Source organism: Pseudomonas sp. B8(2017) (assembly GCF_002113575.1).
GTDB classification, from domain to species: Bacteria; Pseudomonadota; Gammaproteobacteria; order Pseudomonadales; family Pseudomonadaceae; genus Aquipseudomonas; species Aquipseudomonas putida_Z.
Window position 1 is genome coordinate 113,335 of the sequence record NZ_NEIO01000005.1, and the last position, 55,739, is coordinate 169,073.

Genomic DNA, 55,739 nt, shown 5'->3' on the forward strand with positions numbered 1-55,739 from the left:
CGTTCCAGGCCTGGCTGCTGGAGGCCTGGGCGATACCGCTGAAGAGGGCGCAACTGATCAGGATAGAGCTGAGAAACTTCATACGCGATTCCGGCAAGTTACTTGCGAGGGGCGCGAATTATGCCCGACTCGACCCCGGCGGCAAGCCGGGGAGTTTGTCTCCGAATATATCAGCGCTCGGCGAACACCACGGCGCGCGCCGCCACCACCAGACAATCGGTCAGCTCCGGCGAGGAGAACTTGGTGAGGATGGCATTGGCCCCGGCCTGGGTCGCCTTTTCGCTGCTCATGGCGCTGTCCAGCGAGGTGTGCAGCAATATGTACAGGTGCTGGAAATCGGGGGTTTCGCGCAGGGTGCGAGTGAAGGCGTAGCCGTCCATTTCGCTCATTTCGATGTCGGAGACGATCACGTTGATTTCCTGCGCGGTGCCTTGCAGTTCAAGCAGCACGTTGATGGCGTCCTTGGCGCTGCGCGCGGTATGGCATTCGATGCCGAGGTTGCGCAGGGTGTGCACCGACTGCTGCAGGGCCACCTGGCTGTCGTCCACCACCAGGATGTTGGCGGCGGCCAGCAGGCTGGCATCTTCCTCGCTCAAGTTGCCGTGAGGCTGCTCGGGCACCGGCGGGGCGATGGCGTGGATGACTTTTTCGATGTCCAGCACCTGCACCAGGGTGTTGTCGACCCGGGTCACGCCGGTGATGAACGAGCGGCTGCCCGAGCCGTAGGGTGGTGGTTTGATGTCGGTGCTCAGGCAATGCACGATGCGGCTGACCGCCTGCACATGCAGACCCTGGCGCGAGCGGCTGATCTCGGTGACGATCAGGCAGCCGCCGTCCGGGTCGGCCAGCGGCCGTTCGCCGATGGCGCGGGACAGGTCGATGACCGACAGCGGATTACCGCGCAGGGTCGCCACGCCTTTCACGTGGGGGTGCGATTCGGGCAGCTTGGTCAGCGGCGGGCAGGGAATTATCTCGCTGACCTTGAGCAGGTTGATTGCCATCAACTTGCCGCTGCGCAGGGTGAACAGCAGCAGGGACAGCGAATCCGCGCGGGCATTTTGCGTGGCCATGGTGACCTTCGTGGGGAACAGGGGATAACCGGTTATCGGCCTGTTCGGGCTTGGCTTTAGTCATTTTGCACCGAGCCAAGGAATGCTCTGGACCCTGTGGGAGCGGCTTTAGCCGCGAACACCGGCGCAGCCGGTGCCGTGCACCGCGTTGGATTCTTCGCGGCTAAAGCCGCTCCCACAGGTACCGCGCTGGTGTCAATCAGCGCAGCCCCAGCCTACGGGCCAGGCGGCTAAGGTTGGCGCGGTCCAGGCCGAGTTCCCGGGCAGCCGCTGCCCAGTTTTCTTCGTGCCGCTGCAGGCAGGCCTCGATCACCTGGCGCTGGTAGTCGTCGACGGCTTCGCGCAGGCCCCCCTCGGGTAGCGGTGCCGCCGGCAAGGGCACAGCAGGGGAGGGCGGGGTGCCGGGCGTTGCCGTTGCGCGCAGGTCCAGGTCGATGGCTTCCAGGGTGAGGATGCGTGGCCTGTCGGAATGCTGGCCCAGCGCCTTGAGCGCCGAGCGGCCGATCAGATGTTCCAGTTCACGCACGTTGCCTGGCCAGTCGTAGGCCAGCAGCGCGGCCTGGGCCTCGCTGCTCAGGCGCAGGCTGTTCAGGCCCAGGCGCGAACGGTTCTGTTCGAGGAAGTAGCCGGCCAGTAGCAGCACATCACGCCCTCGTTCGCGCAACGGCGGCACATGCAGCGGGTATACGCTGAGGCGGTGGTAGAAGTCGGCGCGGAAGTTGCCAGTGCGCACTTCTGCTGCCAGGTCGCGGTTGGTGGCTGCGATCAGGCGCACATCCACCCGGTGTTCGCGATCCGAGCCCAGGCGCTGCAACTGGCCGCTCTGCAGCACGCGCAACAGCTTGGCTTGCACCGTCAGTGGCAGCTCACCGACTTCGTCGAGGAACAGTGTGCCGCCATTGGCGAGCTCGAACTTGCCGCGGCGCTCGCCATGGGCGCCGGTGAAGGCACCGCGTACATGGCCGAACAGTTCGCTTTCCACCAGAGTGTCGGGCAGGGCGGCACAGTTGAGGCTGACCAGCGGTTTGTCGGCGCGGTTGCTGGCCTGGTGCAGGGCCTGGGCCACCAGCTCCTTGCCGACGCCGGTCTCACCGGTGATCAGCACGGTCAGGTCGCTGCCACCGACCAGGCGGATTTCCTCCACCAGGCGCTTGTGCGCGGGGCTCTGGCCAATCAGCTCTTTGTCCTGGCCGCTGGCCTGGCGGTAGATCTCCGCGCGGTGGTGTTCGTCTTCCGCGCGCAGGGCCAGGTGCTCGATGCGCTCGGCCACGGTGACCGTGGCGGCGGCCAGGCTGGCGAAGGCCTGCAGGGCGCCCAGCTCCAGGCTCTGGAACTGCCCGGGGGTGAGGGCATCGAGGGTAACCAGGCCCCAAGGGCGCTCGTCGACCATCAACGGGCAGCCCATGCAGTCATGTACTTCCAGGTTGGCATCGGGGGCGTTTACCAGGCCGTCGTAAGGGTCGGGCAGCTCGGAGTCGCTGGCGAAGCGGGTGGGTTCCGCGCTGCTGAGCAGGATCTGGAAGCGAGGGTGCTCGCTGACCCGGAAGCGTCGGCCCAGGGTATCGGGGCTCAGGCCGTCCACTGCCAGCGGCACCAGCCACTCGCCGTCCAGGCGCAGCAACGCGGCGGCATCGCAGGGCAGCAACCCACGCATGGCCTGCAGCAGGCGGCGATAGCGTTCCTGGTCGGGCAGGTCGCGGGAAAGGTCGCTGACCAAGGGCAGCAAGGTGGTGAGCAGGGGCTTCGTGGTCATATGGACTCCTGTGGGTCGATATGACTATACGTCGAGGTGGGTCGTTTTGACATGACCTGCGTCAAACCCCTGATTTTGCTGGAGATAAAAGTTGGCATGATTGATGTAATAGCTCGGGCAGTCATTTGAAGCCACAGGCTCAGGAGTTGTTGCAATGCTCAATGCCGAACAACGTGCAATCATCAAGGCCACTGTCCCCCTGCTGGAAAGCGGCGGCGAAGCGCTGACCACCCACTTCTACAAGATGATGCTCAGCGAGTACCCGCAAGTGCGCCCGCTGTTCAACCAGGCCCACCAGGCCAGCGGTGACCAACCGCGCGCCCTGGCCAACGGCGTGCTGATGTATGCCCGCCACATCGACCAGCTGGAGCAGCTTGGCGGCCTGGTCGGCCAGATCATCAACAAGCACGTTGCCTTGCAGATTCTGCCGGAGCACTACCCGATTGTCGGCAGCTGTCTGCTGCGCGCCATCGAAGAAGTGCTGGGCAAGGAAATCGCCACCCCCGCCGTGATCGACGCCTGGGGCGCGGCCTATGGCCAGCTGGCCGACATCCTGATCGGTGCGGAAGAGAACCTCTATAAACAGAAGGAAGAAGCCGAAGGCGGCTGGCGCGGTACCCGCGAATTCCGCCTGGTGCGCCGTGAACAGGAAAGCAGCGAAATCGTTTCGTTCTACTTTGCCCCTGTGGATGGCAAGCCGGTGCTCAAGGCCGAGCCTGGCCAGTACATCGGCCTGAAGCTGGACATCGACGGCGCCGAGCAGCGCCGCAACTACTCCCTGTCGGCACTGTGCGACGGCAAGGAATACCGCATCAGCGTCAAGCGCGAGGCAGGTGGCAAGGTTTCCAACTACCTGCACGATGTGCTGGCGGTGGGCGATACCCTGCAGCTGTTCCCGCCGGCTGGCGATTTCACCCTGGCAGCGAGCGACAAGCCGCTGGTGCTGATCAGCGGTGGCGTGGGTATTACCCCGACCCTGCCAATGCTGCAGGCGGCACTGCAAACCCAGCGTGAGGTGCATTTCATTCACTGCGCCCGTAACGGCGCCGTGCATGCCTTCCGCGACTGGATCGACGAGCTGGCCGAGCGTCACCCGCAGCTCAAGCGCTTCTACTGCTATGCAGAACCGCAGGGTGGTGCCGCGGCTGATGCGGTAGGTCTGCTGAGCGAGGACCTGCTGGCCGAGTGGCTGCCGCAAGAGCGAGACGTGGATGCCTACTTCCTCGGGCCCAAGGGCTTCATGGCGGCGGTCAAGCGCCAGCTGAAAGGCCTGGGTGTGCCAGAGCAGCAGAGCCGCTACGAGTTCTTCGGGCCGGCGGCTGCGCTGGAGTGATGTAGCGCCTGTACTGGCCTCTTCGCGGGTAAACCCGCTCCCACAGGGATCGCGTAGGCTTTGAAATCTGCGCGATCCCTGTGGAAGCGGGTTTACCCGCGAAGAGGCCGGTACAGGCTTACAGCGTATTCATCCCAGCCGCTGGCAAGCCAGCTCCCTTGCAGCACTGCTCCCGCCCGTGGGTAATCGAGAACGAAACGGTCGATCGCATTCGCCGCCTGGGGGCTGGCTGCCAGCGGCTGGGCCGCACTTCACCTTCCTGCCTATATATAAAGGAGAGATGAAAGCGGCTGTGCAGCTTTCATCTTTAATCCTCCTTTAATCACGGTATCCTTCACTCCCGGGTGTCGAGGGGCTTGCCCCTGCGCGGCACCCGGGCAGCCGCTTTTTTGCCGCCCGGCGTTGAACCGACGTCGTTGCGGCCGGTCTCAGCCACACCGGATAGCCCTGCGCAGCGCTATCAAGCCGCTTCCTCGGCACGCTCAAAGGCCCTGCCCAGCGTGTAGACTTGCGCCAGGCAGGCGGATCACGCTGCCACTATCCATCGAAGGAACCGGCAATGAACGAACAAACATCGCGCCTGAATCGGGAACGGCGCTTTCTGGTACTGTTGGGCCTGATCTGCCTTTCGCTGATCGGTGGCGCCCTCTACATGCAGATAGTCCTGGGCGAGGCACCATGCCCGCTGTGCATCCTGCAACGTTATGCGCTGTTGTTCATCGCCGTGTTCGCCTTCATCGCCGCAGCGATGCCCGGGCGCCGCAGCCTGACCTTCTTCGAGGCACTGGTGGTACTCAGCGCCATTGGCGGAATCGTTGCGGCCGGCAACCATGTGTATATACTCGCCAACCCCATGGTCAGTTGCGGCATCGACACCCTGCAGCCGATCGTGGACGACCTGCCGCTGGCCAAGCTCTGGCCGCTGGTGTTCCAGGTCGACGGCTTCTGCAGCACGCCGTACCCGCCGATCCTCGGTCTGTCGCTGGCGCAATGGGCGCTGGTGGCGTTCGTCCTGACGGCCGTCCTGGTTCCGCTCGGGATCTATCGCAACCGACGCCAGGCTTAGACAAAAGTCCCGAACGGCATGGGGTCTTTTACGCCGCATGAGAAGAGGGAAAATTCGCTCACCGCTTGATCCAGATCAACCCAGAGGCCTTGCAGAATGCGGCTTTGGGGCCTATCAAGCGGGGTGCGACAAACTGTCGCGAAGTTGAATTTTTGAGCAGTATTGTTGCAGATTCTGTAAAGGACTGTTGCTCAATAAGTCATAGTCAAGGGTTGGCGACCTATCTACAATCGCCCCCAATTTCCGTTCGGCACTGCTTGCAAGTCGCAGGATTGAAGGAAGCCCCAGCGCTCCTTTTTGCTGACTTCGTCAAGTTTCGCCCAACGGCGATACCGGGCGGACCCCCCTCCGCGTTTTCCCGCACCAAATGGACTTGGTCTGAAGTACAGGCCTGTTGCCTACGAAACCATAAGCACCGCTAACCCGCTTGACGCCAAGGTCCTGCAGTCGGACCCCGGGCAGGAGCGAGTACGGGCGCGAAATGCCGCACTTGGCAGGACGAAGTGTTGGCTACCAAAACACAAATTGCATTGAAGCAAGCTGATCTAGAGGTCGTGAGATGAGTAAAAAGCGTTACCCCAGACTGTTTGGCATATTGCCCTTTTTAGGCATGCTTTTACTCAGTGGGTGCAACTGGACCCTGCTCGACCCGAAAGGTCAGGTCGGCATTGAGCAAAAGAACCTGATCCTGATCGCTACCGGCCTGATGCTGCTGGTGGTGATTCCTGTCATTATCATGACCGTGGTTTTCGCCTGGAAGTACCGTGCTTCCAACAAGGCTGCCACCTACACCCCTGACTGGTCGCACTCGACCAAGATCGAAGCCGCGGTGTGGATCATCCCGATCCTGATCATCATCGCCCTGGGCTACGTCACCTACCACTCCACCCACAAGCTGGACCCGTACCGTCCGCTGGATTCCGATGTGAAGCCGGTGCAGATCGACGTGGTCGCGCTGGACTGGAAGTGGCTGTTCATCTACCCGGAGCAGGGCATTGCCACGGTCAACAAGATCGTCTTCCCGGCTAACACTCCGGTCAACTTCCGCGTCACTTCCGACGCCGTGATGAACTCGTTCTTCATCCCGGGCCTGGGCGGCCAGATCTACGCCATGGCCGGCATGACCACCAAGCTGCACCTGATCGCCAACGAAAACGGCGAGTTCGACGGTATCAGCGCCAACTACAGCGGTGCTGGCTTCACCGGCATGAAATTCAAGGCTACTGCCACCTCTCAGGAAGACTTCGACAAGTGGGTCGCCGAGGTCAAGCAGTCGCCGAAGAAGCTGGACAAGGCTGAATACGACGCCTTGGCCAAACCAAGCGAAAACAACCCAGTCGCGCTGTATAGCGAGGCTTCGCCTGACCAGTTCCAGCTGATCGTCGACAAGTACGAAGGCATGAACCGCGGTCGTCCGAGCCACGAAGAAGCAGGCAGCAAAGATCTGGCCACTACCAAGGGTGTGGAATCGAGTATGCAACCAGCTGCCGGTGCAGAGGAGTAAGAGATGTTCGGTAAACTAAGCCTGGAGGCGATACCCTATCACGAGCCGATAGTCATGGTGACGCTTGCCATGATCGCGCTCGGTGGTATCGCTGTCGTCGGTGCTATCACCTATTTCCGCAAGTGGACCTACTTGTGGAGCGAGTGGTTGACGACTGTCGACCACAAGAAAATCGGGGTGATGTACATCATCGTCGCGATGGTCATGCTGCTGCGCGGCTTTGCCGACGCCATCATGATGCGTACCCAGCTGGCTGCCGCTACCGGTGGCTCCGAAGGCTACCTGCCGCCTGAACACTATGACCAGATCTTCACCGCTCACGGTGTGATCATGATCATCTTCATGGCGATGCCGTTCTTCACCGGCCTGATGAACCTGGCGGTTCCTCTGCAGATCGGTGCACGTGACGTTGCCTTCCCGTTCCTGAACTCCCTGAGCTTCTACCTGCTGCTGGCAGGCGTGCTGCTGGTCAACATCTCGCTGGGCGTTGGTGAATTCGCCAAGACCGGCTGGGTTGCCTATCCGCCGCTCGCGGGCATTCAGTACAGCCCTGGGGTGGGTGTCGACTACTACATCTGGGCGCTACAGCTCTCAGGCCTGGGTACGACGCTTACCGGCGTGAACTTCCTCGTCACCGTGATGAAGATGCGCGCACCTGGCATGAAGCTGATGGACATGCCGATCTTCACCTGGACCTGCACCTGGGCCAACGTGCTGATCGTGGCTTCCTTCCCGATCCTGACCGCTGCACTCGCTCTGCTGACTGTTGACCGTTATCTGGACTTCCACATCTTCACCAACGAGCTTGGTGGGAACCCGATGATGTACGTCAACCTGTTCTGGGCGTGGGGTCACCCTGAGGTCTACATCCTGATCCTGCCGGCCTTCGGTGTGTTCTCGGAAGTTACCTCCACCTTCTCCGGCAAGCGTCTGTTCGGCCACCACTCGATGATCTACGCATCGGGCGCCATAGCCGTGCTGGGCTTCGCCGTATGGCTGCACCACTTCTTCACCATGGGTGCCGGCGCCAGCGTCAACACCTTCTTCGGCCTGGCGACGATGCTGATCTCCATTCCGACCGGTGTGAAGCTGTTCAACTGGCTGTTCACCATCTACCAGGGCCGTCTGCGCTTCACCGCGCCGATCATGTGGACCCTGGGCTTCATGATCACCTTCTCCATCGGTGGCATGACTGGCGTTCTGCTGGCTGTTCCAGGTGCTGACTTCGTGCTGCACAACAGCCTGTTCGTAATTGCTCACTTCCACAACGTGATCATCGGTGGTGCGGTATTCGGCTACATCGCCGGCTTCGCCTACTGGTTCCCGAAAGCCTTCGGTTTCACCCTGAACGAGAAGTGGGGCAAGGCTGCCTTCTGGTTCTGGATCTCGGGCTTCTACGTAGCGTTCATGCCGCTGTACGCCCTGGGCTTCATGGGCATGACCCGTCGTCTGAACCACTCCGACAACCCACTGTGGGAACCCTACCTGTACGTAGCCGTTGTCGGCGCCGTGCTGATCCTGTTCGGTATCGCCTGCCAGCTGATCCAGTTGTACGTATCGGTTCGCGACCGCAACCAGAACCTGGACGTGACCGGCGACCCATGGGGCGGCCGTACCCTGGAATGGTCGACTTCGTCGCCACCTCCGTTCTACAACTTCGCCCACATGCCTGAGAAGGTTGGCCTGGACGCCTGGCACGAAGCCAAGGAAGCCGGTGTCGCCTACAAGCCTGCGGCCAAGTACGAAGCGATCCACATGCCGAGCAACACCGCCACCGGTTTGTTCATGGGCCTGTTCCTGACCGTCTTCGGCTTCGCCTTCATCTGGCACATCTGGTGGCTGGTTGGCGCGAGCCTGGTTGCAACCATCGCTGTCTTCGTTCGCCACGCTGCGCGTGACGACCAGGGCTACATGGTTCCGGCCGAAGAAGTGGCGCGCATCGAAGGCGAGCGCATGAAAGCGCTGGCCAAAGCAGGTGCTCTGCCTGCCGGCGCACGTGTCGAATCGTTTGAGCGGGTGTAATCAATGTCCAGTCAAGTAATGCACGGTGCTGCTCATGGTCACGACCATGGGCATGACGACCACCACCACGACTCGGGCCAGATGACCGTACTCGGTTTCTGGCTGTACCTGATGACCGACTGCATCCTGTTTGCGTCGCTCTTCGCCACCTACGCGGTGCTGTCCGGCAGTTTTGCCGGCGGCCCGTCGGGTCATGACATCTTCCAGCTCGATTTCGTAGCTGTTGAAACGCTGTTCCTGCTGCTGTCCTCGATCACCTTCGGCTTCGCCATGCTGAAGATGTTCGATGGCAAGAAAGCTGGCGTACTGGGCTGGTTGGCTGTGACCTTCCTGTTCGGTGCAGGCTTCATCGCGATGGAAATCTACGAATTCCATCACCTGATCGCCGAGGGCTTCGGCCCGCAGCGCAGTGGCTTCCTGTCGGGCTTCTTCGCCCTGGTAGGTACCCACGGTCTGCACGTGACCGCCGGCCTGATCTGGATGGCAATCATGATGTACCAGATCAACAAGCACGGCATCACGCCGACCGCCAAGACCCGCATGAGCTGCCTGAGCCTGTTCTGGCACTTCCTGGACGTGGTCTGGATCTGCGTATTCACCGTCGTCTACCTGCTGGGAGTTCTGTAATGGCTAACGCACACGACACTCATCACGAAGGTAATCACGGCAGCGTCAAGTCGTACATGATCGGCTTCATCCTGTCGATCATCCTGACTGCGATCCCGTTCGGCCTGGCCATGTCGCCAAGCCTGCCGAAGAACCTGACCGTTCTGATCATTGTTGCCATGGCCGTGATCCAGGTAGTAGTGCACCTCGTGTACTTCCTGCACATGGACCGCTCGAAAGAGCAACGCAACAACGTTTCGACGTTCCTGTTCACCACTCTGGTGATCGCTCTGCTTGTCGGCCTGTCGCTGTGGATCATGTTCAGCATCCACTTCGAAATGTTGGCCAAGTGAGGTAAGACTGCATGTCCGTTAAGCACTTTATCCAAATCACCAAACCGGGGATCATTTTCGGTAACGTGCTTTCCGTGGCAGGCGGTTTCTTCCTTGCCTCGAAGGGCCATGTGGATTTCGCCCTGTTCCTGGCGGTGGTGATCGGTACTTCGCTGGTGGTTGCGTCCGGATGCGTGTTCAACAACTGCATCGACCGTGACATCGACCACAAGATGGAGCGCACCAAGAACCGCGTCATGGTCCAGGGCGGCATGTCGCTGCCCCTCGCGCTGATCTACGCCACCCTGCTCGGGGTGGCGGGTTTCAGCCTGCTGTATGTCCAGGCCAACCCGCTGTCGGCGTTCTGTGCGCTGATCGGCTTCATCGTCTACGTCGGTTTCTACAGCCTGTGGCTGAAGCGTAAATCGGTGCACGGCACCTTGGTCGGCAGCCTGTCTGGTGCCATGCCTCCGGTGATCGGCTATTGCGCCGTGAGCAACAGCTTCGACCTGGCTGCGGTTACCCTGCTGGTGATGTTCAGCCTGTGGCAGATGCCGCACAGCTTCGCCATCGCGATCTTCCGCTTCAAGGATTACAGCGCTGCCAACATTCCGGTCCTGCCGGTGGCACGTGGCATCCTCGCGGCGAAGAAGCAGATCGTGCTGTACGTGCTGGCCTTCGTGCTCGCAACCTTGATGCTTACCCTCGGCGGTTACGCCGGCCTCGGCTACCTGGCCGTGGCAGCAGCCATGGGCCTGTACTGGCTGTACATGGCCTGGGGTGGCTACAAGGCCGAGGACGACAGCAAGTGGGCCCGCAAGGTGTTCGGCTTCTCCATCCTCACCGTCACTGCCCTGAGCGTGATGATGGGTGTGGACAGCCAGACCGCTGCGGACGTGCTGATGACATACGCACGCTGATACTGCTGCCTGTTTCACGAAAACCCCGGCCACTGTGCCGGGGTTTTTTTATGGGCTTTTTCTGTGCTGGCCTCGTTCGCGGGCTCGCCCGCTCCCACAGGTACGGCGCAGGTCTCGGGGCAGGTGAGTAATCCTGTGGGAGCGGGCAAGCCCGCGAAGAGGCCGGCACAGCAGAATTTAAATTTCTTATTTTCAAAAAATACATCTGAAAAGATCTATGAAAACAGGAAATTGTCCTTTACAAGCATCCGGTATCGGCACTATCTTCTGATTCAGGCCGCCACATCGGCCAGCGTCGCTCGGACGGTTCCGGGCGCTTACGTACTCAGAGGAAGCCATGGCCAACCCAGGTTCGCCGCGCCGCTTTGCGCGCATCGATCGTCTCCCCCCTTACGTCTTCAACATCACTGCCGAGCTCAAGATGGCTGCCCGCCGCCGTGGCGAGGACATCATCGACCTGAGCATGGGCAACCCCGATGGCGCAACCCCGTCGCACATCGTCGAGAAGCTGGTGCAGGTCGCCCAGCGTGAAGACACCCACGGCTACTCCACCTCCCGTGGCATCCCGCGCCTGCGTCGGGCCATCTCCAACTGGTACAAGGAACGCTACGAGGTCGACATCGACCCGGAAAGCGAAGCCATCGTCACCATCGGCTCGAAGGAAGGCCTGGCACACCTGATGCTGGCCACCCTCGACCAGGGCGACACGGTGCTGGTGCCCAACCCCAGCTACCCGATCCATATCTACGGGGCGGTGATTGCCGGTGCCCAGGTGCGTTCGGTGCCGCTGGTACCGGGTGTGGACTTCTTCAACGAACTCGAGCGGGCCATCCGCGAGTCGATCCCCAAGCCGAAGATGATGATCCTCGGCTTCCCGTCCAACCCCACCGCTCAGTGCGTGGAACTGGACTTCTTCGAGCGCGTGGTGGCATTGGCCAAGCAGTACAACGTGCTGGTGGTGCATGACCTGGCCTACGCCGACATCGTCTACGACGGCTGGAAAGCCCCGTCGATCATGCAGGTGCCGGGGGCCAAGGACATCGCGGTGGAGTTCTTCACCCTGTCCAAGAGCTACAACATGGCCGGCTGGCGGATCGGTTTCATGGTCGGCAACCCCGAGTTGGTCAGTGCCCTGGCGCGGATCAAGAGCTACCACGACTACGGTACCTTCACTCCGCTGCAGGTGGCTGCCATTGCAGCACTGGAAGGCGACCAGCAGTGCGTGCGCGACATCGCCGAGCAATACCGCCAGCGCCGCAACCTGCTGGTGAAAGGGTTGCACGAGCTGGGCTGGATGGTCGAGAACCCCAAGGCCTCGATGTACGTGTGGGCGAAGATCCCGCCGGAGTACGCGCACCTGGGCTCGCTGGAGTTCTCCAAGAAGCTGCTGGCCGAGGCCAAGGTATGCGTGTCGCCGGGGATCGGCTTTGGTGATTATGGTGATGACCATGTGCGCTTTGCCCTGATCGAGAACCAGGACCGTATTCGCCAGGCGATTCGCGGGATCCGGCAGATGTTCCGGGCTGATGGGGTGGCCCGCAAATAAGCTGTTGGGGCTGCAAAGCAGCCCCGACTGACTCAAGGGCGAGTTTTCCACCTGCATCCCACCGATTGATCTACCTATTTTTCTGCACTCATTTCTCACCACAGAGATCCACAAATGAGTGTTTTCACCGCCTATTTCTGCGGCACCGGTTCCCACCGCTTCGACGACGCCAACCCCAACTTCTGGAATGGCGAGCTGGTCTCTACCCTGGCCAGCAATGACCAGGGCCGCGAGTTTGCCCACTGGATCGCCGTTGACGGCCCCGGCAGCGGCAACCTCCAGGACGACAACCTGTTCGTCGAGCCCGGCGGCTACTTCAACTGGACCGGTCAGTTGTTCGGCCGCGGGTGGGAAGAGAACGTCAACCATGTGCTGCAGGTGATCAAGGGTGAAAGCAGCTGGCAGCGCACCAAGCTGAGCGAGGAGGAGTACGAGCGCCTCAAGGATGCTGGCGTACCCATTCCGGATGTTTCCTCCACAGCCTCCTGGTTCTGGCGCACCTACGACTACGGCGAGCGCCATCCAACACCGCAGGAGTTGCAGGAGCGCATCATCAGCTTGTTCCGCAAGCCTCGCTTGCCGACCCAGGTGAACCTTGTGGGCTGGAGCAGGGGAGGGATCAGTTGCCACATGCTGGCCAACGCCATGGCGCAGGACCCTGTATTACGGGACATACCCGTCAATATCTTCGTCATCGACCCGGTGCCTGGCATCGGTAACCTGCAAAGCCAGCGGGTAACCCTGGCGGGCAATGTCCGCGAGTACGTGGGTTTCTATTCGCGGGACGAACGATCAAAAGGTTTCGCCTGTGTGATCCCCTCGGTCGAACCGGATACGCGGATGTGCATCTACCCCATGCCAGGCCGGCATGCCACGCTGGTGGGCAACGCCTCCGTCGACGGTGCGGGTGACGGCAAGGTACTGGCGGAGCCGGGGTTGATCGTTCGCCATTTTGCCGAGGTCTGCCTGACCCGCTGGGGTGTGCAACTGGACAAGCGCCTGTCCCTGAGCGACCGCCAGTTGATGCGATATCACATGGTCATGGCCGCTGCCGAAGGGCAGTACAAGGCCATGCGCAGCGAGTCGTATACCGTGCTTACCGAGGGCGAAGATGACGACCGCTTGGTGTATTGCGGCGAGGCCTGCATTCCCTTCAGCAAGGTGTGCGGTAATGGCTATGAGCCGACCGAAGGCCTTGGCCTGCAGCATTGGGATGTCACTTCCTACAAGGCATTACGCTAACTTGAACGGGTGGCCGGGAAAGACGTTGGTCGCCTATATTGAATCGTCGGATCAGCGGCAAATATTTTTGCATTCCCCCTCTATCCAGCCGCCCCGGCTTGGATTGAAAATGGCGCCGCGGGCCAGCCCCGATAACAACAACCTTCCCTTCGTGCCATCATGTCCGAATACAACCCTTGCCTTGACTGCGGCGCCTGCTGCGGGTACTTCCGTGTGTCCTTTTTCTGGGGCGAATGCCAGTCTGCCGGGGGCCTTGTACCGGACGACCTGGTGGTACAGATCAACCCCACCCGTGTTGCCATGATCGGCACCGATGCCAAACCCTGCCGCTGCATCAGCCTGCAGGGCGAGATCGGCCAGGAGGTGGCGTGCACCATCTACGCCAACCGTTCCAGCCCCTGCCGCGAGTTCGAGGCGTCGTGGGAGGGTGGGGTGCATAACCCCAGCTGCGACGATGCGCGGGCAGCGTATGGCCTGCCACCGCTGACCCCGCCCGGGGCCAACGAGCCGCATTGGCCGGATGATGGGGCTGAGGTGGCCTGATTCATCCTGGTTGCCTTTGTCGGCCTCTTCGCGGGCACGCCCGCTCCCACAGGTACTGCACAGGACTCAAACACTGTGCGGTCCCTGTGGGAGCGGGCGTGCCCGCGAAGAGGCCATCAGCTGTAAGAAGATTCTGAAACTGAAACCAAATGCTTCAGGTGGCCGGGCATTGGGAATTATCCTACGAGCTCAGTCGGTTGCCGTCTGATAGGCAGGGAAATACCACAGCGTTAACTTCACCGTTCGCCCAGAAGGCGAGCGAGTGTGAGAACTCGTTGTTGGTAGTCCTCTTGTCAGCTTATGGCAGCTGTGCGCGTGCAGGCTTCGGCTTGACCGTGGTGACTCCAACACGGGCTTCTCACCTCGCGCACGGCTGCCGCCCAAATCTGTGAGAAGGATCGAGGTGGTTGCCTTCAGCACACATTTGGAGTTCATCATGAGCAATTACCTCAAATCCCGCACCACCGCAGGCGTGGAGAAGTTCCTCGAGCTTTACCGGGTAGAACCGGGCGTACCGCTTGACCTGGCATTCGATGAATTGTCGGTCCTGATCGGCTGCATCAAGCATTTGAACGAAGAGGCCGAGATGGAGGGCGACAAGATCGCTGGCAGCGCGGCGCGCATTCTCAGCGCCATGGCCAAGGCGCTGATCAATGACATGGAAATGGGCTTGAATCGGGGCGCCTGAACGATTTTTGGGGCCGCTTTGCGGCCCATCGACGCGGTTCGTCGCCACGACAAGCCAGGCCCCCACAGGTACACCACAGGCCCGGAGCCTTGCACTATACCTGTGGGAGCCTGGCTTGCCGGCGATGGGCTGCGCAGCAGCCCCGGGATGCTTGAACCGATCGCTTGACGTTAAACTGTCATCTCCTCAGCAATGGACAGGAGATCCGGCGTGACCCCACCCCGCAGTTTCCCCAGTGACCTCTGCCTCGACAGCCCGCGTCTGCAATTGCGCCCCATGCGCCATGCCGATGCCGCGCAATGGCTGGCGATCATGGCCGACCCCGAGGTCATGCGCTATTGGCACCATGCACCTTGGCAAAACCTGGCCGAAGCCGAAAGCGCCCTGGCCGCCGACCGCGAAGCCTATGCCAATGGCGACCAGCTCAAGCTTGGCATGTACCGCCGTGACAACAGCGAACTGATCGGCATGGTCCAGCTGTTCAACATCGACGATGTATCCCGCCGTGGTGAAATCGGCTACTGCCTCGCCAGCGCGGTGCAGGGCAGGGGCTACATGGACGAAGCACTGACCTGCTTCATCGACTACCTCGCCCACACCCTGCACATGCGCCGCCTGGAAGGCGAGATAGACCCGCGCAACCAAGGTTCGGCACGCACTCTGGAGCGTCAGGGCTTCGTGCTGGAAGGCACATTGCGTGCGCGTTGGTGCGTTGCCGGCGAGTTGTCCGATTCGGGTATTTATGGCCTTCTGCTAGAGCCCCCGGTTGCCTAGGAAGTAAATCTTTTGCCCGTTTTCTACCTGAGTTTCAGCCTGCTGCTGTACCTGCTCGCACTGTTCTTCGATGGCGCGCTGATGAGCGGCGACCGCCATATGCCGGCCCTGCAGATGCTGTTGTATGGGCCCTGGGGCATGCCCTTCGGTCTGTACCAGTGGTTTGCCAACCCGTTGCTGGCCCTGGCGGTCCTTGCTCATCGACGCTTTCGCCGGCTGTCATTGCTGGTCGGGCTGGTGGCTGTGTATCTGGCGGCCAGCAGCTTTGGAATTGACCGCCTGCCGGACAATCAGAGCTATGAATTTCATGACCTGGCTGGTTTCGGTGCCGGTTTCTACCTGTGGCTGGCGGCGATGGTGGTGTTTTGCGTAGGCCAGGCCTGGCATTGCTGGAGGGCTCGCAGCGCCGACGACATGCCGGGCTGGAGCTGGCTGGATGTGGTGTTGATCGCGGCGCTTGGCGTGGCGTTGTATGCGGCAACGCAGATGCCATCGCTGCGCTTCGAACCGGGCAAGGTACTGATGCCGCCGGAACAGCCACAGACGCTGTGATACCCACAAGCAGGGTTTATGACCAAGTATTTGGCTTGCCTACCGCGATGGCAATTGCGGGTTCCATGTGCAGACCAGTGGCGGGACCATGGCGCAGCTGGAAGGTGGGACCTGTGTGATGGACATGACCCGCGACCGCGCGGCGGAGCTGGAGCGGGTGCTCAGCCCTGGGCAGTGAGGTCATGTCAGGAATGACTGGCCCCCTTGTAGGAGCGGCCTTGTGTCGCGAAAGGGCCGCAACGCGGCCCCCGATTTCAGCATCATGGCGAAAACAGCCGGGGCTGCTGCGCAGCCCTTTCGCGACACAAGGCCGCTCCTACAGGTATTGCACTGCTCTTGGGAGCAGCTTTAGCTGCGCGGTTCGCGCAGCGCCCGGGCCTTGAGGTACTCGCGCACTTCCACCGCATCCCCGGCAAACTCGATACGTTCTGCCTTCGCTGCACGCTGGTAGGCATACATCGGGTCGTAATACTCGCTCAGCAAGCTTTCGATGAAGACCCGGTGCAACTCCACCGAACCACTGCGCTGCTGTTCTTCCAGCGCCTGGCGCAGGATTTCCGACAGCCGCTGATGGCGCTCGCCGCCGAGGCGCTTGTGAATCCTGGCCATGCTCTGCAGAAGCGTTTCGGCAAACAGTCGAAGGCCATCTTCTTCACCATGCAGGCTGACGAAATCGGCGCTCAGGTCGATCACGTAGTCGCGCAGGATACGCTCCACGCGGTTGGCCAAACTGTCTTCCAGCCACACCAGCGGGTATTGCTGCATGCCCTGGTACAACTCCAGCGGTACGGTGCAGCTGCCCACGATTCGGCCTTCGTCTTCCAGCACGAACTGCTCGATACCCCGGGCGCGTTTTTTCAACACGTCTATGGCCAGCCTGTTCTCGAAGTCGATCTGCGCTGGCTGTGCAGTGGCGCGCTTGCCAAAGCTGGAACCTCGATGGTTGGCGTAGCCCTCCAGGTCCAGCTCGTTGTCCAGCAGGTGCAGCACGTCGGTCTTGCCGGTGCCGGTCAGGCCGCCCACGAGCACGAAATCACATTGCGCGACCGCCTGTTGGGTAGTCTCCAGCAGGAAGTGGCGCATGGCCTTGTAGCCGCCCTCGACGAGCGGGTAGTCGATGCCCTTCTCATCGCGCAGCACTTTCTGCACAAGATGCGAGCGCAGGCCGCCACGGAAGCAGTACAGGTAGCCTTCCGGGTGATCCTCGGCGAACTTTGCCCAGGCCTCCAGACGTGCCTGCTTGATCTCGCCGCTGACCAGCTTGTGGCCCAGAACGATGGCTTCAGCCTGGCCCTTCTGCTTGTAGCAGGTGCCGACCTTTTGCCGCTCCTGGTCATTCATCAGCGGCAGGTTTACGGCACCGGGGAAGGCGCCCTTGGCAAATTCGACAGGTGCACGCATGTCCATCATCGGCACATCGTCGAGGAACAACTGGCGGAAGTCGGTGCAGTCGGGGCGCATCAGATCACCTCGACCGCGTGGCTCTGTCGCTCGACCAGCTTGCCGATCGGTGCCAGCTGCAGGCCCAGTTCGGCGGCCACCTTCAGGAACTCGGCTTCACCTTCCGGGGTAACCGCCACCAGCAGGCCGCCGCTGGTCTGCGGGTCGCACAGCAGGTGCTTCTGGTCGTCGCTCAGGGCGCCGATCTTGTGGCCGTAGCTGTCGAAGTTGCGCAGGGTACCGCCGGGGATGCAGCCCTCGGCCAGGTAGTGGTCGACGCTGGGCAGGCGCGGGACGGCGGCATAGTCCAGGTGTGCGGTAAGGCCACTGCCTTCAGCCAGTTCCACCAGGTGGCCGAGCAGGCCGAAACCGGTGACGTCGGTCATGGCCTTGACCCCGTCAAGCTTGCCGAAGCGGCTGCCGGGGGTATTGAGGGTGCACATCCAGTCGCGCGCCAGGCCCTGATCCTGGGTGCGCAGCTTGGCCTTTTTCTCGGCGGTGGTGAGGATGCCGATACCCAGCGGCTTGGTGAGGTACAGGTGGCAGCCTGCGCTGGCGGTGTCGTTGCGCTTGAGGTGGCGCTTGCTGACCACGCCGGTGACGGCCAGGCCGAAGATCGGCTCGGGCGCGTCGATGGAGTGGCCGCCGGCCAGCGGGATGCCGGCTTCGGCGCACACTGCACGGCCACCGCGGATCACTTCGCGGGCCACTTCCGGCGGCAGCACGTTGACCGGCCAGCCGAGGATGGCAATGGCCATCAGCGGGTCGCCGCCCATGGCGTAGATGTCGCTGATGGCATTGGTGGCGGCGATGCGGCCGAAGTCGTACGGGTCATCGACGATCGGCATGAAGAAGTCGGTGGTCGAGACCACGCCGCGCTCGTCATCCAGCGCGTACACGGCAGCGTCGTCGCGCGAGGCGTTGCCCACCCACAGTTTCGGGTCCAGGGCCTGGGCGCCGCTTTCAGCGAGGATCACATCCAGCACCTTGGGGGATATCTTGCAGCCACAGCCGGCACCATGGCTGTACTGGGTCAGGCGAATCGGCTCGCTCATGTGCACCTCAGGAGGTCAATTTGATGCGCGATTGTAGCAAAGCTGGCCTTTGCGCCTGCGCCTCTTATAATTCCCGTCGTCGGCGCATAAGCCGACCTTTCCCCGCTATTGAACCGGAGAACACCCATGCTCAAACGCCCTCTGGCGCTCGCCGCCGGCCTCGTGCTGTCTTGCTGTGCCGTTGTTGCCCAGGCTGCCGACACCCTGCGGGTCAGCGCCATCCCTGACGAAGCACCGACCGAACTGCAGCGCAAGTTCAAGCCTTTGGGCGAATACCTGGCCAAGCAGCTGGGCATGGAGGTGAAGTTCGTGCCGGTGGCCGATTACCCGGCGGTAGTCGAATCGTTGGCTTCCAACCGCCTGGACCTGGCCTGGCTGGGGGGCTTCACCTTCGTGCAGGTGCACCTGAAGGACCCTGCCGCCACGCCGCTGGTGCAGCGTGAACAGGATGCGCAGTTCACTTCCAAGTTCATCACCGCCAACCCTGATGTGAAGAGCCTGGCCGACCTCAAGGGCAAGTCGTTTGCCTTCGGTTCCATCTCGTCTACCTCGGGCAGCCTGATGCCGCGTTACTTCATGCTCAAGCAGGACAACATCAAGCCTGAAGACTACTTCGGCCGCGTTGCCTACTCCGGCGCCCACGATGCCACCGTGGCCTGGGTGCAGGCCGGCAAGGTCGATGGCGGCGTGCTCAACGCCAGCGTGTGGCAGAAGCTGGTGGATGCCGGCAAGGTCGATACCGCCAAGGTGAAGGTGTTCGCCACCACCCCGACCTACTTCGACTACAACTGGACCGTGCGCGGCAACATGGACCCGGCGCTGAAAGAGAAGATCAAGAAAGCCTTCCTCGACCTCGACCCGGCCAACCCGGAGCACAAGGCGATCCTCGACCTGCAGGCCGCCAGCCGCTTCATCGAGACCAAACCTGAGAACTACGTGGGCACCGAGCAGGCAGCACGCGAGGCCGGCCTGCTCAAGTGACATCGACAGTGGCTTCCAACGTGGCTATTCATCTGCACGGGGCCGGGCTGCGCCATGGCCAGGTGCGTGCGCTTGATGCCGTGAGCCTGAGCATCGGCCAGGGCGAGCGCGTCGCCATCATCGGGCCTTCGGGGGCGGGCAAGTCCAGCTTGCTGCACCTGATGGCGACCGCCGTCCAGCCCAGCAGCGGGCGCCTGGAGCTGCTCGGCGAACAGCCCTGGGCGCTGTCCGCCAGGGCCCGCCAGCGCCTGCGTGCGCGGGTAGGCCTGGTGCACCAGGCACCGCCCTTGCCACCGCGCCAGCGGGTGGTGACGGCGGTGCTGGCCGGCCGCCTGGGGCAGTGGGGTGTGCTGCGCGGCCTGCTCAACCTGCTGTACCCCAGTGATGTGCCGGGGGCGCGCCAAGCCCTGGCCGAGCTGGGCCTGGCCGACAAACTGTTCGTGCAGTGCGGGCAATTGTCTGGTGGCCAGTTGCAGCGGGTGGGTATTGCCCGGGCGCTGTACCAGCGGCCGCAGGTGTTGCTGACTGACGAGCCGGTGTCGGCCATGGACCCGGTGCTGGCCGACCACAGCCTGGCCTTGCTAAACCGCCACGCACAGGCCAATGGCGTGACCCTGGTGGCGAGCCTGCATGCCGTGGATCTGGCGCTGGCGCACTTCCCGCGGGTGATTGGTATCCGCGAAGGGCAGGTGGCGTTCGACTGCCCGGCGCAAGCGGTGACCGAGCAGTTGCTGGATGCGCTGTACGCCAACGAACAACTGGCTTCACCGCCAAGCCAGGGGCCGACCCTGACCGTGCAGATTCCGCGATGCTGAAGCTTGATGCCCGCGACCCGGCGCTGCTGCCGCGGTTGCTGCTGACCCTGCTGGCGGTGGCGGTACTATGGCCTGGCATCCGATTGAGCGAACTGAACCCCGGGGTGCTGCTGCAGGCAGAGAACCGCCAGCAGATCGCCAGTTTCACCAGTGCCTTCTGGCCACCGGCACACGATGCCGATTTCCTTTCGCTGCTGTATGAAGCCACCCTGCAGACCCTGGCCGTGGCCACGGCCGGCATGGCGTTGGCGTTGCTGCTGGCGGTCCCTGCCGGGTTGCTGGCCAGCCGTGCCCTGTCGCTGCGCGCAGCCTCCCGTGGCGGTCGCGCCGGGTTATGGTCGCGGTTGCTGCGCCTGCCGGTGCGCTGGTTGCTGATTTTTCTGCGCAGTGTGCCGGAAATCGTCTGGGCGTTGCTGTTCGTGCGGGCCGTGGGGCTGGGGCCGACGGCGGGCGTACTGGCCATTGCCATCACCTACAGTGGCATGCTCGGCAAGGTCTATGCCGAGATCTTCGAGTCGGTCGACCAGCGCCCGGCCCATGCCTTGCTGCAGGCGGGTAGTGGCCGCCTGGCTGCGTTTTTCTACGGCATCCTGCCCAGTGCGGTGTCCGAAGTGGTGTCCTACACCGTGTACCGCTGGGAGTGCGCCGTACGCGCCTCGGTGGTGATGGGCTTTGTCGGTGCTGGTGGGCTGGGGCAGCAGATCGACCTGTCGATGCGCATGTTCGCTGGAGCGGAAGTGGCAAGCATGCTGCTGACGTTCCTGGTCCTGGTGATGCTGGCCGACCTGCTCAGCCGCTTCCTGCGTTGGAGGCTGGCATGAACCGGGTCATCAATTGGCTGGTGCTAGGCGCCATCGGTGCTGCGGTGATGGCCTCGTTCGCATTCCTGGAGCTGGACTTGCATGCGCTGGTCGGCAACGGCGGGCTGGGGCAGATGGGCGAATATGCCGGGCGTTTCCTGCACCCGGACCTGTCTGCCGGGCACCTGCGCGCGGTTGCGCACGGGGCGCTGGAAACCCTGGCCATGTCGGGCTTGGGCACCTTGTTGGCCATGCTGCTGGGCATGCTGTTGGCGCTGCCGGCCGCTGGCCGGTTCGGTTGGCCGCTGCAGGCCTGTGCGCGGTTGTTGCTGAATGCCCTGCGGGCCATCCCGGAACTGGTGTGGGCCGCGCTGACGGTGCTGGCGGCCGGGCTTGGGCCGAATGCCGGTACGCTGGCGTTGGCGCTGCATACCGCTGGCGTGCTGGGGCGGCTGTTTGCCGAGGCGCTGGAGAACGCACCGCCGGAGCCGGCCGCGGCTATCCGCTTGCAGGGCGGTAGCCAGGTGGCGGCATTCTGCTTTGGCACCTTGCCCAATCTGTGGCCGCAGTTGCTGGCTTATAGCCTGTACCGGTGGGAGAACAATATCCGCATGGCCAGCGTGCTGGGGTTTGTCGGTGCGGGTGGGTTGGGGCAGATGCTGTACACCACCTTGAGCCTGTTCCAGGAGGCTCAGGCCAGCACGGTGATCATGGGGATGCTGGTGCTGGTGTTACTGGTGGATGCGTTGAGTGATGTGTTGCGCCAGCGCTATGTGCGGGCCTGATGGATAGCCGGGGCAGCGTTGCGGCCCTATCGCCGGCAAGCCAGCTCCCACAGGTACGGTGCAAGGTCACAGGATTCCACGGCCCCTGTGGGAGCTGGCTTGCCGGCGATAGGGCCGTTGAGGTCTGGCACTAAGCCAACTCCCCGCACTGCGCCTCCCGCTGCATCGACTCCAGGTTCCGCTCGATCGTCTCGCAAATGCTGTCCATCTGGATCTGGTGTTCACTGAATCTGAACGGGCTCTGCAAATCCGTCCCGATCCGCTCGATGGCCAGCAGCATGAAGCCCACCACCGTCGAAGCCAGCGGCGTGAACCAGCCCAGCGATTCCACCAGCCCCACCGGTACGATCAGGCAGAACAGGGTGATGAACAGCCGCGGAAAGTACACGTAAGGGTAGGGCAGCGGCGTATTGGCGATCCGTTCCATGCCACCTTGGGCATTGGACAGGTCCACCAGCGTCGACTCCAGCCTTGCCAGGCGAATGCTGTCCAGCCGCCCGGCCTGGTATTCCCGCGCCAGCAACGCCGCCGAACCGCTCAGAATGTCGTTGGCGAAATTGTTCGAACGGTTGCGCCGCTCGAATTCCGCAGGCGGGATGAACGCCATCAGTTCATCCGGGCAGCGCTCGCCCTTCAAGTGTGCCGCCAGGCAGTTCACATAGGCGATATGCCGGCGCAGCAAGGTAGCCTTGATCGGGTTCAGGCCATCATCCGGGTCATCGATCAGGGTCAGCGCCTGCCGCGCGAAGCTGCGTGAACTGTTCACCAGCGCCCCCCACAATGTGCGCGCCTCCCACCAGCGGTTGTAGGCGCTGCTGTTGCGAAAGCTCACCAGCACCACCAGCGCCGAGCCCAGCAAGGTCAACGGGATTAGCGGCAGGGTGAACTTGCTGTTGAAGAACAGCATGAAATCGATGGTGACCAGCACATCCCAGATCAGCAGCCAGAACAGCGACCAGCCGATGTAGCCGACGGTCTTCACGACCAGGCGGTACTTGCGGGTGATGATGTCTTTCACGCGGGGTACCTCGAAACGCGGGTAATGCAGGATCGGACGTCGAGGGATGGGCATGGTTCGGAGTGGTTCGTCAGGGGTTGTTACCAGACGTGTTCACAGAAAGCCCGAGCGTGCGGCGCTCACCCAGTAGCGACGTCTGGCAGTGACGCTTGCAGGTCACTGCCGCCGTGATCCATACGTAGGTGGATGCCGAGCAGAAACTATTGCACCGGGTCACTCACCGGCTTGGCAAAGATGGCCTTGAGTTCGCTGGTCATCGGGAATTCCAGGTTCAAGCCTTTAGGCGGAATCGGCTGTTCGAACCAGCGCTGGTAGATCCCGTTGATTTCCCCTGAGCTGTACAGCTCGCCCAGCGCCGCGTTCACCTGCGCGAGGAACTGTGGGTCATCCTTGCGCACCATGCAGCTGTAGATTTCCCGTGACTGCTCTTCCCCGACCACCACCCAATTGTGCGGGTCGCGGGCCTTGGCGCGTTCTCCGTAGAGCAGCGCATCGTCCATGTAGAACGCCGCCGCTCGGCCGGACTGCAACATCTGGAAGGCTTCACCGTGGTCCTTGGCGCTGATCACGTACATGTCCATCTTGTTATCGACGTTGTAGCTTTTCAGATAGCGTTCGTTGGTGGTGCCGGCGGTGGTTACCACGTTCTTGCCGCGCAGGTCGGTGAAACTCTTGATTCCGCTGTCTTTGGCTGTCAGTAATTGACCTTTGACATAGATGAACCCGTAGGAAAACGCCACCTGCTTCTGGCGCTCTGCGGTGACGCCGGTCGAGCCGCACTCCAGGTCAACGGTACCGTTCTGTACCAGCGGAATGCGGGTTTGCGATGTCACCAGGTTGTATTTCACCTTGAGCTGGGGCAATGCCAACTTCTGCTGTACCCGCTCGACGATCTTGTTCGCCAGGTCTACCGAGTAGCCCATGGGTTGCCCCGAATGGTCGCCCACATAGGAGAACGGTACTGAAGCATCGCGATAGCCCAAGGTAATGCTGTTGGCTCTGGCAATCTTGCTCAGGGTAGGCCCCAGCGCTGCTTCGTCAGCATGGGCCTGGGTGGCTAGCAACAGGCCAAGGGTGCAGCCGATCAACGTGATTTTTCGCATTGTTATTCTCCGTTGTAGGTGAGGGGATCAGAGACATGCTGCAGTACGGTTACTTCCACCAGCCGCACGGGCGGTGAAACCCTGCAGGTCGATGGAGGGGCGGCGCTGGCCGATCAGTTCACTCAGCAGACGTGCGCTGGCGCAGGCCAGGGTAAAGCCCAGCGCACCATGGCCAAGGTTCAGCCACAGGTTGCGATACGCCGTTGCGCCCAGCAGCGGCACGCCGCTAGGCGTGGCCGGACGCATGCCGGCCCATTCGATGGCGTAGTCATAATTACCGGCGTTGGCGAAAGTCTCGCGGGCCTGGCGCTTGAGCAAGGCCAGGCGCTTCGGGTCCAGCGACGGATCGAAACCGACAATGTCGACCATCGCCGCCACCCGCAGCTGTTCACCGATCCGGGCGTAGACGATCTTGCGGTCGTAGTCGGTGATGCTCAGGTCCGGCGCCCGGTGTTGGGCGCCGATCGGTACTGTCAGGCTATAACCCTTGAGCGGATACAGCGGCAGGTCAATGCCCGGCAGTGCCAGCAACGCACTGCGATGGCCGGCCGCAACCACCAGGTGCTCCACCGGCAGCACTTCGTCGTCCAGTTCAATCGCATTCACCACGCCATGCGCATGGCGAATTCCGGACACCGCCTGCCCCAGGCGGAACTTGCAGCGTCCCGACGCCTGCAAGCGCGCCGCCAGTTGCTGGCAAAAGCTGTGGCAATCGCCGACTTCTTCATCCGGGGTATAGATGGCGCCGACAAAGGGCGCCTCTGCCAGCGCTGGGTCCAGACGGGCACAGTCGGCGTGCGACAGCACCTGTTGTTGCTGGGGCGCGGCAAGGTTATTGCGCGCATGTGCGAAGCTGCTGGCCTTGCGGAAGGTGACCAGCTTGCCGTTGCGTCGCCAGTTGAAACCACCCAGGCCGTCCTCCTCACGCCAGGCTTGCAAGGTCGACTGGCTCAGCAGTGCGAGGCGCAGCAGATGGCCGGCGTTGGCGCGGTTGACCGAGGAGCGGCAAGCACCCAGGAATGCTGCCATCCAGCGCCACTGCGCACGATCGAAGCGCGGGCGCAATCGCAGCGGCGATTCACCGCGCAGCATCCAGCCAAGGGCCTGCAATGGCACACCTGCGTCGGCCAGGGGCGCCACGTAGCGATAGGACAGCTGGCCGCCGTTGGCGAAGCTGGTTTCACTGCCCAACGAATCGCGAGCCTCGATCAGCGTCACATCAAAGCCGTCGCGTACCAGTGCGTAAGCGGTTGACAGGCCAATGACGCCACCGCCGATGATGCATACATGCTGAGCCATGTCAGTCCTTGTTCTTTGTTGGAGCGAGGCTGAGGTTAGGGCCAGGTGACAGGTGGCGAAAAATGAATAAAGATCGCTGAGCCATAAACAAAGGTTATGGACTTGCCATGCGCCTTCGTCATATCGAAATTTTCCAGGCCATCCGCCAGACCGGCTCGGTCAGCGGTGCCGCGCAGTTGCTGCACGTTTCCCAACCTGCCGTGACCAAGGTGCTGCAGCACGCCGAGCAGCAACTGGGCTTTCCGTTGTTCCTGCGGGTGCGCGGCAAGCTGCAGCCCACACCCGAAGCGCTGGAGCTGGAGCGTGAGGTCGACAAGGTCACGGAGAGCCTGCAAGGGGTGCGACGCCTGGCGCAAAGCCTGCGTCGCGCGCCGGGCCACAGCCTGCGGATCGGTGCGACCCCGGCGCTGGCCCTGTCACTGCTGCCGCCGGCCATTCATGAGTGGACCCAGCGGTACCCGGACATCGCCTGCGAGCTGTCCAGCGCCCACAGTCGCGAACTGGTGCAGAACCTGTTGATGCGGGAGATCGATGTCGCCCTGACCCTGCAACAGCCAGATCACCCAGCGCTCAAGGCGCAGGCGCTGGCCAGCGGAGTTTTGGTGGCATTGGCACCGGCAGGTTATTGGCCGCTGGAAGATGAAGGCAAGCCGCTGCCGTTGGCGGCACTGGCCGGTGCGCCCATGATCGGGCTGTCCAGCGCCGACCCGCTGTCGGTGCGCCTCGAAAGCTACCTCAAGGCGGTGGAGCCGCCGCCACAGGTGAGCATCGCGGTGCAAACCTATTCCCTGGCCAGGGCGATGGTCGAATCCGGTGCTGGGCTGGCGGTGATCGATCCCTTCACCGCACTTGGCGCGGCGCCTGGGGCGACCGCGATCAGGCCGCTGACCCCGGCGCTGCCGATTACCTTGCATGCGGTGACCCGCACTGCCGAACCGTCACCGCATACATTGAGCGAGCTGCTGACGATTTTCAGCAGCCGTGCCCAGGGGCAGCTGGATCGCTGGCGCTGACCGGACGGGCAAAAAAACCGACCATAAGGTCGGTTTTTCTGAAATATGTTCAGCGACATATAACGCCGAACCACCGTTTCTCTTGGTATCTCGACTCTGACACCTTGCACTCTGAACCTCCACTGTTCAAACCTAGCATGGGTAGAGGAATCCTGGTCCGCCTCGTTGCGTCTCGTCAAGGAAAACCAAAATCAAAACGAGTGCCTAGGATCGCTTACCCCTCTCGGCGGCCCGCTTTTCATCTCAATAAAGTGCAAAGGGGGAGAGAGCCATTGAACACAGCCCCTGAATATGAATCTCCAGAAAATTCACATCAGGAATGTCAAGTCGCCTCCATCGCGACCTTTGTGGCCGAGATGCGTCCGCAACTCGCTGAAATGGTCCCTTACCGTCTGTACGACGTACTCCCAGAACGCCCGATTATCGACAGTCTGCGTTACAACCTGCAGCGGCAGAAACCTGCGCATCTCTTTCTGAAAATCTCGCTGTGTCTGCTCCTGCCCCAAACTGGCCACCCGCTCCTCACCCTGCTGAAGGAATACTTCAACAGTGGTCGCATGATCACCAAGCTTTCTTTCGGCAAGTTCATAAGCGGGCGTCACCGCCCGCTGCCTGAGCCAGGCGATATCCCAAAGATCTCGATTCTTGATACGGCCCCGTCGCAGCGCAAATGCCAGCAACTTATCAACGAAGATTTCCTCAAGACTTTGCGCGTTGACGATCAATCCTTCGGTTCCCATGTCGACCCCATAAGGGTTTAACAAGGTCATCGGCTTAGGCTGGTAGGAAGGGATTGCACAGATATCTATATGGATTTTCTGCGCTGGCAGGCTTCGTGCCTCGGGACGTGTTTGCACGCGTAGCTTCCATGTGTCCACATTGCCTTCCTCCCGCGTAGGTTCGCTTACATCCACCTGTAGCCCGTACTTGTCGTTCAGGCTTGCAATGAGGTTCTCCTTCAGCGCAGCAAAATCCTCCCGTTTGAAATCCGCACCGCCCGTAAAGTCGAGGTCTTCACTGAGCCGTCGGGAGCCATAGCAAGTCCGCAAACATGTTCCCCCAATGAAGCAGAGGTCCTGCAACAGACCTGTTTCGCTCAGGATCCGCATGATGTCGTGATGCAGCAGTTCCTTTTCCACGACCACCTGCAACGGGGCCAGGTCGGGCGTGTTGGTGAGGGCCTGCTGGACGAGCTGGTCAAACAAGTTCATTGGCTATTTCCCAATCAATCAGGTCCAGACTGCGCTTGGCGCGTTTCATGTCTGCGAGGGCAAGGGCAGGCTTGGCGCGCCACAGTCGGCAGCGCTCGTCATAGTCAACCTGGCCCTGAAGGTCGGTGGCCTTGCGCCTGGTGTGGATGAACTCAAGTGTGCCGAATGTTCCGCAACGTATGGTCTGAGTGCGTCCGGATGACATGAGGGTTAGCCAATTCAGGGGGACCTGCGAGATCACGCCGGCGTCGCTGAGGGCGGACTCCAGGCTGATGTAGTTCAGGTTGTTCGCTCGCAGGCGTGCGGCAGCGTGGTACAGGACCAGCCCTTGGTTGGGTTTGGCCGGGGTGTAGAGGTAAAGGCCACGGCAGAGTCGGATCAAGGTGCTGTCGTTGGCGGCACGGCTCAGTACGGTGCGGTAGGCACTGTCGGAGAGGTCTGGTAGCAGGGCCCGCATATCGGCGGGGGTGAACAGGTAGCGTTGCGCAGTAGCTAGCTGCTGCAGGCCCCTATGGAGGCGACGTAAGGGTTGGAGGTCGCGCATGGTGGTGGTTCTACCAAAAGTCACGGTTATTGAAATAAAGTGTAGAACCATAAATTGTTCGATGCACAGAAAGTTGCACATTGTGAAACTTTCTGTCGAGTCTTTAGTGATCTGCGCTCTAGTGATGGGGGTTACTGGATCGCCTGTCAAAGCCGGTCCTTGAAATGGCAACGACAGGCCGAGACTAGGATGCGATCCAGAGCACCGCAATGGCTTGAAAGGGGCAGGGAGTATGTTTGGGAAATGGACTACGGGAAGGTGGGGAAATCTTAAAGATTTGCTACGGAATTGAGGTGACTGTCAGGACCTTGGGGGCGCTGTGCGGTCCTTCGCGACACAAGGCCGCTTCTACAGGGAGTGGCGCTGCTTGAGGAAATCGCAGGCACAAAAAAACCGACCATAAGGTCGGTTTTTTCCGGATCTTGGTGCCCCGAGGGAGACTCGAACTCCCACTCCTTTCGAAAACGGATTTTGAATCCGCCGCGTCTACCAATTCCGCCATCAGGGCATGTGGCGCGCAGTATAGAGAGCCACCGCTGGTCGGTCAATCGGCTTTCATGGTCAATTTTCACACATTGGGCTAAACTTCCCGGCCCTGCCGAACCGAACATCATCATGCGCGTCGCCGATTTTTCCTTCGAACTCCCCGATTCCCTGATCGCCCGCCACCCACTGGCCGAGCGCCATGGCAGCCGTCTGCTGGTCCTCGATGGACCGAGCGGCGCGCTGGCGCACCGGCAATTCCCCGATCTGCTCGAGTATCTGCGCCCCGGAGACCTGATGGTGTTCAACAACACCCGGGTGATCCCGGCGCGGTTGTTCGGCCAGAAAGCTTCCGGCGGCAAGCTGGAAGTGCTGGTCGAGCGCGTGCTCGACAGCCATCGGGTGCTGGCCCATGTGCGCGCCAGCAAGGCGCCCAAGGTAGGCGCGGTCATCCTCATCGATGGCGGCGGCGAGGCCGAAATGGTCGCGCGCCATGACACGCTGTTCGAGCTGCGCTTCACCGAAGAAGTGCTGCCGCTGCTCGACCGCGTCGGCCACATGCCGCTGCCGCCCTACATCGACCGCCCGGACGAGGGCGCCGACCGTGAGCGCTACCAGACCGTGTACGCCGAACGTGCCGGTGCGGTCGCCGCGCCCACCGCAGGCCTGCACTTCGACGAGGCGCTGCTGGAAAAGATCGCCGCCAAGGGCGTCGAGCGGGCTTTCGTCACCTTGCACGTGGGCGCGGGCACCTTCCAGCCGGTGCGGGTCGACAAGATCGAAGACCACCACATGCATAAAGAGTGGCTCGAAGTGGGCCAGGATGTGGTCGATGCCATCGAGGCCTGCCGCGCCCGTGGCGGCCGGGTGGTCGCGGTCGGCACCACCAGCGTGCGTTCGCTTGAGAGCGCCGCGCGCGATGGCGTGCTCAAGGCCTTCAGCGGCGACACCGACATCTTCATCTACCCGGGCCGGCCGTTCCATGTGGTCGACGCGCTGGTCACCAATTTCCACCTGCCGGAGTCCACGCTGCTGATGCTGGTCTCGGCCTTCGCCGGCTACCCCGAGACCATGGCCGCCTACGCGGCGGCGGTCGAGCAGGGGTACCGCTTCTTCAGTTACGGTGATGCCATGTTCATCACCCGCAATCCGGCGCCACGCGGGCCCGAGGATCAAGCATGAGTCGCACCTGTCGAATGTCCTTCGAACTGCTGGCCACCGACGGCAAGGCCCGTCGTGGCCGCATCACCTTCCCACGCGGCACCGTGGAAACCCCGGCGTTCATGCCGGTGGGTACCTATGGCACGGTCAAGGGCATGCTGCCGCGCGACATCGAGGCCATCGGCGCCGAGATGATCCTGGGCAACACCTTCCACCTGTGGCTGCGCCCGGGCACCGAGGTGATCAAGAAGCACAACGGCCTGCACGACTTCATGCAGTGGAAAGGCCCGATCCTCACCGACTCCGGTGGCTTCCAGGTGTTCAGCCTGGGCGCCATGCGCAAGATCAAGGAAGAGGGCGTGACCTTCGCCTCGCCGGTCGATGGCGCCAAGGTGTTCATGGGCCCGGAAGAGTCGATGCAGGTGCAGCGTGACCTGGGCTCGGACGTGGTGATGATCTTCGACGAGTGCACCCCGTACCCGGCCGAGCACGATGTGGCGCGCGCGTCCATGGAGCTGTCGCTGCGCTGGGCCCAGCGCTCGAAGAACGCCCACGCCGACAACACCGCGGCGCTGTTCGGTATCGTCCAGGGTGGCATGTACCAGGACCTGCGCATGCGCTCGCTGGAAGGCCTGGAAAACATCGGCTTCGACGGCCTGGCCATCGGTGGCCTGTCGGTGGGCGAGCCCAAGCACGAAATGATCAAGGTGCTGGATTACCTGCCGGGCCAGATGCCTGCTGACAAACCTCGTTACCTTATGGGGGTAGGCAAACCGGAAGATCTCGTTGAGGGTGTGCGCCGCGGCGTCGACATGTTCGACTGCGTGATGCCGACGCGTAACGCGCGCAACGGTCATCTGTTCGTCGATACAGGGGTGATCAAGATCCGCAATGCGTTCCATCGCCACGATGATTCGCCGCTGGATCCGACCTGTGACTGCTACACCTGCACCAACTTCTCCCGCGCCTATCTCCATCACCTGGACAAGTGCGGCGAAATGCTGAGCAGCATGCTGAATACCATCCACAACTTGCGCCATTACCAGCGCTTGATGGCCGGTTTACGCGAGGCTATTCAACAGGGTAAATTGGCCGCCTTTGTCGACGCCTTCTACGCCAAGCGCGGGCTTCCTGTGCCGCCTTTGGACTGACTGTCCGCATCCATTATTAGAAAATTACATTAGGAGTGCCCAATGAGCTTCTTGATCCCCGCCGCATACGCGGACGCCGCAGCACCTGCCGCCGGCCCAGCCGGTACCGGCTTCGAGTGGATTTTCCTGGTCGGTTTCCTGGTCATCTTCTACCTGATGATCTGGCGCCCGCAGGCCAAGCGTGCAAAAGAGCAGAAGAACCTGCTGAGCAACTTGCAGAAGGGTGACGAAGTTGTCACCAACGGCGGCATCGCCGGCAAGATCATCAAGGTTTCCGATGATTTCGTGGTACTGGAAGTTTCCGACAACGTCGAGCTGAAGTTCCAGAAGGGTGCCATCGCGGCCACCCTGCCAAAAGGTACGCTCAAGGCTATCTGAGTTACCGGTTTTTCTTTCCAGTCGGGGCGCGCAACGCGCCCCGCGTCTTGAACGGGCGGCGTGATGCTGAACAAATACCCTCTGTGGAAATATGCACTGATCGTGCTGGTACTGGTGGTCGGTTTCATTTATTCCGCTCCCAACCTCTACCCGGATGATCCGGCGGTACAGATCAGTGGTGCCAGCTCGGCGCTGCAGGTGAACCAGGCCGACCTCGACCGCGTCAGCAAGGCGCTGGGCGATGCCAAGATCGCCGTCAAGGGCGCGAGCCTGGGTGAGAAGGGCAGCGGGCTGATCCGCCTGACCAATCAGGAAGACCAGCTGCCAGCCAAGGATGTAGTGCGCAAGGCACTGGGCGATGATTACGTCGTGGCCCTGAACCTGGCCCAGACTACCCCGCAATGGTTGCGCAACCTGGGCGCAAGCCCGATGAAACTGGGCCTGGACCTGTCCGGTGGTGTGCACTTCCTGCTGGAAGTGGACATGGACAAGGCCATGAACGCCCGCATGAAAGTCTACGAAGGCGAGGTCAAGACCTTGCTGCGCAAAGAGCGCGTCCGCTACCGCAGCCTGCCTCAGCAGGATGGCGGCATCATGCTGGGCTTCGCTGACGATGCTACCCGCGAACAGGCTCGTGCCCTGATCCGCAAGAATTTCAATGACTTCGACCTGACCACCACCGAGCGCAACGAGCTCGCCGTGCTGCGTCTGGCGCTGACCCAGGCGAAAGTCGCCGAGATCCGCGAATACTCGATCAAGCAGAACCTCACCACCGTCCGCAACCGGGTCAACGAGCTGGGTGTGGCCGAGCCGCTGGTACAGCGCCAGGGCGCCAACCGCATCGTGGTCGAGCTGCCAGGCGTGCAGGACACTGCCGAAGCCAAGCGTATCCTGGGTAAAACCGCCAACCTGGAGTTTCGCTTCGGTGCCGAGCCGGGCGCGTCCAAGGCCACTACCGAGGTGTTCGAGTTCCGTGAGGGCGGCCGTTCCGCTGCGGTCGAGCGCGGCCTGATCATCACCGGTGACCAGGTAACCGACGCCCAGGCCAGCTTCGACGAGCAAGGTCGCCCGCAGGTGAACATCCGCCTGGATGGCCACGGTGGCGAGCTGATGACCCGCGCTACCCGCAGCAACGTCGGCCGCAGCATGGCGGTGATCTTCATCGAGCAGAAGCCGGTCACCCGCTACGTCAAGCAGACCGTCGACGGCGTCGAGAAGGACGTTGCCGTACAGAGCTTCCAGGAAGAGAAGAAGATCATCAGCCTGGCGACCATCCAGTCGCCGCTGGGCAGCCAGTTCCGCATCACCGGCCTGAACGGCCAGGGCGAGTCGTCCGAACTGGCCCTGCTGCTGCGTGCCGGTGGCCTGGCTGCGCCGATGTACTTCGCTGAAGAACGTACCATCGGCCCAAGCCTGGGTGCCGACAACATCACCAAGGGTATCGATGCATCGCTGTGGGGCATGCTGTTCGTCTCGCTGTTCATCATCGCCATCTACCGCGCCTTCGGTGTGATCGCCACCATCGCCCTGGCGGGCAACATGGTCCTGCTGCTGGCGCTGATGTCGCTGCTGGGCGCGACCCTGACCCTGCCGGGTATTGCCGGTATCGTGTTGACCATGGGTATGGCGGTGGACGCCAACGTGCTGATCTTCTCGCGTATCCGCGAAGAGCTGAACGCCGGCATGTCGGTGCAGCGCGCCATTCATGAAGGCTTCAACCGCGCCTACACCGCGATCATCGACGCCAACCTGACCAGCCTGCTGGTCGGCGGCATCCTGTTCGCCATGGGTACCGGCCCGGTCAAGGGCTTTGCGGTCACCATGTCCCTCGGGATTTTCACCTCGATGTTCACCGCCGTCATGGTGACCCGTGCAATGGTCAACCTGACCTGCGGCGGGCGTGACATCAAGAAGCTGTGGGTTTGAGGGAGCTGCGATGAAAACCATCAACTTCATGGGCGTGCGCAATGTCGCGTTCGCCGTTACCGTGCTCCTCACCGTGCTGGCACTATTCAGCTGGTGGCAGAAGGGCCTGAACTTCGGCCTGGACTTCACCGGCGGTACGCTGATCGAGCTGACCTACGAGCGCCCGGCCGACCTCAAGGCGGTGCGTGCCGAGCTGGTCAATTCCGGCTTCCACGAGGCGGTGGTGCAGAGCTTCGGCGCCACCACCGACCTGCTGGTGCGCATGCCGGGCGATGACCCACAGCTGGGCAACAAGGTTGCTGAAGCCCTGCAGAAGGCCGGTGGCGACAACCCGGCCAAGGTCAAGCGTGTCGAGTTCGTAGGCCCGCAGGTGGGTGAAGAGCTGCGCGACCAGGGTGGCATGGGCATGCTCCTGGCACTGGGCGGCATCCTTATCTACCTGGCCTTCCGCTTCCAGTGGAAGTTCGCCGTGGGTGCGATCGTCTCGCTGATCCACGACGTGGTGGTGACCCTGGGTATCCTGTCGTTCTTCCAGATCACCTTCGACCTGACGGTGCTGGCGGCGGTACTGGCGATCATCGGCTACTCGCTGAACGACACCATCGTCGTGTTCGACCGGGTGCGCGAGAACTTCCGCGTCATGCGCAAGGCCTCGCTGATCGAGAACATCAACGTTTCCACCACCCAGACCCTGCTGCGGACCATCGCCACCTCGGTTTCGACCTTGCTGGCCATTGCCGCGCTGCTGTTCTTCGGTGGCGACAACCTGTTCGGCTTCTCGCTGGCCCTGTTCATCGGCGTCATGGCCGGTACCTATTCGTCGATCTATATCGCCAACGTGGTGCTGATCTGGCTGAACCTGAGCAGTGAAGACCTGATCCCGCCGGCCAAGACCGACGGTGTGGACGACCGTCCGTAAGGCGTGCTCCACGCCGTTTGGCGGCCAAAAAGGCGCGAGTGTTGAACTCGCGCCTTTTTTTTTACTCCAAGGCTGGGAGAAGGCGGGTCGGACCCGCGGGTTATGATCAGGAGGTTCATGTGAACAAATCAATGCTTGTGGGTGCGGTACTGGGTGCTGTCGGTGTGACTGCCGGAGGTGCTGTCGCGACCTACAGCTTGGTCAACAAGGGGCCTGAGTATGCGCAGGTCACCGACGTGCAACCGATCAAACAACAGGTAAAAACCCCCCGTGAGGTCTGCAAGGACGTCGCCGTGACGCGGCAGGCGCCGGTCAAGGACCAACACCAGATCGCAGGTACCGTGGTGGGCGCCATTGCCGGTGGCCTGCTGGGTAACCAGATTGGTGGTGGTAGCGGCAAGAAGATCGCCACCGTGGCCGGTGCGGTCGGTGGTGGTTATGCTGGTAACAAGGTGCAGGAAGGCATGCAGGAGCGTGACACCTACACCACCACGCAAACCCGCTGCAATACGGTCAACGACATCAGTGAGAAAGTGGTGGGCTACAACGTGAAGTACACCATTGGCGACAAGGTGGGGCAGGTGAAGATGGATCACGAGCCCGGGTCGACCATTCCGCTGGACAAGAATGGCAAGCTGATCCTGAGCGAAGCCGGGCAGTGATTTGTGTTGCCTGAGCCGGCCTCTTCGCGGGCTTGCCCGCTCCCACAGGTATAGCGCTGCCCTCGAGGCTGGTGCCATCTTTGTGGGAGCGGGCAAGCCCGCGAAGAGGCCTGCACAGATAATGCAAAGCCACAGGCATAAAAAAAGCACCCCAAGGGGTGCTTTTTTGTGCCGGCAATCCGCGCTTAGCGCTTCATGTTCTCTGGCAGGTGCGGCTGGATAGCAGTCAGCACGGCCTTGAAGCACTTGATGTTGCCCGCAACGATATGGCCCTTGTCGAGGAAGTCGTGGCCACCGTTGAAATCGCTCACCAGGCCGCCCGCTTCCTGGATCAGCAGCACGCCGGCCGCCATGTCCCATTCGGACAGGCCCGACTCCCAGAAGGCGTCGAAACGGCCGGCGGCCACGTAGGCCAGGTCCAGGCTGGCGGAGCCGGCGCGGCGGATGCCGGCGGTCTGGCCAGTCAGGGCGCGGAACATGCCCAGGTAGTTGTCCAGGTCAGCCATCTGGCTGTCACGGAACGGGAAGCCGGTACCCAGCAGGGCGCCTTCCAGGCTGGTGCGCGAGCTGACACGCAGGCGGCGGCCGTTGAGCTGGGCGCCACGGCCACGGCTGGCGGTGAATTCTTCCTGGCGAACCGGGTCGACGATCACGGCGTGCTCAAGGCGGCCACGGTATTTGCAGGCAATGCTGACCGCGAAGTGCGGGATGCCACGCAGGAAGTTGGTGGTGCCATCCAGCGGGTCGATGATCCACAGGTAATCCTTGCCTTCTTCGCCGCTACCCGCGTGCAGGCCGGTTTCCTCGCCCTGGATGGAGTGGTTCGGGTAGGCCTTGCGCAGGGCGTTGACGATGCTCTGCTCGGCGGCGCGATCGACTTCGGAGACGTAGTCCTTGGCCTCTTTCTCATCGACCTTGATGCTATCCAGGCGTTCGATGGAGCGGAAAATCAGTTCACTGGCGCTGCGAGCGGCGCGCAGGGCGATATTCAGCATAGGCTGCATGGGCGGGTCACCTGGAGATGTTAAAGAAGAAAGCCGATCATTCTAGCAGAAAACTTTGGCGGCAGAAGTGTCACATTTGCTTTCATGGCGTTACGTCTGTCGGTTCTGTAAGATCGAAGGCCCTGATTCCTGCATCTGTGAGCACAACACCTTGCTGCAAAATATTCGTGTTGTTCTGGTCAATACCAGCCACCCCGGCAACATCGGCGGCGCTGCACGTGCCATGAAAAACATGGGCTTGTCGCGTCTGGTGCTGGTGCAGCCGAAAGAGTTCCCCGCCGTGGATGCCAGCGCCCGAGCCTCGGGTGCCGACGATGTGCTGGACAACGCCCAGGTGGTCGACAGCCTCGAGCAGGCGCTGGTCGGCTGCAACCTGGTGATGGGCACCAGCGCCCGCGAGCGGAGCATCCCTTGGCCGCTGATCGGCCCGCGCGAGTGCGGGGCAAAGGCGGTGGAGCATGCCAACGGTGGCGAGGAAATCGCCTTGGTGTTCGGGCGTGAACACGCCGGCCTGACCAACGAAGAACTGCAGCGATGTCACTTCCATGTGCACATTCCCTCCAACCCCGACTTCAGCTCGCTGAACCTGGCCGCCGCTGTCCAGGTGCTCTCCTACGAGGTGCGCATGGCCTGGCTGGCCGCCGGTGCAGCGCCGGGCAAGGTCGAGAAGGTTGACGCCAGCGAGCTGGCGACCATGGACGAAATGGAGCTGTTCTACGACCACCTGGAAAAGACCCTGGTCGGTATCGGCTTTCTCGACCCCGAAAAGCCCAAGCACCTGATGCCGCGCCTGCGCCGGCTGTATGGGCGGGTGGCGGTCGAACGTTCGGAAATGAGCATTTTGCGCGGCATCCTCACCGAGACCCAGAAAGTGGTCCGGGGCGAGCCGCATAAACGGAAGGACTGACAGATGTTCGAACGCCTGCGTGAAGATATTCAAAGCGTATTCCACCGTGACCCGGCTGCGCGTAACGCCTTCGAGGTGCTGACCTGCTACCCGGGCATGCACGCCATCTGGCTGCACCGCCTGGGCAATGCCCTGTGGAAGCGTGATTTCAAGTGGCTGGCCCGCCTGGTGTCGAACTTCGGCCGCTGGCTGACCGGCATCGAGATCCACCCCGGCGCCACCATCGGCCGGCGCTTCTTCATCGACCACGGCATGGGCATCGTCATCGGCGAAACCGCCGAGATCGGCGACGATGTCACCCTTTACCAGGGCGTGACCCTGGGCGGCACCAGCTGGAACAAGGGCAAGCGCCACCCCACCCTGGAAAACGGCGTGGTGGTAGGGGCGGGGGCCAAGGTGCTGGGCCCGTTCACCGTCGGTGCCGGGGCCAAGATCGGTTCCAATGCGGTGGTGACCAAGGCAGTGCCGGCCGGCGCCACGGCGGTGGGTATCCCCGGGCGAATCATCGTCAAGAGCGAAGACAATGAGGTCGAGGCCAAGCGCAAGGCCATGGCCGAGAAGATCGGCTTCGATGCCTATGGTGTCAGTGGCGACATGCCCGACCCGGTGGCCCGTGCCATCGGCCAGATGCTCGACCACCTGCAGGCAGTCGACGAGCGGCTGGAGGGCATGTGCGGCGCCCTGACCAAGATGGGCAGCGATTACTGCGCCAAGGAACTGCCGGCCCTGCCGGAAGATGACTTCACGGAAGTCGCCCATGTGGCTCAGCGCGACACTCAGTCGCATTGATTGCGCCGCGCTGAAATCATGGTGACATACGGGGCGTGTGCTCACGCCCCCTGTCTGCTACAATCGCGCCCGCCTCCCCGATGCAAACCCGACTAAAGCACTAGGTCTAATAGTTGACTTAAATGCTCGGGAATCGCATACTCGCTCACATCCTGTAACTCCCGTGGTACCCAATAGCCATGCGACTGACTACCAAAGGCCGATACGCCGTGACCGCCATGCTCGACCTGGCGTTGCACGCGCAGCATGGGCCGGTGTCTTTGGCCGACATTTCCGAGCGCCAGGGCATTTCCCTCTCTTATCTGGAACAGCTGTTCGCCAAGCTGCGCCGCAGCAGCCTGGTCTCCAGCGTGCGTGGTCCAGGCGGTGGCTACCAGCTGTCGCGGGGCATGGAAACCATCCAGGTGGCCCAGGTCATCGATGCGGTCAACGAATCGGTCGATGCCACCCGTTGCCAGGGCCTCGGGGACTGCCATGCCGGTGACACCTGCCTGACCCACCACCTGTGGTGCGACCTCAGCCAGCAGATCCATGAATTCCTCAGCGGTATAAGCCTGGCCGACCTCGTCATGCGCCGTGAGGTGCAGGAAGTCGCCCAGCGTCAGGACCTGCGTCGTGTCGCAGGCCGAACCGCCCAGCTGGACAAGATTGAGACGTCCGCCGTCGATTGATCCCACCGGGACGACGAGCGACGCCACCGCCTGATAGGAGAGACAAATGAAGTTGCCGATCTACCTCGATTACTCCGCGACCACCCCGGTCGACCCACGCGTGGCCCAGAAGATGGCCGACTGCCTGCTGGTCGACGGGAACTTCGGTAACCCGGCTTCGCGCTCCCACGTCTTTGGCTGGAAAGCCGAGGAAGCGGTCGAGAACGGTCGTCGCCAGGTTGCCGAACTGATCAACGCCGATCCGCGCGAAATCGTCTGGACCAGCGGTGCCACCGAGTCCGACAACCTCGCACTCAAGGGCGTCGCGCACTTCTATCAGACCAAGGGCAAGCACATCATCACCTCCAAGATCGAGCACAAGGCGGTCCTGGATACCGCTCGCCAGCTGGAGCGTGAAGGTTTCGAAGTCACCTACCTCGAGCCAGGCGAAGACGGCATCGTCACCCCGGCGATGGTCGAGGCGGCGCTGCGCGACGACACCATCCTGGTTTCGCTGATGCACGTGAACAACGAAGTCGGCTCGATCAACGATATCGCCGCCATCGGTGAACTGACCCGCTCGCGCGGCGTGCTGTTCCACGTTGACGCCGCACAGTCGGCCGGCAAGGTCGAAATCGACCTGCAAAAGCTGAAGGTCGACCTGATGTCGTTCTCGGCGCACAAGGTCTACGGCCCGAAAGGCATCGGCGCGCTGTACGTCAGCCGCAAGCCGCGTGTACGCCTGGAGGCCATCATTCACGGCGGTGGCCATGAGCGCGGCATGCGTTCGGGCACCCTGCCGACCCACCAGATCGTCGGCATGGGCGAGGCCTTCGCCATCGCCAAGCAGGAAATGGCCGCGGAAAACGTACGCATCAAGGCCCTGAGCGACCGCTTCTTCAAGCAGGTCTCGGACCTCGAAGAGCTGTACGTCAACGGCAGCAAGACTGCCCGCGTACCACACAACCTGAACCTGAGCTTCAACTACGTCGAAGGCGAATCGCTGCTGATGTCGCTGAAGGACATTGCCGTATCGTCCGGTTCGGCCTGCACCTCCGCGTCGCTCGAGCCGTCCTACGTATTGCGCGCCCTGGGCCGCAACGACGAGCTGGCGCACAGCTCGATCCGCTTCTCCTTCGGCCGCTTCACCACCGAAGAAGAAGTCGACTACGCCGCGCAGAAAGTCTGCGAGGCCGTGAACAAACTGCGTGAGCTGTCGCCGCTGTGGGACATGTACAAAGACGGCGTTGACATCTCCAAGATCGAGTGGGCCGCCCACTAAGCAGTCGCCGGCAAGAGCGGCTCCCTGATGAGGAAGGAATTGCACCATGGCATACAGTGAAAAGGTCATCGACCACTACGAAAACCCGCGCAACGTCGGCAAGATGAACGCCGAAGACCCGGACGTCGGTACCGGCATGGTCGGCGCCCCGGCCTGCGGTGACGTGATGCGCCTGCAGATCAAGGTCAACGAGCAGGGCGTGATCGAAGACGCCAAGTTCAAGACCTACGGCTGCGGTTCGGCCATCGCTTCCAGCTCCCTCGCCACCGAGTGGATGAAGGGCAAGACCCTGGACGAAGCCGAGACCATCAAGAACACCCAGCTGGCCGAAGAACTGGCGTTGCCGCCGGTCAAGATCCACTGCTCGGTACTCGCCGAAGATGCCATCAAGGCAGCCGTACGCGATTACAAGCAGAAGAAAGGCTTGATCTAAGTCGCCTGTTGCGAGGTAAGGAGTCCTGATGGCTATCAGCATGACAGAAGCCGCCGCCAACCACGTGCGGCGTTCCCTGGAAGGGCGCGGCAAGGGCGAAGGCATTCGCCTGGGCGTGCGCACCACCGGTTGCTCGGGCCTGGCCTACGTGCTGGAGTTCGTCGACGAGCTGGCGGACGAAGACCAGGTGTTCGAGAACCATGGCGTCAAGGTGATCATCGATCCCAAGAGCCTGGTCTACCTCGATGGCACCGAACTGGACTTCGTCAAGGAAGGGTTGAACGAAGGCTTCAAGTTCAACAACCCCAACGTGCGCGGTGAGTGTGGCTGCGGCGAAAGCTTCAACGTTTGAGGCTGGCTGTGGGTACTCCTTGTCATTTCGCATTGTTTGACCTCCAGCCAAGCTTCCGCCTGGATCTCGACAAGCTGGCCACTCGCTATCGCGAGCTGGCCCGCGAAGTCCATCCCGACCGCTTTGCCGACGCCTCCGAGCGCGAGCAGCGCGTGGCGCTGGAAAAGTCCGCGGCCCTCAACGACGCCTACCAGACACTGCGCAGTGCGCCGCGTCGCGCCCGCTACCTGCTGGCCATCGGCGGCCACGAAGTGCCTCAGGAAGTCACGGTCCACGACCCTGACTTCCTGTTGCAGCAGATGCAGTGGCGTGAAGAGCTCGAAGAACTGCAGGACGAAGCCGACCTCGATGGCGTGGCCGTGTTCAAGAAGCGCCTGAAGGTCGCCCAGGACACGCTGAACGAGGACTTTGCCGCCTGCTGGGACGCCCCAGGCGAGCGCGACAAGGCCGAACGCCTGATGCGCCGCATGCAGTTCCTCGACAAGCTCGCCCAAGAAGTGCGCCAACTGGAAGAGCGCCTCGACGATTAACCCGGTGCTGCCCGTGATGGCACCTAAGGTATTCAGATAAGCATGGCCCTACTGCAGATTGCCGAACCCGGTCAAAGCCCTCAGCCGCATCAGCGCCGCCTGGCGGTGGGGATCGACCTGGGTACCACCAACTCCCTGGTCGCCGCACTGCGCAGCGGCCGTAGCGAGCCCCTGCCCGACGCGCAGGGCAATGTCATTCTGCCGTCCGCGGTGCGCTACCTCGAAGGGCGCAACGAAGTGGGGCAGGCTGCACGCGATGCCGCTTCCAGCGACCCGCTGAACACCGTGCTGTCGGTCAAGCGCCTGATGGGGCGCGGCCTGGCCGACGTCAAGCAACTGGGCGAGCAGCTGCCGTACCGCTTCGTTGGCGGTGAGTCGCACATGCCGTTCATCGACACCGTGCAGGGGCCGAAAAGCCCGGTGGAAGTGTCCGCCGATATCCTCAAGGTGCTGCGCGAGCGTGCCGAAGCCACCCTCGGTGGTGAGCTGGTGGGTGCGGTGATCACCGTGCCGGCCTATTTCGACGATGCCCAGCGCCAGGCCACCAAGGACGCTGCGCGCCTGGCCGGCCTGAACGTGCTGCGTCTGCTCAACGAGCCGACCGCCGCTGCCGTGGCCTATGGCCTCGACCAGAACGCCGAAGGCGTGGTGGCCATCTATGACCTGGGCGGCGGTACCTTCGACATTTCCATCCTGCGCCTGACTGCCGGCGTATTCGAAGTGCTGGCCACCGGTGGCGATACCGCCCTGGGTGGTGACGACTTCGACCACGCCATCGCTGGCTGGATCATCGAGCAGGCCGGGCTGTCGTCCGACCTGGACCCGGCCACCCAGCGCGCGCTGTTGCAGGCCGCCTGCGCCGCCAAGGAAGCCCTGACCGACGCCGACGTGGTCAGCGTCAGCCATGGCACCTGGCAGGGCGAGCTGAGCCGCGCCGGCTTCGAAGCCATGATCGAGCCCATGGTTGCCCGCAGCCTCAAGGCCTGCCGTCGCGCCGTGCGTGACAGCGGTATCGAGCTGGAAGAAGTCAGCGCCGTGGTCATGGTCGGTGGTTCGACCCGCGTACCGCGTGTGCGTGAAGCCGTCGGAGCACTGTTCGGCCGCACCCCGCTGACCTCGATCGACCCTGACCAGGTGGTGGCCATCGGTGCCGCCATTCAGGCCGATACCTTGGCCGGCAACCGCCGCGAAGGTGGCGAACTGCTGCTGTTGGATGTCATCCCGCTGTCGCTTGGCCTCGAGACCATGGGCGGGCTGATGGAGAAGGTGATCCCGCGCAACACCACCATCCCGGTGGCGCGTGCCCAGGAATTCACCACCTATAAAGATGGCCAGTCGGCCATGATGATCCATGTGCTGCAGGGCGAGCGCGAGCTGATCAGCGATTGCCGCTCGCTGGCGCGCTTCGAGCTGCGTGGCATCCCGGCCATGGTCGCCGGTGCGGCAAAAATCCGCGTCACCTTCCAGGTCGACGCCGACGGCCTGCTCAGCGTCGCCGCCCGCGAACTGGGCTCGGGCGTGGAAGCCAGCATCCAGGTCAAGCCGTCCTACGGCCTGACCGACGGCGAAATCGCCCGCATGCTCAAGGATTCCTTCGAACACGCAGGTTCCGACAAGCAGGCCCGCCAGCTGCGCGAGCACCAGGTGGACGGCGAGCGCCTGCTCGAAGCGGTACAGGGCGCCCTGGACGCCGACGGCGAGCGCCTGCTCAGCAGTGACGAGCGCGACGCCATCGAATTCCAGATGCAAGAACTACGTGATTTGCTGGCCGGCACCGATGGCGCAGCCATCGAGCAACAGACCAAGCGTCTGTCGCAGGTGACCGACGCATTTGCCGCCCGTCGCCTTGATTCGACGGTCAAAGCCGCACTGGCCGGGCGCAACCTGAATGAGATCGAGGAGTAACCGATGCCGCTGGTGACATTCCTGCCGCACGAGAAGTTCTGCCCCGAAGGGCTGACCGTGGAAGTCGAGCCCGGGACCAACATCCTGGAGCTGGCCCACGACCATCACATCGAGATGGAAAGCGCCTGCGGCGGCGTCAAGGCCTGCACCACTTGCCACTGCATCGTGCGCAAGGGCTTCGACTCGCTCGAAGAAGCCGACGAGCTGGAAGAGGACATGCTGGACAAGGCCTGGGGCCTGGAGGCTCAATCGCGCCTCGGCTGCCAGGTGGTCGTCGCTGATCAGGACCTGGTCATCGAGATCCCCAAGTATTCGCTCAACCACGCCGCCGAAGCGCCGCACTGAGGTTTGCCCCATGAGCCTGAAATGGATTGATGTACTTGAGATCGCCATCCAGCTTGCAGAAAGCAAGCCGGAAGTCGATCCTCGTTATGTGAATTTCGTCGACCTGCACAGCTGGGTGCTGGCATTGCCAGAATTCAGCGACGATCCGTCACGCGGCGGTGAGAAGGTGCTCGAGGCAATCCAGGCCGCCTGGATCGACGAAGCCGACTAAGCGTCATCTGCAGGTTAGGCAATCCCCCGGAACCCGCGTATAATTCGCGGGTTTAATTTTTCGTAACACTCATATTCTGGAGTTTTCCATGGCTGTTCAACGTACTTTCTCGATCATCAAGCCTGACGCCGTTGCCAAAAACGTCATCGGCAAGATCACCACTCGCTTCGAAGAAGCCGGCCTGAAAATCGTTGCCTCGAAAATCAAGCAACTGTCCAAAGCCGAAGCCGAAGGCTTCTACGCCGAGCACAGCGCTCGTGGCTTCTTCGGTGACCTGGTTGCCTTCATGACTTCCGGCCCGGTCGTTGTTCAGGTTCTGGAAGGCGAAAACGCCATCGCTCTGAACCGTGAGCTGATGGGCGCTACCAACCCTAAAGAAGCTGCTCCAGGCACCATCCGTGCTGACTTCGCCGAGTCGATCGACGCCAACGCCGTTCACGGTTCGGACTCCGAAGCTGCTGCTGCTCGCGAAATCGCTTACTTCTTCGCTGCTACCGAGGTAACCACTCGCTAAGCGAAAGCTTACGGGTGAGGGTGAATCCATGACGACATCTACTGGCAAAATCAACCTGCTGGGTCTGACCCTGCCGGAAATGGAACAATTCTTCGACTCTATCGGGGAGAAGCGCTTCCGCGCCGGCCAGGTGATGAAATGGATTCACCATTTTGGCGTCGATGATTTCGCCGCCATGACGAACGTCGGCAAAGTCTTGCGCGAAAAGCTCGAGGCCGTTGCCGAGATTCGGGGCCCGGAAGTGGTCAGTGAAGACATTTCCGCCGACGGTACCCGCAAGTGGGTGGTCCGCGTTGCCTCCGGCAGCTGCGTCGAGACCGTCTACATCCCCACCGACGATCGCGGCACCCTGTGCGTGTCGTCGCAAGCCGGCTGTGCCCTGGACTGCAGCTTCTGCTCCACCGGCAAGCAAGGCTTCAACAGCAACCTCACCGCCGCCGAAGTGATCGGCCAGGTGTGGCTTGCCAACAAATCCTTCGGGACCGTTCCGGCCAAGATCGACCGCGCCATTACCAACGTGGTCATGATGGGCATGGGCGAACCCCTGCTGAATTTCGACAATGTCATCGCCGCCATGAAGATCATGATGGAAGATCTGGGCTATGGCATTTCCAAGCGTCGCGTCACCCTGTCCACCTCGGGCGTGGTGCCGATGATCGACGAACTGGCCAAGCACATCGACGTGTCGCTGGCCCTGTCGCTGCACGCACCGAACGACGAACTGCGCAACAAGCTGGTACCGATCAACAAGAAGTACCCGCTGAAGATGCTGCTGGAATCGTGCATGGGCTACATGTCCACCCTGGGTGGCAAGCGCGTGCTGACCATCGAGTACACCCTGCTCAAGGATGTAAACGACCAGCCGGAGCATGCTGCGCAAATGATCGAGCTGCTGCGCGACGTGCCATGCAAGATCAACCTGATCCCGTTCAACCCGTTCCCGCACTCCGGCTACGAGCGGCCGAGCAACAACGCCATCCGCCGCTTCCAGGACCTGTTGCACCACGGTGGTTTCAACGTCACCACCCGCACCACCCGTGGTGATGACATCGACGCTGCCTGTGGTCAGCTGGTCGGCCAGGTCAACGACCGCACCCGCCGCAGCGAGCGCTACATCGCTGTGCGCCAGCTGTCCGCGGACGCCGAGCTGCAAGACAGCCCCGCCAGCCACTGACCGGGACCTTGCCCATGAGCCTGCGCGCCGCGCTGTCGATCCTTGCGCTTTCGCTGCTGGCCGGCTGCGTGTCGGGCGGCGCGAGCGACCCCCTGGCCAGCCGCCAGGGCAGGGCAGAGGCGGGGCGGGCCTATGTGCAGCTTGGGCTGGGTTATTTGCAACAGGGTTTGACCGAGCAGGCCAAGGCGCCGCTGGGCAAGGCCCTGGCCCTGGATGGCGGTGATGCCGATGCACACGCCGCCCTGGCGCTGGTCTTCCAGGCCGAAGGCGAGCCGGCGCTGGCCGAAACGCACTTTCGCAAGGCGCTGCAGGCACGCACGGGCGACACGCGAATTCGCAACAATTACGGCAGTTTCCTTTATGCTCAGGGCCGATTTGCCGAGGCCGAGCAGATGTTTCGCCTGGCCAGCGCCGATACCCTGTATCCTGAGCGCTCACGCGTGTACGAGAACCTGGGCCTGACCGCTCTGAAGCTCGAGCGCCGCGACCAGGCACATGCGTATCTGCTGAAAGCTTTGCAACTCAACCAGCGGCAACCGAAAGCGTTGCTGGAAATGGCTGAGTTGTCCTACGAAAACAGGCATTATGTGCCGGCCCGGGACTACTACGATCGTTTCAGCCAGTTGAGCGACCACGATGCCCGTAGCCTGCTGCTGGGCAGCCGCCTTGCCAGGGTATTCGACGAGCAGGGCACACTGGCCGAGCTGGGCCAGCAATTACAACGACTTTATCCCGGTACGCCGGAATATCAGCAATACCTGTCGGAGCAACGATGAAAGCCGCGCATCCCGAAGTAGCAGTAGCGCCTGGCCAGAACCCCGGTGAGCTTTTGCGTCAGGCCCGTGAAAACCGGGACTGGTCACAAGCCGAGGTGGCCCGCAAGCTCAACCTCACTGTCAGTTCGTTGAACCACGTGGAAACCGGCGCCTTCGACAAGCTGCCGGGGCATACCTTCGCCCGTGGTTATATCCGCGCCTATGCCAAGCTGATGGACCTGGACCAGGCTGCCCTGGTGGAGGCCTTCGACCGTTACACCGGCACCCACGCCAAAGGCAGCGACGTGCACTCGCTGGGCCGTATCGAAGAGCCGGTGCGCCTGTCGCACAATATCCTGCGCGGCGTCAGCCTGCTGCTGCTGGTGGCCGTGGTCGGTGGCGGCTTCGTCTGGTGGCAGGACCAGGGCAGCCTGCGTGGCAAGGACCTGGCCAAGATCGCCCTGGAGCACGTCGAAGTCGAAAGCGCCGACGGTACCACCCAGATTCACCCGCTCGATGAGCCTGAAGACCAGGCTGTTTCCGCTGGGCAGCAGCCCGAGAGCGCGCCGCTGCCGCTGGAGCAGGGCGCTGCCGAGCAGCCTGCCGCCGCCGAACCGGCACCGGCAAGCCCGGCACCTGCCGCTACTGCTACTGCTACCGCTGCCGCAGTGCCGGCACCGGCCCAGCAGGCGCCTGTGCCACCGGTCGCCAGCGCCCCTGCTGCCACGCCTGCGCCGGTAGCACCGGTTGCCCCGGCTCCGGCCCCGGCGGCTGTTGCACCTGCTACGCCGGTAGCGGCCGTGGCCACTGCCGAGCCTGCCGCCCCCGCCGCAGTGCCGGCTGGCAGCGCCAAGGTCGCCATCCAGTTCGTCGCCGATTGCTGGACCCAGGTCACCGACGGCAACGGCAAGGTGCTGTTCAGCGCCATCAAGCGCAAGGGGGACAACCTCGAGCTGACCGGCAAGCCGCCATTCTCGGTACGCCTGGGCTTTGCCCGTGGCGCCCAGGTCAGCTACAACGGCCAGGCCGTCGATGTTGCCCCGTTCACCAGTGGCGAGACCGCTCGCCTGAAGTTGGGACAGTAATCATGCACGGCGAATCTCCGATCAAACGTCGCGAATCCCGCAAAATCTGGGTCGGCAATGTGCCGGTGGGTGGTGATGCCCCCATCGCGGTGCAGAGCATGACCAACACCGACACCAACGATGTGGCCGCCACCGTGGCGCAAATCCAGCGCCTGGTCGATGCCGGTGTGGACATCGTGCGCGTCTCGGTGCCGGACATGGACGCCGCCGAGGCGTTCGGCCGCATCAAGCAGCAGGTCAGCGTGCCGCTGGTTGCCGACATCCACTTCGACTACAAGATCGCCCTGCGCGTGGCCGAACTGGGCGTGGACTGCCTGCGTATCAACCCGGGCAACATCGGCCGTGAAGACCGTGTGCGCGCGGTGGTCGATGCCGCCCGCGACCGGGGCATCCCGATCCGTATCGGCGTCAACGCCGGCTCCCTGGAAAAGGACCTGCAGAAGAAGTACGGCGAACCGACCCCGGCAGCGCTGGTCGAGTCTGCCCTGCGCCACGTCGAGCACCTCGACCGCCTGGACTTCCAGGACTTCAAGGTCAGCGTCAAGGCCTCCGATGTGTTCATGGCCGTCGAAGCCTACCGCCTGCTGGCCAAGCAGATCGTGCAGCCGCTGCACCTGGGCATCACCGAAGCCGGTGGCCTGCGTTCGGGGACGGTGAAATCCGCTGTCGGCCTCGGTATGCTGCTGGCCGAAGGCATTGGCGATACCATCCGTATCTCGCTGGCGGCCGACCCGGTCGAAGAAGTGAAAGTCGGCTACGACATCCTCAAGTCGCTGCACCTGCGTTCGCGTGGCATCAACTTCATCGCCTGCCCGAGCTGCTCGCGGCAGAACTTCGATGTAGTCAAGACCATGAACGAGCTGGAAGGGCGCCTGGAAGACCTGCTGGTGCCGCTGGACGTGGCGGTGATCGGTTGCGTGGTCAACGGCCCGGGCGAAGCCAAGGAGGCCCATGTGGGGCTGACCGGCGGCACGCCGAACCTGATCTACATCGACGGCAAGCCGGCGCAGAAGCTGACCAACGACAACCTGGTCGATGAGCTGGAAAAGCTCATCCGCCAGAAAGCGGCCGAAAAGGCCGAAGCCGACGCGGCGCTGATCGTCCGTGGCTGACACACAGAATTCGTAAGGACTTTTCGTGAGCAAATCGCTGCAAGCCATCCGTGGCATGAACGACATCCTGCCAGAACAGTCGCCGCTGTGGCGCTACTTCGAAGGCACCGTGGCCGGCCTGCTGGACACCTACGGGTACAGCCAGATCCGCACGCCGATCGTCGAGTTCACCGAGCTGTTCAAGCGCTCCATCGGTGAAGTCACCGACATCGTCGAAAAAGAGATGTACACCTTCGAGGACCGCAACGGCGATTCGCTGACCCTGCGCCCCGAAGGCACTGCCGCCTGCGTGCGTGCCGTGCTCGAGCATGGCATCACCGGCAACGGCCAGGTGCAGAAACTGTGGTACATCGGCCAGATGTTCCGCCACGAGCGCCCGCAGAAGGGCCGCTACCGCCAGTTCCACCAGATTGGCGTGGAAGTGTTCAACCTCGACGGCCCGGACATCGACGCCGAGCTGATCATGCTGACCTGGCGCCTGTGGGGCCTGCTGGGTATCCAGGACGCGGTCAAGCTGGAACTCAACAGCCTGGGCACCAGCGAAGCCCGTGCACGCTACCGTGATGCGCTGGTCGAGTTCCTCTCGGCGCGCCTGGAGCAACTGGACGAAGACAGCCAGCGCCGCCTGAAGAGCAACCCGCTGCGCATCCTCGACAGCAAGGACCAGAACACCCAGGCGGTGCTGGTCGGCGCGCCGAAGCTGGAAGACTACCTGGACGAAGAGTCGCGCGTGCACTTCGAGGGCCTCAAGGCCCGCCTGGACGCTGCCGGCATTCCGTTCGTGATCAACACCAAGCTGGTGCGTGGCCTGGACTACTACAGCAAGACCGTGTTCGAGTGGGTAACCGACAAGCTCGGCGCCCAGGGCACCGTCTGCGCCGGCGGCCGTTATGACGGCCTGGTCGAACAGATGGGCGGCAAGCCGACCCCGGGCGTCGGTTTCGCCATGGGCATCGAGCGCCTGATCCTGCTGCTGGAAACCCTGGGCAAGGTGCCCGAGTCCATCAGCCGCCAGATCGACGTCTATCTGTGCGCCTTTGGCGAACAGGCGGAACTGGCAGGCCTGCGCCTGTCCGAAGGCCTGCGCGACCGCCTGCCGGGCCTGCGTCTGGCAGTCAACGCCGGCGGTGGCAGCTTCAAGAGCCAGTTCAAGAAAGCCGACAAGAGCGGCGCGCTGTTCGCCCTGATCCTCGGCGACGACGAACTGGCCAAGCAAGAGATCGGCTTCAAGCCCCTGCGTGGTCAGGGCGAACAACAGAACATTGCCTGGGATGCTCTGGCTGAGCACCTGGAAACCGCGATCGCTCAGGCGTAACGCGGTTCAACAAGCGAATAGGCGAAAAGGAGTATTGGGGTGTCGAGTACCGATGATGAACTGGCAGGGGTCAAGGACTGGTGGAACCGCAACGGCAAGCCGCTGCTGACCGGTGCCCTGTTGGCTGGCGTGGTGGTGTTGGGCTGGAATACCTGGCACAAGTACCAGAACAATCAGTCGCAAGGTGCCTCGCAGCTGTACCAGGCCTTGCTGGAGACCAGCCTGACGCCGACTGGCCAGCCTGACGCGACCAAGGTCGCGGAACTGGCCGGCAAGCTCAAGAGCGAGTTCGGCGGTACCGCCTACGCCCAGTACGGCAGCCTGTTCGTGGCCAAGGTCGCGGTCGAGACCGGCAAGCTCGACGACGCTGCTGCCGAGCTGAAGAGCGTGCTGGACAAGCCGGCCGATGCCACCCTGGGCGAAATTTCGCGTCAGCGCCTGGCTCGTGTGCTGGCCGCCCAGAACAAGGCCGAGGACGCCCTCAAGCTGCTCGACGGCGACGCCGACAAAGCCTTCCTGGCCAGCCGCGAAGAGTTGAAAGGTGACCTGCTGGTGCAACTGGGTCGCGCCGACGACGCGCACAGCGCTTACGAGAAAGCCAAGGCTGCGTTGTCCGATGAGGCGGCGGTCGGTGGCCTGCAATTGAAGCTGGATGACTTGGCCAAAGGGGACGCGTAAGTGATCGGTTGGAAACATGCAGCAGTGCTGACCCTGGCCGTACTGGCCGCAGGTTGCAGCAGCAACAGCAAGAAGGAACTGCCTCCGGCCGAGCTGACCAAGTTCACCGAGGAAGTGGTGCTGAAGAAGCAGTGGAGCCGTTCGATCGGTGACGGCCAGGGTGAGACCTACAACACCCTGGTACCGGCCATCGAGAACGACCGTATCTACGCCTCCGACGTCAACGGCGAAGTCTTCGCCCTCGACCGCATCACCGGCGACGTGGTGTGGAAGAAGGACCTCGAGCTGCCGGTTTCCGGCGCTGTCGGCGTGGGCTACGGCCTCGTCATGATCGGTACCCTCAAGGGTGAAGTCATCGCCCTGGACTCCAGCACCGGTGAGGAGCGCTGGCGCTCCCGCGTGACCAGCGAAGTGCTGGCCCCGCCTGCCAACAACGGTGAGGTGGTGGTGGTGCAGACCCAGGACGATCGCCTGATCGGCCTGGATGCCGCCACTGGCGACCGTCGCTGGATCTACGAAAACACCCCGGCCGTGCTGACCCTGCGTGGCACCGGCGCGCCGATCGCCACCAACCGCCTGGCCGTCGCCGGCCTGTCCACCGGCAAGGTGGTGGCGGTGGACATCAACAACGGCGTGCCGGTGTGGGAAAGCCGTGTGGCGATTCCGCAGGGCCGTTCCGAGCTGGACCGCGTGGTCGATATCGACGGCGGCCTGCTGCTGTCGGGTGGTACCCTGTACGTCAGTACCTACCAGGGCCGCGTCGCGGGCCTGGACCTGGAAAGCGGCCGCGTGCTGTGGCAGCGTGATGCCTCCAGCTACGTGGGTGTCGCCCAGGGCTACGGTAACGTCTATGTCAGCGAAGCTTCCGGTACTGTCGAAAGCGTCGACGAGCGCTCGTCCAGCGCCCTGTGGACCAACGACACCATGGCTCGCCGCCAGCTGACCGCGCCTGAAGTGTTCTCCAGCTACGTGGCGGTGGGCGACTTCGAGGGTTACCTGCACCTGCTGAGCCAGGTCGATGGCCGCTTCGTCGGCCGTGAGCGTATCGACAGTGATGGCCTGCGTGCCCGCCCACTTGTGGTCGGCGACACCATCTACGTCTTCGGCAACAGCGGCAAGCTCGAGGCACTGACCATCCGCTGAAGCTATGCTTGAAGCCTTGGCGGGCTTCAAGCCGCGGCGTAGGACACGCCGCCCGAACTCCGGCCGCTGCCTTGCAGCGGCCTTTGCATTTTCAAGAATTCAAGAGTGGAGAGCCGAATGGTTCCCGTAATCGCCCTGGTGGGCCGCCCGAACGTCGGCAAATCCACCATGTTCAACCGCCTGACCAAGACCCGCGATGCCATCGTCGGTGACCTGTCGGGCCTGACCCGTGACCGCCAGTATGGTGATGCCAGCTGGCAGGGTCGCTCCTTCATCCTGATCGACACCGGCGGTATCACCGGTGACGAAGTGGGCATGGACGAGAAAATGGCCGAGCAGTCGCTCATGGCCATCGAAGAAGCCGACTATGTGCTGTTTCTGGTCGATGCCCGTGCCGGCATGACCGCTGCCGACCAGATGATCGCCGAGCACCTGCGCAAGCGGAACAAGGAAGCGATCCTGGTTGCCAACAAGATCGACAACATCGATGCCGATGTGGCACGCGCCGAGTTCTCGCCGCTGGGCATGGGCAACGCCATCCCGGTGGCCGGCTCCCAGGGCCGCGGCATCAATGCGCTGATGGAGGCCGTGCTCGGCCACCTGCCACGCGACCAGGTCGAGGAAGCGCTGGACGCCGAAGTCGCCGAAGGCGAGGAAGCGGTGCGCATCCCGGGCCCGAGCGAGAAGGATGGCATCAAGATCGCCATCATCGGCCGCCCCAACGTCGGCAAATCGACCCTGGTCAACCGCATGCTCGGCGAAGAGCGCGTGGTGGTGTACGACCAGCCTGGCACCACCCGCGACAGTATCTACATCCCGTTCGAGCGCGATGACGAGAAGTACACCTTCATCGACACCGCCGGCGTGCGCAAGCGCGGCAAGATCCACGAGGAAGTCGAGAAGTTCTCGGTGGTGAAGACGCTGCAGGCGATCAAGGACGCCAACGTGGTGATCTTCGTCATGGACGCCCGCGAAGGCGTGGTGGACCACGACCTGAACCTGCTGGGCTTCGCCCTGGAAGCCGGCCGTGCCATCGTCATCGCCCTGAACAAGTGGGACGGCATGGAGCCGGGCGAGCGTGACTACGTGAAGACCGAGCTGGAGCGCCGGCTGTTCTTCGTCGATTTCGCCGATATTCACTTCATCTCTGCCCTGCACGGCACCGGCGTGGGCCACCTGTACAAGTCGGTGCAGGCCGCGTTCAAGTCGGCGGTAACCCGCTGGCCGACCAGCCGCCTGACGCAGATCCTCGAAGATGCCGTGAGCGAGCACCAGCCGCCGCTGGTCAACGGCCGCCGCATCAAGCTGCGCTATGCCCACCTTGGTGGTGCCAACCCGCCGCTGATCGTGATCCACGGCAACCAGACCGACAAAATTCCGAAGTCGTACTCGCGTTACCTGGAGAACACCTACCGGCGTGTGCTGAAGCTGGTCGGTACGCCGATCCGCATCGAGTACAAGGGCGGTGAGAACCCGTACGAGGGCAAGAAGAACACCCTCACCGACCGCCAGGTCAACAAGAAGCGCCGCCTGATGTCGCACCACAAGAAGGCCGAGAAGAAGCGCCGCGACAAGCGCTGATTCCGCGTCAGCTTCTTCGCGGGCTTGCCCGCTCCCACAGGTACTGCACAACCCTTGAGCTTCATGCAGTACCTGTGGGAGCGGGCAAGCCCACGAAGAGGCCCTTTGATCCAGCGCAAATCCCCCTATTGTTTCAACCTTTTTCCTGACCGCTCGATCCGCTATGCTCGGACTCCACCCCGTGCCGGATACACCCCAGGAAAGAGGGCTCCATGATCCGCAGCAAACTGCCGAATGTCGGCACGACCATCTTCACCACCATGTCCCAGCTCGCCGTGCAGACGGGCGCGCTCAACCTGTCGCAAGGTTTCCCCGACTTCAATGGCCCGCAGGCGCTGCTCGATGCAGTCGGCCGGCATGTGGCTGCCGGGCATAACCAGTATTCGCCGATGACCGGCTTGCCGGCCCTGCGCCAGCAGGTGGCGGCCAAGGTCGCGCGGCTGTATGGCGCGCAGGTGGATGCCGACCAGGAAGTGACCATCACCCCTGGCGCCACCGAGGCGATCTTCTGCGCCATCCAGGCAGTGGTGCATGCCGGTGACGAGGTAATCGTCTTCGATCCTTGCTACGACAGCTACGAGCCGTCCGTGGAACTGGCCGGTGGGCGCTGCGTGCATGTACAGCTGAGCGACGGCGATTTCCGCATCGGCTGGCAGAAGTTCAGCGATGCCCTCAGCCCGCGCACGCGCATGGTGATCCTCAATTCACCGCACAACCCCAGCGGTGCGCTGATTACCCGGGAAGACCTCGACCAATTGGCCCGGCTTATCGCTGATCGCGATATCTACCTGGTCAGCGATGAAGTGTATGAACACCTGGTCTACGACGGCGTGCGCCATGCCAGCGTGTTGGCCCACGAGCAACTGTATCAACGCGCCTTCGTGGTCAGCTCGTTCGGCAAGACTTATCACGTTACCGGCTGGAAGACCGGCTATGTGATCGCCCCGCCGGCGCTGAGTGCCGAGCTGCGCAAGGTACACCAGTACGTCAACTTCTGCGGGGTGACCCCGCTGCAGTGCGCCCTGGCCGATTTCATGGCCGAGCACCCCGAGCATATCGATGAACTGCCGGCCTTCTACCAGGCCAAGCGAGACTTGTTCTGCGGCTTGCTGGAGGGCTCGCAGTTCCGTTTCACCCGCACGGCGGGTACCTATTTCCAGCTGGTGGACTATTCGCAGATCCGCCCGGACCTGAACGATGTCGACATGTCGCTGTGGCTGACCCGTGAGCACGGCGTGGCGACCATCCCGGTGTCGGTGTTCTACCAGCAACCCATCCCCGAGCAACGCCTGGTTCGCCTGTGCTTTGCCAAACGAGAGGAGACGCTGCGTCAGGCAGCGGAAAAACTATGCGCGATCTGAGTACACTGCCGAACCTGAAAGTCGCCCTGGTGCAGACCACCCTGGCCTGGCACGACCGCGAGGCCAACTATGCGCACTTCGAGGTGCTGCTGGAGCAGGTGGGCGAAGTGGACCTGGTGATCCTGCCGGAAATGTTCACTACCGGTTTTTCCATGCAATCGGAAAGCCTGTGCGAGCCGGAAAACGGCCCGACCTACAAATGGCTGAAGGCCCAGGCGAAGAAGTACAACACGGTAATTACCGGCAGCGTGATCATCCAGGCCGCTGATGGCAGCCACCGCAACCGCCTGCTGTGGGCCCGGCCGGATGGCGAGATCCTGCACTACGACAAGCGCCACCTGTTCCGCATGGCCGGTGAGCACAAGCATTACACCCCAGGTGAGCGCCAGGTGCAGTTCGAGCTCAAGGGCTGGCGGATTCGCCCGCTGATCTGCTACGACCTGCGCTTCCCGGTGTGGAGCCGTGATGCCCAGGACACCGACCTGTTGCTGTACACCGCCAACTGGCCGGCTGCGCGCCGCCAGCACTGGAACCGCCTGTTGCCGGCGCGGGGTATCGAGAACCTGTGCTATGTGGCGGCGGTGAACCGGGTGGGCACCGACGGCAAGGGCTTTGCCTATTCCGGCGACAGCCAGGTGCTGGACTTCCAGGGCGAGAGCCTGCTCAGTGCCGGGGAGGCCGACGGGGTGTTCACCGCGGTGTTGAGCGCGGCGGAGCTGGCGGCCTACCGGGCCAAGTTCCCGGCCAACCTGGATGCTGACACCTTCGAGCTGCACTGAAGCTGTACCGGCCTCTTCGCGGGCTTGCCCGCTCCCACAGGTACTGCACAGCTTTCGAGATCTGTGAGTATCCTGTGGGAGCGGGCAGGCCCGCGAAGAGGCCAGTGCTGGCTACATCAATGCAAGATCAGTACACATCCCGCCGATACCGCCCATCCTCGATCAGCTGCTGCACAACCGCTTCCCCGAGGATGCCGTTGAGCGCCGCATCCACGCCGGCAGCCATGCCTTGCAGGCTGCCGCAGACATACACACAGGCGCCATCCGCGACCCAGCGCTTGAGCTCTTCAGCCTGTTGCAGCAACACATCCTGCACATACACCTTGTCGGCCTGATCCCGCGAAAATGCGAGGTCCAGGCGTGCCAGGTCGCCGTTGTCCAGCCAGCCTTGCAGCTCGTTGCCGCACAGCAGGTCGTGCGCCCGGTTACGCTCGCCGAACAGCAGCCAGTTGCGCTGCTCGCCAGCATTCACCCGCGCGCGGAGCAGGCTGCGCAGGCCGGCCAGGCCGGTGCCGTTGCCAATCAACACCAGCGGTGCAGCCGTTTCCGGCAGGTGGAAGCTGCTGTTGCGCCGCAAACGCAGGCTCAGCGTACCGTCAAGCGGCAGGTATTCGGTCAGCCAGCCGGAACCCAGGCCCAGGTTGCCATCAGCATGGCGTTCCTGGCGCACGATCAGCTCCAGCACGCCATCGCTGGCGATCGAGGCAATCGAGTATTCGCGGCTGCCGATCGGCACCAGGGCGTCGACCAGCGCCTGTGGCTGCAAACCGACCAGGTGATCGCGACGGGTCGGCAACTGCCGGCCGGCCAGCGCCTGGGCGAGGGTTTCGTCCAGGCCATTCACTTGCACCTTGGCCCCGGCATCCAGCGCCATGCCATCGAGGAAGGCGTCGATCCTCGGCTGGCCGTTGAGCGGCAAGATCTCCACCAGGTCGCCGGCTTCCCAGCTGGCGGGCTGTTCCGGTCGCAGGCCCAGCAGGTACACCGGCTGGCCCTGGCTGCCCGGGTTGAGCAGTTCGCGGCGCACCAGCGACCAGTTGCCGAAGCTCAGCGGCCGCCAGGCGGCCACTGGCTGGGCGCCGGTCAGTTGCGCCAGTTCCTGCTGCCACTGCTGCAGCGCGGCCTGGTCGGCGTTGTCC

The 55,739-nt window shown here is 62.6% G+C and carries 57 protein-coding genes, 1 tRNA gene and 1 pseudogene (2 of these 59 only partly in view); 46 read left to right on the forward strand and 13 right to left on the reverse strand.

What is annotated here, in order from left to right; genetic code table 11:
* The 3 genes from CAG22_RS10160 to norR form a co-directional block, all read right to left on the reverse strand.
* A protein-coding gene (locus tag CAG22_RS10160) for a hypothetical protein (RefSeq protein WP_025337739.1) crosses the window boundary here: on the reverse strand, positions 1-82 show its 5' end (the start). It extends 230 nt beyond the left edge of the window; 82 of the gene's 312 nt are visible here — the first part of the coding sequence; it begins with the start codon at positions 80-82; its stop codon lies beyond the left edge, outside the window.
* Positions 83-170: 88 nt separating this feature from the next.
* Positions 171-1,070: a chemotaxis protein gene (locus CAG22_RS10165; protein ID WP_085587408.1), complete on the reverse strand. Its 900-nt coding sequence runs from the start codon at positions 1,068-1,070 to the stop codon at positions 171-173.
* Between the two features lie 199 nt (positions 1,071-1,269).
* Positions 1,270-2,823: a nitric oxide reductase transcriptional regulator NorR gene (gene norR, locus CAG22_RS10170; RefSeq protein WP_025337741.1), complete on the reverse strand. Its 1,554-nt coding sequence runs from the start codon at positions 2,821-2,823 to the stop codon at positions 1,270-1,272.
* Between the two features lie 154 nt (positions 2,824-2,977).
* Between norR and hmpA the strand changes: the two genes are divergently transcribed.
* From hmpA to CAG22_RS10245, 14 genes and pseudogenes are all read left to right on the forward strand, one after another.
* Positions 2,978-4,156 (forward strand): NO-inducible flavohemoprotein, encoded by a 1,179-nt coding sequence (gene hmpA, locus CAG22_RS10175; RefSeq protein WP_075043809.1) that lies wholly within the window; start codon positions 2,978-2,980, stop codon positions 4,154-4,156.
* Positions 4,157-4,715: 559 nt separating this feature from the next.
* A complete protein-coding gene (locus CAG22_RS10180; protein WP_025337743.1) occupies positions 4,716-5,222 on the forward strand; it encodes a disulfide bond formation protein B in 507 nt (168 codons plus the stop codon).
* Between the two features lie 559 nt (positions 5,223-5,781).
* Positions 5,782-6,726, forward strand: a complete 945-nt coding sequence (gene cyoA, locus CAG22_RS10190; RefSeq protein WP_085587412.1) for a ubiquinol oxidase subunit II — start codon at positions 5,782-5,784, stop codon at positions 6,724-6,726.
* Between the two features lie 3 nt (positions 6,727-6,729).
* On the forward strand, positions 6,730-8,748 hold the full coding sequence (gene cyoB / locus CAG22_RS10195; protein ID WP_025337744.1) for a cytochrome o ubiquinol oxidase subunit I: 2,019 nt from the start codon (positions 6,730-6,732) through the stop codon (positions 8,746-8,748).
* A gap of 3 nt (positions 8,749-8,751) precedes the next feature.
* On the forward strand, positions 8,752-9,375 hold the full coding sequence (gene cyoC / locus CAG22_RS10200; protein ID WP_025337745.1) for a cytochrome o ubiquinol oxidase subunit III: 624 nt from the start codon (positions 8,752-8,754) through the stop codon (positions 9,373-9,375).
* Positions 9,375-9,707, forward strand: coding sequence for a cytochrome o ubiquinol oxidase subunit IV (cyoD, locus tag CAG22_RS10205; protein WP_003259128.1), 333 nt, complete (start codon positions 9,375-9,377; stop codon positions 9,705-9,707). Before cyoC ends, cyoD begins: the two co-directional genes overlap by 1 nt.
* Before the next feature lie 11 nt (positions 9,708-9,718).
* Positions 9,719-10,606 carry a heme o synthase gene (cyoE, locus tag CAG22_RS10210; protein WP_025337747.1) on the forward strand — a complete coding sequence of 296 codons (888 nt, stop codon included), beginning with the start codon at positions 9,719-9,721 and terminating at the stop codon, positions 10,604-10,606.
* A 337-nt stretch (positions 10,607-10,943) separates the two neighbouring features.
* Positions 10,944-12,152: an alanine transaminase gene (alaC, locus tag CAG22_RS10215; protein WP_085705425.1), complete on the forward strand. Its 1,209-nt coding sequence runs from the start codon at positions 10,944-10,946 to the stop codon at positions 12,150-12,152.
* Positions 12,153-12,266: 114 nt separating this feature from the next.
* A complete protein-coding gene (locus tag CAG22_RS10220) occupies positions 12,267-13,394 on the forward strand; it encodes a hypothetical protein (protein ID WP_085587416.1) in 1,128 nt (375 codons plus the stop codon).
* Between the two features lie 159 nt (positions 13,395-13,553).
* A complete protein-coding gene (locus CAG22_RS10225) occupies positions 13,554-13,937 on the forward strand; it encodes a YkgJ family cysteine cluster protein (protein WP_003259127.1) in 384 nt (127 codons plus the stop codon).
* 436 nt (positions 13,938-14,373) lie between these two features.
* Positions 14,374-14,625 carry a DUF3077 domain-containing protein gene (locus CAG22_RS10230; RefSeq protein ID WP_085587680.1) on the forward strand — a complete coding sequence of 84 codons (252 nt, stop codon included), beginning with the start codon at positions 14,374-14,376 and terminating at the stop codon, positions 14,623-14,625.
* Between the two features lie 210 nt (positions 14,626-14,835).
* Entirely contained in the window at positions 14,836-15,399 is a 564-nt protein-coding gene (locus CAG22_RS10235; protein WP_085705426.1) for a GNAT family N-acetyltransferase, read from the forward strand.
* A gap of 12 nt (positions 15,400-15,411) precedes the next feature.
* On the forward strand, positions 15,412-15,951 hold the full coding sequence (locus CAG22_RS10240) for a hypothetical protein (RefSeq protein WP_085705427.1): 540 nt from the start codon (positions 15,412-15,414) through the stop codon (positions 15,949-15,951).
* 31 nt (positions 15,952-15,982) lie between these two features.
* Positions 15,983-16,129 (forward strand): annotated as a pseudogene (locus CAG22_RS10245) (lysozyme inhibitor LprI family protein); the annotation flags it as partial.
* A 170-nt stretch (positions 16,130-16,299) separates the two neighbouring features.
* Here the strand turns inward: CAG22_RS10245 and mnmH are convergent.
* Complete coding sequence (gene mnmH / locus CAG22_RS10250; protein WP_085705428.1) at positions 16,300-17,412, reverse strand: tRNA 2-selenouridine(34) synthase MnmH; 1,113 nt, start codon at positions 17,410-17,412, stop codon at positions 16,300-16,302.
* Positions 17,412-18,446, reverse strand: a complete 1,035-nt coding sequence (selD, locus tag CAG22_RS10255) for a selenide, water dikinase SelD (RefSeq protein WP_085705429.1) — start codon at positions 18,444-18,446, stop codon at positions 17,412-17,414. Before selD ends, mnmH begins: the two co-directional genes overlap by 1 nt.
* A gap of 126 nt (positions 18,447-18,572) precedes the next feature.
* Here selD and CAG22_RS10260 point away from each other — a divergent pair, with 126 nt between their 5' ends.
* The 4 genes from CAG22_RS10260 to phnE are packed head-to-tail and all read left to right on the forward strand — an operon-like array spanning position 18,573 to position 21,827.
* Positions 18,573-19,427, forward strand: coding sequence for a putative selenate ABC transporter substrate-binding protein (locus CAG22_RS10260; RefSeq protein WP_013970992.1), 855 nt, complete (start codon positions 18,573-18,575; stop codon positions 19,425-19,427).
* A gap of 20 nt (positions 19,428-19,447) precedes the next feature.
* Positions 19,448-20,242: a phosphonate ABC transporter ATP-binding protein gene (locus CAG22_RS10265; protein ID WP_085587682.1), complete on the forward strand. Its 795-nt coding sequence runs from the start codon at positions 19,448-19,450 to the stop codon at positions 20,240-20,242.
* Entirely contained in the window at positions 20,236-21,063 is an 828-nt protein-coding gene (locus tag CAG22_RS10270) for an ABC transporter permease (protein ID WP_075043819.1), read from the forward strand. Before CAG22_RS10265 ends, CAG22_RS10270 begins: the two co-directional genes overlap by 7 nt.
* The gene (gene phnE, locus CAG22_RS10275; protein WP_085705430.1) at positions 21,060-21,827 is read left to right on the forward strand and encodes a phosphonate ABC transporter, permease protein PhnE; all 768 of its coding nucleotides are present in this window, start codon (positions 21,060-21,062) and stop codon (positions 21,825-21,827) included. The genes CAG22_RS10270 and phnE overlap by 4 nt, the downstream gene beginning before the upstream one ends.
* Positions 21,828-21,957: 130 nt before the next feature.
* On the opposite strand, the gene CAG22_RS10280 is transcribed toward phnE, so the two are convergent.
* The 3 genes from CAG22_RS10280 to CAG22_RS10290 all read right to left on the reverse strand — a co-directional run bounded on the left by CAG22_RS10280 (position 21,958) and on the right by CAG22_RS10290 (position 25,247).
* Positions 21,958-22,845 (reverse strand): bestrophin family protein, encoded by an 888-nt coding sequence (locus CAG22_RS10280; RefSeq protein WP_075043821.1) that lies wholly within the window; start codon positions 22,843-22,845, stop codon positions 21,958-21,960.
* Positions 22,846-23,045: 200 nt separating this feature from the next.
* Positions 23,046-23,948, reverse strand: a complete 903-nt coding sequence (locus CAG22_RS10285) for a transporter substrate-binding domain-containing protein (RefSeq protein ID WP_085705431.1) — start codon at positions 23,946-23,948, stop codon at positions 23,046-23,048.
* Positions 23,949-23,975: 27 nt separating this feature from the next.
* Complete coding sequence (locus CAG22_RS10290; protein ID WP_085705432.1) at positions 23,976-25,247, reverse strand: D-amino acid dehydrogenase; 1,272 nt, start codon at positions 25,245-25,247, stop codon at positions 23,976-23,978.
* A 107-nt stretch (positions 25,248-25,354) separates the two neighbouring features.
* Between CAG22_RS10290 and CAG22_RS10295 the strand changes: the two genes are divergently transcribed.
* A complete protein-coding gene (locus CAG22_RS10295) occupies positions 25,355-26,260 on the forward strand; it encodes a LysR family transcriptional regulator (protein WP_085587435.1) in 906 nt (301 codons plus the stop codon).
* Positions 26,261-26,568: 308 nt separating this feature from the next.
* Here CAG22_RS10295 and CAG22_RS10300 read toward each other — a convergent pair whose 3' ends face one another.
* The 3 genes from CAG22_RS10300 to CAG22_RS10310 form a co-directional block, all read right to left on the reverse strand.
* Positions 26,569-27,471 carry a nucleotidyl transferase AbiEii/AbiGii toxin family protein gene (locus CAG22_RS10300; protein WP_085587437.1) on the reverse strand — a complete coding sequence of 301 codons (903 nt, stop codon included), beginning with the start codon at positions 27,469-27,471 and terminating at the stop codon, positions 26,569-26,571.
* A complete protein-coding gene (gene abiEi, locus CAG22_RS10305) occupies positions 27,458-28,015 on the reverse strand; it encodes a type IV toxin-antitoxin system AbiEi family antitoxin (protein ID WP_075046883.1) in 558 nt (185 codons plus the stop codon). Before abiEi ends, CAG22_RS10300 begins: the two co-directional genes overlap by 14 nt.
* A 423-nt stretch (positions 28,016-28,438) precedes the next feature.
* Positions 28,439-28,523 (reverse strand) — tRNA-Leu (locus CAG22_RS10310).
* 107 nt (positions 28,524-28,630) lie between these two features.
* Here CAG22_RS10310 and queA point away from each other — a divergent pair.
* From queA to CAG22_RS10340, 6 genes are all read left to right on the forward strand, one after another.
* The gene (gene queA / locus CAG22_RS10315; protein WP_085665013.1) at positions 28,631-29,680 is read left to right on the forward strand and encodes a tRNA preQ1(34) S-adenosylmethionine ribosyltransferase-isomerase QueA; all 1,050 of its coding nucleotides are present in this window, start codon (positions 28,631-28,633) and stop codon (positions 29,678-29,680) included.
* A 14-nt stretch (positions 29,681-29,694) separates the two neighbouring features.
* Positions 29,695-30,810, forward strand: coding sequence for a tRNA guanosine(34) transglycosylase Tgt (gene tgt / locus CAG22_RS10320; protein WP_013971009.1), 1,116 nt, complete (start codon positions 29,695-29,697; stop codon positions 30,808-30,810).
* Between the two features lie 42 nt (positions 30,811-30,852).
* Positions 30,853-31,188 carry a preprotein translocase subunit YajC gene (gene yajC / locus CAG22_RS10325; RefSeq protein WP_016713216.1) on the forward strand — a complete coding sequence of 112 codons (336 nt, stop codon included), beginning with the start codon at positions 30,853-30,855 and terminating at the stop codon, positions 31,186-31,188.
* Between the two features lie 63 nt (positions 31,189-31,251).
* Entirely contained in the window at positions 31,252-33,114 is a 1,863-nt protein-coding gene (gene secD, locus CAG22_RS10330; RefSeq protein WP_025337767.1) for a protein translocase subunit SecD, read from the forward strand.
* A gap of 10 nt (positions 33,115-33,124) precedes the next feature.
* Positions 33,125-34,033: a protein translocase subunit SecF gene (gene secF, locus CAG22_RS10335; protein ID WP_013971011.1), complete on the forward strand. Its 909-nt coding sequence runs from the start codon at positions 33,125-33,127 to the stop codon at positions 34,031-34,033.
* A 119-nt stretch (positions 34,034-34,152) separates the two neighbouring features.
* On the forward strand, positions 34,153-34,695 hold the full coding sequence (locus tag CAG22_RS10340) for a glycine zipper 2TM domain-containing protein (protein WP_013971012.1): 543 nt from the start codon (positions 34,153-34,155) through the stop codon (positions 34,693-34,695).
* A 185-nt stretch (positions 34,696-34,880) separates the two neighbouring features.
* Here the strand turns inward: CAG22_RS10340 and suhB are convergent, their stop codons facing one another.
* Positions 34,881-35,699, reverse strand: a complete 819-nt coding sequence (gene suhB, locus CAG22_RS10345; RefSeq protein ID WP_025337769.1) for an inositol-phosphate phosphatase — start codon at positions 35,697-35,699, stop codon at positions 34,881-34,883.
* A gap of 151 nt (positions 35,700-35,850) precedes the next feature.
* Here suhB and trmJ point away from each other — a divergent pair, with 151 nt between their 5' ends.
* The 21 genes from trmJ to CAG22_RS10450 all read left to right on the forward strand — a co-directional run bounded on the left by trmJ (position 35,851) and on the right by CAG22_RS10450 (position 54,600).
* Positions 35,851-36,606, forward strand: a complete 756-nt coding sequence (trmJ, locus tag CAG22_RS10350; RefSeq protein ID WP_031325634.1) for a tRNA (cytosine(32)/uridine(32)-2'-O)-methyltransferase TrmJ — start codon at positions 35,851-35,853, stop codon at positions 36,604-36,606.
* A 3-nt stretch (positions 36,607-36,609) separates the two neighbouring features.
* Positions 36,610-37,395: a serine O-acetyltransferase gene (gene cysE, locus CAG22_RS10355; RefSeq protein WP_085705433.1), complete on the forward strand. Its 786-nt coding sequence runs from the start codon at positions 36,610-36,612 to the stop codon at positions 37,393-37,395.
* Between the two features lie 179 nt (positions 37,396-37,574).
* Positions 37,575-38,066, forward strand: coding sequence for a Fe-S cluster assembly transcriptional regulator IscR (gene iscR / locus CAG22_RS10360; RefSeq protein ID WP_008092572.1), 492 nt, complete (start codon positions 37,575-37,577; stop codon positions 38,064-38,066).
* Between the two features lie 46 nt (positions 38,067-38,112).
* On the forward strand, positions 38,113-39,327 hold the full coding sequence (locus CAG22_RS10365; RefSeq protein ID WP_013971017.1) for an IscS subfamily cysteine desulfurase: 1,215 nt from the start codon (positions 38,113-38,115) through the stop codon (positions 39,325-39,327).
* A 46-nt stretch (positions 39,328-39,373) separates the two neighbouring features.
* Complete coding sequence (gene iscU, locus CAG22_RS10370; RefSeq protein WP_003248539.1) at positions 39,374-39,760, forward strand: Fe-S cluster assembly scaffold IscU; 387 nt, start codon at positions 39,374-39,376, stop codon at positions 39,758-39,760.
* A gap of 28 nt (positions 39,761-39,788) precedes the next feature.
* Complete coding sequence (iscA, locus tag CAG22_RS10375; RefSeq protein WP_003257854.1) at positions 39,789-40,112, forward strand: iron-sulfur cluster assembly protein IscA; 324 nt, start codon at positions 39,789-39,791, stop codon at positions 40,110-40,112.
* 8 nt (positions 40,113-40,120) lie between these two features.
* Positions 40,121-40,642 carry a co-chaperone HscB gene (gene hscB / locus CAG22_RS10380; RefSeq protein ID WP_015269012.1) on the forward strand — a complete coding sequence of 174 codons (522 nt, stop codon included), beginning with the start codon at positions 40,121-40,123 and terminating at the stop codon, positions 40,640-40,642.
* Between the two features lie 42 nt (positions 40,643-40,684).
* Positions 40,685-42,547 (forward strand): Fe-S protein assembly chaperone HscA, encoded by a 1,863-nt coding sequence (gene hscA / locus CAG22_RS10385; RefSeq protein WP_085705434.1) that lies wholly within the window; start codon positions 40,685-40,687, stop codon positions 42,545-42,547.
* A gap of 3 nt (positions 42,548-42,550) precedes the next feature.
* The gene (gene fdx, locus CAG22_RS10390) at positions 42,551-42,892 is read left to right on the forward strand and encodes an ISC system 2Fe-2S type ferredoxin (protein WP_025337773.1); all 342 of its coding nucleotides are present in this window, start codon (positions 42,551-42,553) and stop codon (positions 42,890-42,892) included.
* Positions 42,893-42,902: 10 nt separating this feature from the next.
* A complete protein-coding gene (gene iscX / locus CAG22_RS10395) occupies positions 42,903-43,103 on the forward strand; it encodes a Fe-S cluster assembly protein IscX (protein ID WP_025337774.1) in 201 nt (66 codons plus the stop codon).
* A gap of 88 nt (positions 43,104-43,191) precedes the next feature.
* Entirely contained in the window at positions 43,192-43,617 is a 426-nt protein-coding gene (gene ndk, locus CAG22_RS10400) for a nucleoside-diphosphate kinase (protein ID WP_011532343.1), read from the forward strand.
* A gap of 28 nt (positions 43,618-43,645) precedes the next feature.
* Positions 43,646-44,791 (forward strand): 23S rRNA (adenine(2503)-C(2))-methyltransferase RlmN, encoded by a 1,146-nt coding sequence (gene rlmN, locus CAG22_RS10405; protein ID WP_075043830.1) that lies wholly within the window; start codon positions 43,646-43,648, stop codon positions 44,789-44,791.
* 14 nt (positions 44,792-44,805) lie between these two features.
* On the forward strand, positions 44,806-45,567 hold the full coding sequence (gene pilW, locus CAG22_RS10410; protein WP_025337776.1) for a type IV pilus biogenesis/stability protein PilW: 762 nt from the start codon (positions 44,806-44,808) through the stop codon (positions 45,565-45,567).
* The gene (locus CAG22_RS10415) at positions 45,564-46,631 is read left to right on the forward strand and encodes a RodZ domain-containing protein (RefSeq protein ID WP_085705435.1); all 1,068 of its coding nucleotides are present in this window, start codon (positions 45,564-45,566) and stop codon (positions 46,629-46,631) included. Before pilW ends, CAG22_RS10415 begins: the two co-directional genes overlap by 4 nt.
* A gap of 2 nt (positions 46,632-46,633) precedes the next feature.
* Positions 46,634-47,743 carry a flavodoxin-dependent (E)-4-hydroxy-3-methylbut-2-enyl-diphosphate synthase gene (gene ispG / locus CAG22_RS10420; RefSeq protein WP_003257869.1) on the forward strand — a complete coding sequence of 370 codons (1,110 nt, stop codon included), beginning with the start codon at positions 46,634-46,636 and terminating at the stop codon, positions 47,741-47,743.
* A 25-nt stretch (positions 47,744-47,768) separates the two neighbouring features.
* Positions 47,769-49,058, forward strand: a complete 1,290-nt coding sequence (gene hisS, locus CAG22_RS10425) for a histidine--tRNA ligase (protein WP_075043833.1) — start codon at positions 47,769-47,771, stop codon at positions 49,056-49,058.
* A 39-nt stretch (positions 49,059-49,097) separates the two neighbouring features.
* Positions 49,098-49,736: a tetratricopeptide repeat protein gene (locus CAG22_RS10430; RefSeq protein ID WP_015269019.1), complete on the forward strand. Its 639-nt coding sequence runs from the start codon at positions 49,098-49,100 to the stop codon at positions 49,734-49,736.
* Positions 49,737-50,879, forward strand: coding sequence for an outer membrane protein assembly factor BamB (bamB, locus tag CAG22_RS10435; protein ID WP_025337779.1), 1,143 nt, complete (start codon positions 49,737-49,739; stop codon positions 50,877-50,879). It abuts the gene before it with no gap.
* A gap of 117 nt (positions 50,880-50,996) precedes the next feature.
* Positions 50,997-52,460, forward strand: a complete 1,464-nt coding sequence (gene der / locus CAG22_RS10440; RefSeq protein WP_025337780.1) for a ribosome biogenesis GTPase Der — start codon at positions 50,997-50,999, stop codon at positions 52,458-52,460.
* A 212-nt stretch (positions 52,461-52,672) separates the two neighbouring features.
* Positions 52,673-53,821, forward strand: a complete 1,149-nt coding sequence (locus CAG22_RS10445) for a pyridoxal phosphate-dependent aminotransferase (protein ID WP_085705436.1) — start codon at positions 52,673-52,675, stop codon at positions 53,819-53,821.
* Positions 53,809-54,600 carry an amidohydrolase gene (locus CAG22_RS10450; RefSeq protein WP_015269022.1) on the forward strand — a complete coding sequence of 264 codons (792 nt, stop codon included), beginning with the start codon at positions 53,809-53,811 and terminating at the stop codon, positions 54,598-54,600. The genes CAG22_RS10445 and CAG22_RS10450 overlap by 13 nt, the downstream gene beginning before the upstream one ends.
* A 127-nt stretch (positions 54,601-54,727) precedes the next feature.
* On the opposite strand, the gene CAG22_RS10460 is transcribed toward CAG22_RS10450, so the two are convergent.
* Positions 54,728-55,739, reverse strand: the 3' portion of a protein-coding gene (locus CAG22_RS10460) for a sulfite reductase flavoprotein subunit alpha (RefSeq protein ID WP_085705437.1). 1,544 nt of this gene lie beyond the right edge of the window; 1,012 of the gene's 2,556 nt are visible here — the last part of the coding sequence; the start codon falls outside the window, past its right edge — the gene reads right to left on this strand; the stop codon is at positions 54,728-54,730.

Bases quoted from the DNA above. Each gene is read 5' to 3' on its own strand.
- secF (WP_013971011.1), top strand. From the start codon at position 33,125: ATGAAAACCATCAACTTCATGGGCGTGCGCAATGTCGCGTTCGCCGTT.
- CAG22_RS10365 (WP_013971017.1), top strand. From the start codon at position 38,113: ATGAAGTTGCCGATCTACCTCGATTACTCCGCGACCACCCCGGTCGAC.
- CAG22_RS10180 (WP_025337743.1), top strand. From the start codon at position 4,716: ATGAACGAACAAACATCGCGCCTGAATCGGGAACGGCGCTTTCTGGTA.
- ispG (WP_003257869.1), top strand. From the start codon at position 46,634: ATGCACGGCGAATCTCCGATCAAACGTCGCGAATCCCGCAAAATCTGG.
- fdx (WP_025337773.1), top strand. From the start codon at position 42,551: ATGCCGCTGGTGACATTCCTGCCGCACGAGAAGTTCTGCCCCGAAGGG.
- cysE (WP_085705433.1), top strand. From the start codon at position 36,610: ATGTTCGAACGCCTGCGTGAAGATATTCAAAGCGTATTCCACCGTGAC.
- yajC (WP_016713216.1), top strand. From the start codon at position 30,853: ATGAGCTTCTTGATCCCCGCCGCATACGCGGACGCCGCAGCACCTGCC.
- rlmN (WP_075043830.1), top strand. From the start codon at position 43,646: ATGACGACATCTACTGGCAAAATCAACCTGCTGGGTCTGACCCTGCCG.
- iscR (WP_008092572.1), top strand. From the start codon at position 37,575: ATGCGACTGACTACCAAAGGCCGATACGCCGTGACCGCCATGCTCGAC.
- suhB (WP_025337769.1), bottom strand. From the start codon at position 35,699: ATGCAGCCTATGCTGAATATCGCCCTGCGCGCCGCTCGCAGCGCCAGT.
- CAG22_RS10165 (WP_085587408.1), bottom strand. From the start codon at position 1,070: ATGGCCACGCAAAATGCCCGCGCGGATTCGCTGTCCCTGCTGCTGTTC.
- CAG22_RS10285 (WP_085705431.1), bottom strand. From the start codon at position 23,948: ATGCGAAAAATCACGTTGATCGGCTGCACCCTTGGCCTGTTGCTAGCC.
- iscU (WP_003248539.1), top strand. From the start codon at position 39,374: ATGGCATACAGTGAAAAGGTCATCGACCACTACGAAAACCCGCGCAAC.
- CAG22_RS10300 (WP_085587437.1), bottom strand. From the start codon at position 27,471: ATGAACTTGTTTGACCAGCTCGTCCAGCAGGCCCTCACCAACACGCCC.
- cyoC (WP_025337745.1), top strand. From the start codon at position 8,752: ATGTCCAGTCAAGTAATGCACGGTGCTGCTCATGGTCACGACCATGGG.
- queA (WP_085665013.1), top strand. From the start codon at position 28,631: ATGCGCGTCGCCGATTTTTCCTTCGAACTCCCCGATTCCCTGATCGCC.
- secD (WP_025337767.1), top strand. From the start codon at position 31,252: ATGCTGAACAAATACCCTCTGTGGAAATATGCACTGATCGTGCTGGTA.
- cyoE (WP_025337747.1), top strand. From the start codon at position 9,719: ATGTCCGTTAAGCACTTTATCCAAATCACCAAACCGGGGATCATTTTC.
- phnE (WP_085705430.1), top strand. From the start codon at position 21,060: ATGAACCGGGTCATCAATTGGCTGGTGCTAGGCGCCATCGGTGCTGCG.
- cyoD (WP_003259128.1), top strand. From the start codon at position 9,375: ATGGCTAACGCACACGACACTCATCACGAAGGTAATCACGGCAGCGTC.
- norR (WP_025337741.1), bottom strand. From the start codon at position 2,823: ATGACCACGAAGCCCCTGCTCACCACCTTGCTGCCCTTGGTCAGCGAC.
- CAG22_RS10290 (WP_085705432.1), bottom strand. From the start codon at position 25,247: ATGGCTCAGCATGTATGCATCATCGGCGGTGGCGTCATTGGCCTGTCA.
- alaC (WP_085705425.1), top strand. From the start codon at position 10,944: ATGGCCAACCCAGGTTCGCCGCGCCGCTTTGCGCGCATCGATCGTCTC.
- cyoA (WP_085587412.1), top strand. From the start codon at position 5,782: ATGAGTAAAAAGCGTTACCCCAGACTGTTTGGCATATTGCCCTTTTTA.
- iscA (WP_003257854.1), top strand. From the start codon at position 39,789: ATGGCTATCAGCATGACAGAAGCCGCCGCCAACCACGTGCGGCGTTCC.
- CAG22_RS10220 (WP_085587416.1), top strand. From the start codon at position 12,267: ATGAGTGTTTTCACCGCCTATTTCTGCGGCACCGGTTCCCACCGCTTC.
- CAG22_RS10260 (WP_013970992.1), top strand. From the start codon at position 18,573: ATGCTCAAACGCCCTCTGGCGCTCGCCGCCGGCCTCGTGCTGTCTTGC.
- CAG22_RS10270 (WP_075043819.1), top strand. From the start codon at position 20,236: ATGCTGAAGCTTGATGCCCGCGACCCGGCGCTGCTGCCGCGGTTGCTG.
- abiEi (WP_075046883.1), bottom strand. From the start codon at position 28,015: ATGCGCGACCTCCAACCCTTACGTCGCCTCCATAGGGGCCTGCAGCAG.
- CAG22_RS10225 (WP_003259127.1), top strand. From the start codon at position 13,554: ATGTCCGAATACAACCCTTGCCTTGACTGCGGCGCCTGCTGCGGGTAC.
- hscA (WP_085705434.1), top strand. From the start codon at position 40,685: ATGGCCCTACTGCAGATTGCCGAACCCGGTCAAAGCCCTCAGCCGCAT.
- CAG22_RS10230 (WP_085587680.1), top strand. From the start codon at position 14,374: ATGAGCAATTACCTCAAATCCCGCACCACCGCAGGCGTGGAGAAGTTC.
- CAG22_RS10295 (WP_085587435.1), top strand. From the start codon at position 25,355: ATGCGCCTTCGTCATATCGAAATTTTCCAGGCCATCCGCCAGACCGGC.
- mnmH (WP_085705428.1), bottom strand. From the start codon at position 17,412: ATGCGCCCCGACTGCACCGACTTCCGCCAGTTGTTCCTCGACGATGTG.
- tgt (WP_013971009.1), top strand. From the start codon at position 29,695: ATGTCCTTCGAACTGCTGGCCACCGACGGCAAGGCCCGTCGTGGCCGC.
- CAG22_RS10445 (WP_085705436.1), top strand. From the start codon at position 52,673: ATGATCCGCAGCAAACTGCCGAATGTCGGCACGACCATCTTCACCACC.
- hmpA (WP_075043809.1), top strand. From the start codon at position 2,978: ATGCTCAATGCCGAACAACGTGCAATCATCAAGGCCACTGTCCCCCTG.
- selD (WP_085705429.1), bottom strand. From the start codon at position 18,446: ATGAGCGAGCCGATTCGCCTGACCCAGTACAGCCATGGTGCCGGCTGT.
- ndk (WP_011532343.1), top strand. From the start codon at position 43,192: ATGGCTGTTCAACGTACTTTCTCGATCATCAAGCCTGACGCCGTTGCC.
- CAG22_RS10415 (WP_085705435.1), top strand. From the start codon at position 45,564: ATGAAAGCCGCGCATCCCGAAGTAGCAGTAGCGCCTGGCCAGAACCCC.
- CAG22_RS10450 (WP_015269022.1), top strand. From the start codon at position 53,809: ATGCGCGATCTGAGTACACTGCCGAACCTGAAAGTCGCCCTGGTGCAG.
- iscX (WP_025337774.1), top strand. From the start codon at position 42,903: ATGAGCCTGAAATGGATTGATGTACTTGAGATCGCCATCCAGCTTGCA.
- der (WP_025337780.1), top strand. From the start codon at position 50,997: ATGGTTCCCGTAATCGCCCTGGTGGGCCGCCCGAACGTCGGCAAATCC.
- cyoB (WP_025337744.1), top strand. From the start codon at position 6,730: ATGTTCGGTAAACTAAGCCTGGAGGCGATACCCTATCACGAGCCGATA.
- pilW (WP_025337776.1), top strand. From the start codon at position 44,806: ATGAGCCTGCGCGCCGCGCTGTCGATCCTTGCGCTTTCGCTGCTGGCC.